Below are 54,394 nucleotides of genomic sequence, written 5' to 3'. Positions count from 1 at the left end.
TAACCACCGCCGGGGGTGTTGGGCACCATGAGGCGCAGGCCGGGGATCCGCGTTCCGCCCTCGGCGCCGCTGCCCGAGGTGAGCAGCGGCGGGACGAGGAGCACGAGCAGCACCGCCCCGAGGAGGGCGAAGGGTGTGCGTATACGCACGGGTGGCACCGCCTTGTCCGTTCGAGCTGTGAAGGATGGGAGTGAGGCGGAGCACATGTTGCCGCCGGGTTAACACGCTGTCTCGCTTCCGGTATTAAGGGACCTTGTGTTCGTTGTGGTCAGAGGGACGAGTCCGGTGAGGAGAACTGCGCGATGACCACGGTGCTGGTCGTCGACGACGACTTCATGGTCGCCAAGCTGCACAGCCGCTACGTGGCGGCGACCGAGGGGTTCGAGGTCGCCGGGGTCGCGCTGAGCGGCGGCGACGCGCTGCGGGCCGCCGAACGGCTGCGGCCGGATCTGGTGCTGCTGGACGTCTACCTGCCGGACATGGACGGCATCACCGTGCTGCGTGAACTGCGCGCCGCCTGCAAGGGCGACGGGCCCCCGGTCGATGCGCTGTTCGTGACGGCGGCCCGCGACGTGCACGTGATCCGGGCCGCGCAGCAGGCGGGGGCGCTGCACTATCTGCTGAAGCCCTTCCACCGCTCGGCGCTCCAGGAGCAGTTGCGGCATGTGGCGGCACTGCGCTCACGGTTGGAAGTTCTGGACGAGGCAAGTCAGGAGGACGTCGACCGCATCTTCGGAACGCGCCCGCCGGGCTCCCGGGAGCTGCCGAAGGGACTCGCCGGGTACACGGCCGACCTGGTCGAACGCACGCTGCGGCAGCACGGCGAGGGCCTGTCGGCCTCCGAGTGCGCCGAGGCGGGCGAGCTGTCCCGGGTGAGCGCCCGCCGCTATCTGGAGTTCTTCGCGCACACCGGGCGGGCGCGGGTGAGTCTGCGCTACGGAGGCACGGGCCGGCCGGAGCGCCGGTACCACTGGACCGGCTGACCGGCCGGCGCCGCGCCCGGGCGGCGGATCAGGGCCGGGGGCTCACGCGGTGGCCTCGGCCGAGGAACGTCCGGCCAGGCGGCCGGAGAACAGGCAGCCGCCGAGGAACGTCCCTTCCAGCGCACGGTATCCGTGCACCCCGCCACCGCCGAATCCGGACGCCTCGCCGGCGGCGAAGAGGCCTGGGACCGGCTCACCGTTGGCGTCCAGTACGCGCGCCGACAGATCGGTGTGCAGGCCGCCGAGGGATTTGCGGGTCAGGATGTTCAGCCGGACCGCGATCAGCGGGCCGGCTGCGGGGTCGAGGATCCGGTGCGGCGGCGCGGTACGGATGAGCTTGTCGCCGAGGTAGTTGCGGGCACCGCGCATCGCTGTGATCTGCAGGTCCTTGGTGTAGGGGTTGGCGATCTGCCGGTCCCGGGCGGTGATGACCCGGCTCAGCGCGTCCTCGTCGACGAGCGGCTCACCGGTGATCCGGTTCATGCCGCGCACCAGTGCTGCGAGGTCCTTCTCGACGACGAAGTCCGCGCCGTGGTCCATGAAGGCCTTGACCGGGCCGGGGATGTCGGCGCGGGCGCGGCCGATCACGTCCCGGATGCTCCTGCCGGTGAGGTCGGGGTTCTGCTCGGAGCCGGAGAGCGCGAACTCCTTGCCGATGATCTTCCGGTTGAGCACGAACCAGGTGTGGTCGTACCCCGTGCTCAGGATGTGCTCGAGGGTGCCCAGGGTGTCGAACCCCGGGAACAGCGGCACGGGCAGCCGCCGGCCCCGGGCGTCCAGCCACAGTGACGAGGGGCCGGGCAGGATGCGGATGCCGTGCCGGGCCCAGATCGGGTCCCAGTTCTCGATGCCCTCGGTGTAGTGCCACATCCGGTCCTCGTTGATGACGGCACCGCCGGCCTCGCGCGTGATGCCGATCATCCGGCCGTCCACGTGCGCGGGGACACCGCTGAGCATCCGGGCCGGCGGCTTCCCCAGCCGCTCCGGCCAGTTGGCACGGACGAGGTCGTGGTTGCCGCCGATGCCGCCTGAGGCGACCACGACAGCCTGGGCGTTCAGCTCGAACTCACCGGTGACGGTCCGGGAGCTGGCCTCACCGCGCTGCACGGTGCTCGGTTCGAGGACCGCGCCGCGCACTCCGTGCACCCGCCCGTCGGTGGTCAGCAGCTCGTCGACCCGGTGGCGGAAGCGCAGTTCGACCGTGCCGCGCCCGACGGCAGCACGCACCCGGCGCTCGAACGGCTCCACCAGCCCGGGCCCGGTCCCCCAGGTGAGGTGGAAGCGGGGCACGGAATTGCCGTGCCCGGTGGCGTCGTAGCCGCCGCGCTCGGCCCATCCGACGACCGGGAACAGTTTCACACCGAGCCCCCGCAACCAGGCCCGCTTCTCCCCCGCGGCCCAGTCCACGTACGCCTCGGCCCAGCGGCGCGGCCAGTGGTCCTCGGGGCGGTCGAAGCCGGCCGTGCCGAGCCAGTCCTGCCAGGCGAGTTCACGGCTGTCGCGGATGCGCATGCGCCGCTGTTCGGGCGAGTCGACGAGGAACAGTCCGCCGAACGACCAGTGCGCCTGGCCTCCGAGTGAGGCTTCCGGTTCCTGGTCGACGAGGACCACCTTCCGCCCGGCGTCGGCGAGTTCGGCCGTGGCCGCCAGCCCGGCCAGGCCGGCGCCCACCACGATCACGTCGGCGTCAAAGGTCATGTCCCCGGTCACCTTCCTGCGGCACTTGTTCGGCGGCGCCTCCCCTACCGGGCGGTCACCACCGTGTGGGGGTACACCGTCTCCGATCGTCCTCGCCCCGGGCAATGGCTGTGCGTGCCCGGTGCCGGTCATTCGGGCGCAGGGGCGGCAGGTCGGGGCGGTTCAACCCGTGCGATCCGGTACGCGCAGGGCGATCAGCGCGATGTCGTCCCGCCCGTCGGCTCCGGGCCGCCCGAGGAGCAGGTCGCAGAACGCGTCGAGGGGCTCGGCCGCGGCGCCCTCGGCCTGCAGGCGCAGACGTTCGAGACCCCGGCCGATCTCCTCACGGGGCTGCTCCACGAGACCGTCGGTGTAGAGCACCAGGGTGCTGCCGGGCGGCAGCGGCTCAGCGGCGCCGGAGCGCTCGGGCACGGGCACCGGCAGTCCGAGGAGGGGGCTCTGGGCCTCCGTCAGGAATCGTGCGCCGTTCCGCGGGGTGATCAGCAGCGGCGGCGGGTGTCCGGCAACGGAGTAGCGGAGGTGCCAGGAGCCCTCGCCGGCCCGCGCGGCACGGCAGTACACACAGGTGACGGTGGCACCGTCGGGGTCCAGCAGCTGCGCGGCCGTGTCGAGCCGGCGGATGACGGCGCCGGTGCCCTCCTGCCGGTCCACGGCGATGCCGCGGAGCATGTTGCGCATCCGGCTCATGGTGACGGCCGCGTCCAGGTCGTGTCCGGCGACGTCGCCGATGACGAGCGCCACCGACCCGTCGGCCAGGACGAAGGAGTCGTACCAGTCGCCGCCGACCTCGGCCGCCGTGCGGCTCGGGACGTAGCGGGCGGTCATCTCCAGGCCCGGGACCCGGGGCGGATCGCTGAGCAGGCTGTGCTGGAGGGCCAGAGCGACGCGCTGCGTCCGCTGGAACCGGAGGACGTTGCTGAGCGGGTCGTGGGCCTGCGTCAGGAGCTCACGCATCAGGTCCATGTCCTCGGGTCCGATCGCGTCGCGTTCGCCGCACACGAAGGCGCTCGCCACGGCGACGACGGCACCGTCGACGAGTACGGGCACGAGGACCATGCTGTGGGCGCCGGCGAGGGTGAGCCAGGGCAGGGTCCCGGGCGGCGCGACCGCGGCCGGGATGGCGCCCGGTGCGAACGTGGCGTGCACGGGGTGGCGCCCGCGCACCGCCCGGGCGATCGGGCTGGCGGGGGCGATGTACTCCTCGCCCAGGGGCGGGAGGTTCTGCGGCATGCCGTCGTCCGCCGTGGCGGCGATCCGTTCCGCGACGAACGATGCCCCCGCGTCGATGTCCTCCCCCGCCTCGCCGGGCACCAGGTAGATGCCGCAGGAGTCGGCCAGCGCGGGAACGATCATCCGGCTCAGGGTGGCGAGGGCGTCCCGGACGTTCTCCGCCTCGGCGACGGCGGCTGCGGCCCGGGCGAGGAACTCGTCGCGGCGGCTGCGCTGCCAGCTCTCCTCGACGTCGGTGGCGGCTCCCACCCACTCGACGACGGCGCCGTCCTCACGGATGGGCACCGCGCGGACGTCGTAGTGACGGTAGGTGCCGTCGGCGTGACGGAGCCGGTAGCCGCAGGTGAAAAGGTCCGGGGCCTCGTCGACGGCGCGCGACCAGGCCTCGGCGACGCGCTCGCGGTCGTCGGGGTGGAGACAGTTCAGCCATCCGTCGCCGCGGAGTTGCTCCCGTGCCTGGCCGGTCACCCGCATCCAGGCCCTGCCGCCCTCGAGGATCCGGCCGCGGTGGTCCGTCACCCAGACCATCCGGGCGCTCGTCGTGACGAGGCTGCGGTAGCGCTGCAGGGCGCGGCGGCGGGCGTCGGACAGGGCCCGGACCTGTTCGGCGGCGGCGACGTGCTCGGTCACCTCCATCACCACGACGAGGACGCCCCGGCCGCCGTCCTGCAGCGGGACGGACGAGAGACAGAGGTTGAAATACCGCTGCGTCCCGTCCCGGTGCGGACCGGCCGGCACCGGTGCCGCGACGGTGGTGGCCGGTTCGCCGGTGGCGCGGACCCGGTCGAACAGGTCGAGGTCCTCGGGCCGGAGGAAGCCGGAGAAGGCGGCTCTCGACGGCATGCCGAGCACGTTCCCCAAGGCCTCGCGGCAGGCCCGGTTCACGTACGTGAGCACGTGGTCCGGGCCCGCGGTCATGGCCATGGGGGTGGGCACCGGGTCGAGGACGTCCGGTGCCGTGGTCGGGGTGTGCGCGCGTATACCCTCCATCGCCGTTCCCGGGACGTGGACCGGCACCGTCCGGCACCGCTCACACTGTGGTTGTACCCAGTCGGCGCGTTCCGTCCCCGGGTCGGACCGGAGTCCTGTCCCGGAGCCGGGCGGCCGGCGAGCGGTACGACGGGCCGGCGCACGGCGACCCGATCCGGTGCGAGCAAACGGGAACGTTTCGCGTCCGGGCGGCCACCGGGGGTGACGGGGACTCGGTCACTCCTGGGTGAGCAGTCCGCTCCGGAGCCGGGTCAGGACGCGTGCCAGGAGACGTGAGACGTGCATCTGCGAGACCCCGAGCTCCGCGCCGATCTCGGCCTGCGTCATCTCGGCGCCGAACCGCATCTGGAGGATCCTGCGGTCGCGTTCGCCGAGCTCCGCCAGCAGCGGCTTGAGAGCCTCCAGGTTCTCCACGATCTCCATGGCGGGGTCGACCTCGCCGAGCCGGTCGGCCAGGCAGGTCCCGCCGCCTTCCGCGCCTTCCTCGGCGGGCACGTCGAGCGATCCGGCGGTGTAACCGTTGCCGGCGACGACGCCCTCGACGACCTCTTCCTCGCTGAGGTTCAGGTGCTCGGCGAGCTCGGACGTGGTGGGTGCGCGGTCCAGGCGCTGCGACAGCTCGTCGTTGGCCTTGGCCAGGTCGAGGCGCAGCTCCTGCAGGCGCCGGGGGACGTGGACCGACCAGCTGGTGTCACGGAAGAAGCGCTTGATCTCGCCGACGATGTAGGGCACGGCGAACGTGGCGAACTCGACCTCGCGCGAGAGGTCGAAGCGGTCGATGGCCTTGATCAGGCCGATCGTGCCGACCTGGACGATGTCCTCCATCTGGTCGGCCCGGTTGCGGAACCGCCCGGCGGCGAACTTGACCAGGGAGAGGTTGAGTTCGATGAGGGTGTTGCGCGCGTACTGGTACTCGTGCGTGCCCTCCTCGAGCTCGGCCAGCCGGTCGAAGAAGAGCTTCGACAGGGCGCGGGCATCCTTGGGGGCGATCTTGTCCGCCTCCTCGATCCACGGCAGAGCGGCGTCCTTCGTCTCGTCGACCTGAGCGGCTCCGCTCACCGTCGTGGCGGCGGATTCGGTGCCGGTCGTGGATCCCATGATGCTCACGTCGCCCTCCCATGTTTCGGTCGTTCGAGCCCCGCTTACCCCGTATTCCTTCCCGCACACCGATGGGTTCGCGCAACTTCACTTCTCCGGTGCGGCTGGGCTCCGGGTGGCCGGCGGGGCTCCGGTGTCACCGCGAGGGGAGCAGCCGGGCGGCCCTGACCACCGGCCGGGAGGTGGTGGCGCCCGCCGTCCGGCGCACGAGCGCGGCCTGACGTCCGACGTCGTGCGCCGCGTGCCGGACCCGCCAGTTCAGCGAGGGCCGGCCGGCGGTGTCCGCGGCCGCGAGGAGGAGGCCTCCGAGCATGGAGAGGTTCTTGAGGAAGTGCAGCTTCTGCGCCTGGCGCTCGTCTTCGTCCTTGGCACTCCAGAACGGGTGACCGGCCAGCGTGGTGGGGACCAGGGTCACAGCCAGCGCGACCGCACTGATCCGCGGCAGCACCCCCAGCCCGAGCATGCCGCCCGCGACCACGTGAACGGCCCCGTTGACCCGGACGGCCTGCTCGGGGTCGTCGGGCACGGCGGGCACCCGCTCCGCGAGGGGCGAGACGACCCGGGCGGCCCCGGGCGCGACCGCCGCCGCGTTCCGGTAGGTGGACCATCCGCTGTACACGAACACCGAGGCCATGAGCGGCCGCGCGATTCTCCTGAGAACGACCATGAAGGACGGTTGCCCTCTCCTGCCGCCCTCCTACCCCGCCGCCGCCCGGCATCGCCCGGGTGGGCGACACTCCGCGGCCCCAGCCGCTGCGGCCGGGGCCGGGGCCGACGTCCCTGCGACGGGCACCCGGCCCGCACCCGCCGGGCCCGGTGCCCGTGCTCGGCAAGTCTCGCCCGGATGCTTGCGGCGTCCGGTGCGGTACATCGCAGGAGGGGATGCCCCTCCGACCCGGGGGCCCTCCCCGAAGGATGGGGGAGTGCTCGGGTGAGGCGACGCAGCGAGGGCCGGACAGGGCGTCGCGAGCCGGTGGACCTTTCCGGCCACCGCACTAGGCTTCGGCGCCATGACCAACTTCATCGTCTCCGTCCCCGGCACCTTCAAGCAGGAACTCGGCGCCGAAGCGAGGGCCCGGCTGCTGACCGCACTCCAGGGCACCGACCCGGAGGAAGTCGGCGATGTTCCGCCCGACTTGGACGCGTTGAGCACCGATGACAGCGGGCCGACCTTCACGCTGCGTCTGGAGGTTGATGCCGAGGACAGCCGCTCCGCTCAGCAGGAGGCGCTGTCCATCGCCCGGAACGCCCTCGAACAGGCGGGCTTCGACGAGGAGTCCGCGCCTCTGGGACCGCCGGTGATGACGGCGATCGACGTCGAATGACCATGCCAAAAGGTCAAATGTCCCCATTCTGTAACGCGCGGTGATTCAGCGCGGCTCGTGCGGGACGTGCCGCGAATCTGGTCTCCCGGTCATTCACCGGGAATTAACCACCGGCACGGTGCATCCAGCCGTGCCTGCACGAGAAATGGGGTCACCATGTCCCTGAGCATCCGCAGTCTCGCCGCCACGGCCGTCGCCGCCGTCGCCCTCGTGGGCGCCGCAACCCTCCCCGCAACCGCGGACGGGAGTCACCGGCACGGCCACCACAACGGGCACCACGGCCACGGGCAGCGCGGAGGCGTCGAGATCTCCGAGGTGCAGTACAACAGCCGCGGCATCGACAGCCGTTTCAACCGCAGCCTCAACGGCGAGTGGTTCACGGTCCGGAACGATGGGCGCTTCCCCGTCCAGCTCCGCAACCACACCGTCCGGGACGGGCGGGGGCACACCTACCGGTTCGGCTGGCTGCGGCTGCGCGGAGGCCAGGAGGTGACCGTCCACACCGGCTACGGCCGCGACAGCGGGTCGCGCGTCTACCAGGACAGCCCGCGTCACCTGTACAGCAACGTCAGAGGCTCCCTCACCCTCCGCGACGACGAGGGCCGCAGGCTCGACCGGTGCGCGTGGAACCGCTGGGACGGTGGCCACAAGAGCTGCTGAACCGGGCCCGTTCGCGGGCTGATCGTCCGGCGGCGCCACTCCCGTCTCCTTTGCCCGGCGGGGGCGGCGCCGCCGCGTTGTGCGGCGGCCACAGCCTGCTGGGCCACCCGTCTCAGTGCCGGCCGGACCCGGACTCCGCCGCCCCGGCCGGCACCGTCTCCTGCGGCAGCGGCCGGACGACCAGTCGGAGCGCGCACAACAGGCACAGGGCAGCGACGAAACCGCTGAAGAGGAGCCCAGCCGAGCGCAGGCCCAGGGCCTGTTCCAGGACTCCGATCCCGATCACGGGCAGGGAGATGCCGACGTACAGGGCAAGGAACAGCGCCGAGTTGATTTCGGCGCGACGTTCCGGCGGACTCTGCGTACCGACCACGGCGAATCCGGCGCGGAAACTCATCCCCTGGCCGGTGCCGGCAACGGCTGCCCCCACCGCGAGCAGCCCGGCGGACTCGACCACGAGGCACGCCGCCACAGCCGTCACTCCGGTGAAGAGCACGACACACCCGACGGGCAGAACGGCTCGCGAGTCGAACGGCCGGGAGAGGACCTGTCCCGCCGTGGACCCCGCGAACACGGTGAAGACCAGGGCGCCGGAGACTGCCAGGTTGTGCAGTCCGAGGATCTGCGACGCCATGCTGGGCACGACGGAGGTGAACAGTCCCAGGGTGGCGAACCCGGCGAACCCGGCGACCGCGGCCGGGACGAAGACCGGGCGCGCCTGAGCGGGTACTTGCGGCATGCGTGGCCGCAGGGTCGCCCGCCGGCCGGTCCTCGGCACGGTCTCCGGGAGCAGCAGCACCCCGATCGTGGCCACCGTGATCAGGACGAGGTCGACGACGAAGACCGTGATCAGGGGTGACGGCGCGTACTGTGCCAGCACTCCGCTGAGGAGCGGACCGCACCCGAGGCCGAGCATGTTGGCCCCGGTCGCGATCAGGACTGCCCGGCCGCGGTGCTTCTCCGGAGCGAGTTCGACGATGGCGGCGGTGGCCGTACCGGTGAAGATTCCCGCCGAGAGGCCGGAGAGCAGCCGTCCGACGAACAGCAGCGGCAGCCCCTCCTCGGCGATGAACGCCACCGCGGACAGGGCTGAAAGGACGAGGCCGGGCAGCAGCAGGGTGCGGCGGCCGAACCGGTCGGAGAAGTCACCGAACAGCAGCAGGGCGATCATGACACCGAAGGCGTAGACGGCGAAGACGACCGTCGTCATCAGGGCGCCGAAGCCGATGGTGTGCTGGTAGATCCCGTAGAGGGGGGTGGGGAGCGTCGTCCCGATCATGGTGACGACGAAAGCGAAGGCCGCCGCGGCGACGGCCCGTGCTGGGTGGCGGGGAGGGGGGACCGCTCGGGCCCGGTCGGGACTCGTCATGGCGTCCTTGTACCCGCCGGGCGGGGAACCGAGCGGACGGAAATCAGGGGGCTCCCCCGAGCCGGTCCTCCTCGGAGACCACGTGCACGGCGGCCTCTTCGGCGGAGGCTGCCGCGCCGTCGATCCCGACGTCGCGCGCGACCATGTCCTTCTCCCGTGCGGAGTGCGCACCCTCGTCCGGTGCCACGAGCCGTCCCGAACGGGCCCCGCCGACCTCGTCGTCCCACAACTCCCCGTCGCTGTCGGGGGTGTCGCCCAGACCGTCCCCTTCGGGCACGGCGACCTCCGGAACCTCGTGGGACAGGCGCCGGTCGAGGCTCTCCCCCAAGTGCTGCTCCTGGGCGGTCGTGCCCGGGCTCTCGACGGCGAGGGGCCGCTCGGGGGGCGAGTACCCCTCGTCGAGCACCTCGTCGACTCCGCGCTGCTCGAGGGTGTCCTCGGGCTCCAGCGGTCCGATGTCGTCCTGCACCTCGGAGCGGTCCGGCTGGTAGACCTCGTCACCCATCATGCTCTCGCTCATGCGCCGTCCTCGCCAATCTCCGCGGGCGTCTCTCATTCTAGATCTGCGTCCCGGGCCTCGCAGAGACGGTGTCCGCGCTCCCGGGACGGGTCCGTCGGCGGGGCCCGGGCGCACCGGCACCGTGCGGCGGCGCCGTGTCCGCACCGGCCTCCGCCCGGGCCCCGCCGACGGGACACGGCGCAGGGCCGGCCGGCTCTCCCGGAAGCCTGGCCTCCGGCGCGGCCAACCCCGGTGCTGCGCACGGCGGTCCGCGTGTCCGGCAGCCGGGCACCCCGACCTGGCCGGATACCTGACGCAGCGTCGGGAACTGACCTAGCATGACGGACCGGCAACGGTACGAAACCGGCGAGGACTGCGAGGCAGGGATGAGCCAGGACCACGAGCCCGTGCTCAAGGGGATCGACGTCGACGTGCCCAGCGTGGCGCGGATGTACGACTACCTCCTGGGTGGCAAGGACAACTACGGGGTGGACCGCGCGGCCACGGAGGAACTGCTCAAGGCCGTGCCGAGCACCAAGGTCCTGGCCGTCAACAACCGTCGTTTCCTGCAGCGCGTCGTCCGCCGCCTGGCCGAGGACCACGGCATCCGGCAGTTCATCGACCACGGATCGGGGCTGCCCACCCAGGACAACGTGCATCAGGTCGCCCAGCGTGTCGACCCCGGGTCCCGTGTGGTCTACATCGACAACGACCCCATCGTTCTCGCTCACGGCCGTGCCCTGCTCGAGGAGAACGAGAACACCGCCGTGATCCAGGCGGACATGCGCGACACCGAGGGGATCCTCGGCCACCCGGAGGTCGTCCGCCTGATCGACTCGGACGAGCCCGTGGCCGCACTGTTCGTCTCGGTCCTGCACTGCATACCCGACTCGGACGACCCGGCGGGACTGATCAAGCGGGTCGTGGAGCGTCTGGCGCCCGGCAGTTGCCTGGTGGTGTGCCAGCTGGTCAGTGAGGACGCGGCCACCCGTGACTTCGTGACCGACTTCATGGACAAGAGCACCCACGGCAACTGGGGCCGGGTGCGGCAGGAGCACGAGGTGGCGGAGTACCTCGAGGGTCTGGAGATCCTCGAGCCGGGTCTGGTGGAGGTCTCGATGTGGCGTCCGGACTCCGAGATCGGGCCGAAGCAGCTCACCCAGGAGTGGATCGAGTTCGGCGGTGTCGCCCGCAAGCCCTGAGGCGTGAGACGACGAGCCCGGTCGGCGAGCGGTTACCGGCCGAGTTCGTCCGTGATTTTTTCGAGGAACGGGACGGTGGCCGACGGGGGCTCGGCCTCGGCACAGACTCTGTCCATCACCGAGAGGTAGTTGTCCACGTCGTCCCGCTTGTCGAGGTACAGGGCGCTCGTGAGCTGTTCCAGGTACACGATGTCGGGAAGGTCCGGTTCGAAGAAGCGCAGGATGGTGACCGGGCCGCCGGCCGCCGCCACACCGCCGATGCTGAAAGGCGCGATCTGCAGCGTGACGTTCGGGAGCCTGCCCACCTCCACGAGATGCTCGAGCTGAGCCCGCATCACGTCCGGTCCGCCCAGGGCACGGCGCAGCGAGGCCTCGTCGAGGACGGCCCACAGTTTCGGCGCGTCGGGACGGGTCAGCAGCCGCTGCCGGGCCATGCGCAGCCCGACCCGCCGCTCGATCTCCCCGCCGGGGGCCTGCGGGTGGCCGAGCCGGGTGACGGCGCGGGCGTACTCGGGGGTCTGGAGGAGTCCCGGCACGAACTGGTTCTCGTAGGTTCGGATGACCGATGCGGCCTCCTCGAGGCCCAGGTGGGTCTCGAACCACGTCGGGAGCACGTCACCGTACTGGTGCCACCACCCGGGGGCACTGGCCTGGCGGGCCAGCGCGAGAAAGTCCTCGCGGTCCGCCTGGTCGGTGACGTTGTAGAGGGTGAGAAGGTCGGCAACGTCGCGCTCCTTGTAACCCGTGCGCCCCAGTTCGAGCCGGCTGATCTTGGCGTGGGACCCGCGGATCGCCTCCCCCGCCGCCTCCCGGCTGATGCAGTTCGCTTCCCGGAGTCGTCGCAACTGGGAACCGAGCACGATGCGCAGCACCGTGGGGCCGCCTCGGGGGTGCTGGAGATAGCGCCGTATCGACCGTTCGCGACTCGACTGAGCGGCGGGCATGCTGGCTCCCCTGAGTGAATGCGTGAGCGCTCAGTGTTGCATTCCGGGCCCGGTTTCGTACAGCCGCGTGCGGAATGGGGGAGCCACGCGAGTGATCAGCAACCGCCCGCCATGCCGTCGAACTCCCCGTCCTTGGCACCGTCGATGAACGTCGCAATCTCGGCACGGGTGTAAATGAGTGCGGGTCCGTCGGGATAGCGGGAATTGCGGACCGCGATCTCGCCTCCGGGCAGCTCGGCGAGTTCGACGCAGTTGCCGCTCGGGTTGCTACGCCGGCTCTTGCGCCACACCGCACCCTCGATGCAGGACGCCTGGATGCCGTTGTCGATGTGTCCCACCTGAGATTCTCCCTCATGCAGCCAGGAACCGGCGGCCCTGTGGTCATCACTCGTCAGAGTGCTGTGCAAGCACGGCTGTTCTTACGAATGTACTTGCAGATGTACTTGCAGCGGCAGGCGGCGAACGAGGATAGTAGTGCGCGTGGACAGTCACCACGCTCCCCCGTCCGCGCTGTTATCGGAGACCGCCATGACAGGAGTTCCGGCACGTCCGGCAGGCACTGCGGGTCCTGGCGGCCCGCATGCGACAGCAGATCGCCCTCCGGCGACGGCTTGCGGGGGGCCGCGCGCATGAAGGACTGGGATACCGCCGGCCGTGAACGGAACGCGCACACTCCCGAGGTGGGTGTGCTGGCATGGGACTCACGGCGCCGGCTCGTGGGTGTTCTGATGGACGCGCAGTGCGGTCGCATGTACCTCCGTCCGCCGGAGGGCGGCCTGGAGTGGGAGGCGCTGCCCAGTGACGTCCAGGCAGTCGGCCAGGGTGAGGGCAGCCCGAGGAGCACGGCCGATCACATGACATCGCGCAAGGGGAGCATGTGAGTGCACACGATCATCCGGCACGCCGACTGGCTGATGAGCCCCGAGACGGCTCCCGAGGCTCCGGCCGTCATCTTCGAGATGCAGTGCACCACGTGCGGGGACGCCTCCCAGGCCGAGGAGGACTTCGAGGTGGCCCGTACCTGGGCGTTCACCCATGTCGGGCGGAACCCGTCGCACACCGGTTTCCGTGAGGTCGTCCACCGCTTCTGGCGGGCCACGCTCAAGAGCTGACGGCCGTGACGCGGCGGGGAGACGACCGGCTGACCGGGCCGGCTGCACCGCCCGGCCCCGGAACGCGCCGGCCACCGGCGGACGGTGAGACGCTCACCGAGGCGGTGAACGCGCTGCGCGGCGGGGACCGTTCCGTACCTGCCCACGCCGAGGCCGTGTGCAACCGCATCGACGAGGCGGACCGGACGCTTCGGGTCTTCGTCCCCGAGCCCGGCCGACGGGAGCGGATCCGTACCGCCGCGGAGCGGATCACCCGGACCTGGCCCGAACCCGCGGCGGGGCCGCCACTGTACGGCGTCGCCGTGGGAGTCAAGGACATCGTCCGGGTCGACGCGGCCACCCGCGCCGGATCACGGCTGCCGCCGGAACTCTTCGAAGGGCCCCAGGCCTCCGTGGTGGACCGTCTCGTCAAGGCCGGGGCGTTCCTGGCCGGCAAGACCGTCACGGCGGAGTTCGCCGGCCCCGCTCCCGGGCCGACCCGCAATCCGCACCGGCCACGGCACACGCCGGGCGGGTGGAGCAGCGGCTCGGCAGCCGCTGTCGCTGCCGGGGTGGAGCTGCTGGCGATCGGCACCCAGACCATCGGCTCGGTGATCCGGCCCGCAGCCTACTGCGGTGTGACCGGATTCCGGCCCACCCACGGGCGGATCCCGGTGGACGGCGTCGTCCCGAACGCCCCGACGTACGACACCGTCGGCCTGTTCACCCACGACGTCCGTGGCGCCGCTCTCGCGGCCGGCCAACTCTGCGACGACTGGAGCGCCGATCCGGGACCCGGAGGCCTCCCGGTGCTCGGCGTCCCGTGGAGCCACGCCGGGATGCCGGCGCTCGGTCTGCCGGTACGGCGGCCCGGCCGGGGGCTGCCGCTCGGGCTTCAGTGCGTCGCACGGCCGGGGGCAGACGAGCGACTGCTGTTGTGGGGTGCGGTGCTGGAGCGGGCGCTGGCCACGTTGCGCTGACCAGCGTCGCGTCGGGCATGCGCGCCCAGCGGACCCCGCCGCCGCGCCGACCGCGGCGTCCCCCGAGCGGTCCAACAGAGCGCGCGCCCCTCGCCCCCTCCTGCGCAGACTGGTTCGCATGACGGAGCAACGTGAGGGGCGCACGCGAACCGCTTCGAAAACGACGGCGTCGCGTCGCACCACGGCCCGGGGGCCACAGGAAGCCGCCCGCCGGGCCGGCGACAGTCTCACCGAGCTGATCGGCCATCCCCTGGAGGGCGTCTCGGCCGTATGCCGTACCGAGCAAGGCTGGCGTGTCCACGTGGATGTCATGGAAGTGCCCAGAATCCCGGACACCACGAGTCTGCTCGCCACCTACGAGGTGGAGATCGACCAGGACGGCGAGCTCATGCAGTACCGCAGAGTCCGCCGCTACCGGCGTGGCTGGGCCGACGACTGAGTTCGCGCATCCACGCCTACGAGAGGACGTCCTCCCATGACCACCACCACGACCACGTACACCGGCGAAGTCGCCTGCGTTCCGCGGGCCGGAACCCTCTATGACTGCCTCGAACTCATCCTCGACCGGGGCATGGTCATCGACGTCTTCATACGGGTCTCGCTCGTCGGCATCGAGATCCTGAAGATCGACATCCGCATCTGCGTCGCCAGTGTCGACACCTATCTGCGCTTCGCCGAGGCGTGCAACCGCCTGGACCTGGAGACCGACACCCGCAGCAAGACGGTCCCCGAGCTGTTCGGCGGCGGGGGCATGGCCACGGGCATCGGCAAGGCCGGGGCGAAGAAGGCTGCGCGCTCGGTGGGTGGCCGGGTGAAGGAGGCCATCGGCGCCGGCGGGGGCGACAGCGAGGAGGACCGGGACGAGGAGGAGGGACCGTCACGGACCACCACCCGCCGCCGCAGCGGAACACGCACGGCCGGCAGCCGCACCCGCACGTCGCGGCGTACGAGGGAGGACTGACCGATGGCCACGCAGTTGGGCGTGTACGTGTACGGCATCGTCCGCGCCGGGCATCGGCTGCCCTTCGGGCAGAACGGGGTGGGTCCGGGAACTCATCGGATCCGTGCCGTACCGGCGGGGTCTTTGAGCGCGGTCGTCAGCGACGCGCCCGAGAGTCTGCGGGCACGCCGACGCGACCTGATGGCCCACCAGGAAATGCTGCTGGCCCTGTCGTCCGGAGGCCCGGTGATTCCCATGCGGTTCGGGGTCGTCGCGCCGGACGAATCCCAACTGGTCGCCCAGGTGACGCGGGAGGAGTCCCGGCACACAGCGACACTGGAGCGCATCGGCGACCGCGTCGAGATGAACGTGAAGGCACTTCCCGCCGAAGACGCCTTGGAACCGCTCGTCCGGGAGGACCCGCAAGTACGCCGGCTGCGCGAGGAGGCCCGTCGCCGTCCCGGCTACGAGGCGAACCTCCGGCTGGGTGAGGCGGTGGCGGCCGCGCTGGGCCGGCGGGCCACGGCTGCCGCCGCCCGTGCCCTCGAGGAGTTCGGCCCCCTTGCGGACGAGGTGGCGCCGGGGCCGGAGGTGGAGGGGTGTGTCCGCAACGTCTCATTCCTCGTACCGCAGTCCCGGACCGCGCTCTTCCGCGACCGGGTGGAGGAATGTGCGGCCCGCAACCGGGACCGGGTGGAGCTGCGGCTGACGGGGCCTCTGCCCTGCTACAGCTTCGTCGCCCCGCTGACCGCGCCGGCAGGGGCCTGACATGGGGCTGTTCACCGAGGTGTTGCTGCTGCCGCTGGCCCCCGTGCGCAGTGTGATCTGGGTGACCGACCGGCTGCAGGAGGCCGCCGAGAACGAGCTTCGGGACCCTGCTGTGCTCCGGGCTCGCCTTGCCCTGCTCAACGAAGCCTACGAACAGGGGCAGATCGGGGAGGCCGAGTTCGAACGCGAGGAGGAGCGGGTGCTCGACCTGCTCGAGTCGAGACCCGCCCCGGCAAGAACCGACGTCCGACAACCCCCGGGAATGCGCTGATGAACGACACGACGAAGATGGCCATCGCCGCGGCGGTCGCCGGCGGCTACGTCCTCGGCAGAACGAAGAAGGCGAAGTTCGCCTTCGGGATGGCGACCTATCTGGTGGGGCGCCGCTTCGGCGTCAGTCCTCAGCAATTGCTCGCCGAGGGCCTGCACAAGCTCGCCGAATCTCCCCAGTTCTCCCAGTTGGGTGACCAGATCCGCGGCGAGCTGAGGGACGCGGGACGCGCCCGCCTCGACTCCTTCGCCGATGCTCTCCACGAGCGGACGCAACTGCTCGGCGTCGTGGAGCAGGAGCCCGCGGACGAGCACGACGAAGAAGAGGAGTTCGAGGACGAGGAGGACGAGGAGGCCGAGGAGGAACGCGAGCGGAGAAGGTCTTCCGGTCGCCGTGCACCCAGAGCGAGTTCGGCGAAGAGGCCGCCTGCGGCGAAGAAGGCGGCCCCGGCGAAGAAGACCGCCAGGAAGGCCGCGAAGAAGGGTGCTGCGGCCAAGAAGACGGCTGCGAAGAAGTCGGCGCCGGCGAAGAAGACCGCCGCCAAGAAGACGTCGGCCCGTCCCGGGCGCGGGAGGTAGGCGGTCATGGCGAAGCAGACGCGGGAAACCGATGACGGCTCGGGCTTCGACCGGCTGCGCGAGGAGCTCGTGGGCTACATGGGCGCACGGGCGCAGCGTTGGGCGGACGGAGCCGGGGACAAACTGACGGGGCTCACGGAGCGGCTCACGGAGGGCGGAGGCGGCGGGGGCGGTCTCCTCAAGGGCGCCGGCGCCCGGGTACTCAGCGGCGATTCGCCGGTCAAGGCTCTGATGGCAGAGAAGGCGAAGAGCGTGAAGGACAACGTGGTCGGCAAGATCAAGGACAAGTTCTCCGGATCCGGTGGCGGAAAGTCCGGCGACACGAAGGTCACCAACATCGTCGAAGTCCTCGATGTGGGGCTTCCGCTGCGCACGGTCTACGACCACTGGACGCAGTTCGAGGAGTTCAGTTCGTTCACCAAGGGTGTGCGCAGCGTGTCGGTCTCCGACGAGACGGCGTCCGACTGGAAGCTGAAGGTCGGTCCCTCGTCGCGGAGTTGGCACGCGACGATCGAGGAGCAGGTCCCGGACGAGCGCATCGTGTGGACCTCCGAGGGGGCCAAGGGAACGACACGGGGCTGCGTCAGTTTCCACGAGGTTTCACCGACGCTGACCCGCATCGTGGTGGTCGTCGAGTACTACCCCTCCGGCTTCTTCGAGAAGACCGGAAACCTGTGGCGCGCCCAGGGCCGCCGTCTGCGGCTGGATCTCAAGCACTTCCAGCGCTACGTCACGCTCGGCGCCGAGGAGGAGGTCGAGGGCTGGCGGGGCGAGATCCGGGACGGCGAGGTCGTCGTCACCCACGAGGATGCTCTCGAGGCCGAGGAAGAAGAGGGCGAGGAGGAAGAGGAGGAGCCGGAGGAGGAGTACGAGAACGAAGAGGAAGAGGAGGAGCCGGAGGAGGAAGGGGAGGAAGAGGAAGAGGAAGAGGAAGAGTACGACGAGGAAGACGAGGAGGAGTGACGCGTGAGCGTGCTGGAGCCGGAGAGCGGTACGGCGCTGACGCGGTCCGGGCCCACCGCGTCCAACCTCGCCGACATCCTCGAACGCGTCCTCGACAAGGGCATCGTGATCGCCGGTGACATCAAGATCGACCTGCTCGACATCGAGCTGCTGACGATTCGCCTGCGCTTGTTCGTCGCGTCGGTCGACACCGCGAAGAAGGCGGGCATCGACTGGTGGGAGACGGACCCCGCGCTGTCCTCGCGTGCCGCGCACGACGCACTGGCCCTGGAGAACGAGCGGCTGCGCGAACGGATCGAGGCGCTGGAGAGCGCCCCCGCCAGGCCGGAGGGGAACGGATCCGACGAGGTGCAACGCTCATGACGCCCCCCTCCCCCGGCTCCGGGGCGTCCACGGCCACCTACGTCTTCGCCGTCTGCCGCCGCTGCGACTCCGGTGTCCTCTCCGGCGTGACGGGCCACGCCCCGGCCGCACCGGTCCGCTCGCTGCGGGTCGGGGCGCTCGAGGCCGTCGTGCAGGACGTACCGGAAGCGGAGTTCTCCGAGGAGGCCCTGAGCGAACGGCTGGCGGACCCCGTTCAACTGGAGCGCTGTGTGCGGTCCCACCATGCGGTGGTCTCCGCGGTCGCCGAGCACACCGCGGTCGTACCGCTGCCGCTGGCCACGCTGTACCGGGGGGACGAACGGGCCCGGGCGGCGCTGGAGGAGAACGAACACCGCTTCATGACGGCTCTGGCCAGGATCTCCGGGCGGTCCGAGTGGGGCGTGAAGGTGTACGCCCGCCCCGGCGACCGGGCCGGTGCCCCGGCGCAGCCCGAGACGGCGCCCGTCTCCTCCTCCGGTGCGGGGCGCCCCGGCGCGGGCCGGGCCTATCTGGACCGGGTCCGCGGCCGGCAGCGGGCACGGGAGGACCGCGACCGGTCCGCGTTTCAGGCAGCCGAGCTGGTGGAGGCACGTCTGCGCGAGGTCGCGGTGGCCGCCCGCCGCCTGCGCCCGCACCACACGGAACGCACCGGCGACCGCGGGGTCCAGGTCCTGAACGCCACCTGCCTGGTTCCGGACTCGCGATGCCGCGAACTGGACCTCCTCGTCACGGAGTTGCGGGGTGATCCGGCGCTGCGGGGCGTGGAGATCGAGCTGTCCGGCCCCTGGGCGCCCTATTCGTTCGTGCAGGGAGGTGAGACGGATGCCGGGCCATGAGGTCGTGGCGTGGCAGGGCCCCGAGGCCGGTGCACCGATCGGGGTACCGCTGGTAGACCTGCTGGACCGGGTGCTGGCCACGGGTGTGGTCGTGAGCGGCGACATCGTGATCGCCATCGCGGAGGTGCCCCTGATCCGCCTGTCCCTGCACGCCCTGCTGGCCTCCGTCAGCGACCGCGTTCCGGCGCCCTGGGCCGACGGGGGGCCGCTGTGACGGAATCCCGGCTCGATCTGGACCCGGAGAAGGCCGGCCGGGATCTCGTCTCGCTCGTGCTCACCGTGGTCGAGCTGCTGCGGCAGTTGATGGAGCGTCAGGCAGTGCGCAGGTTCGACCAGGGCGACCTCACGGACGAGCAGGTGGAACGGATCGGCACCACGCTGATGCTGCTGGAGCAGCGGATGGACGAACTGTGCGACCAGCACGGGCTGCGGCGCCAGGACCTGAATCTCGATCTCGGACCGCTCGGGACCCTACTCGACCACGACTGATACGACATCGCTGCGCGGAGGGGCGGACTTCTCGTGCGGAACATGACGCAGGACGAGTGGCGTGCGTTTCTTCTCGCCGGGACGCGCACCGGCAAGGTGGCGGTCAACCGCAGGAACGGGCGGCCGCACGTCACCCCGGTGTGGTTCACGCTGGACGACGTTCCGGCGGGCGGCCGGCACGACCGTCTGCTGTTCACCACCTGGCACGGATCGGTCAAGGGCCGGGCTTTGATACGCAGCCCGTACTTCTCGCTCTGTGTCGACGACGAGACACCGCCGTTCAGCTTCGTGCTGCTGGAGTGCTCCGCCGAACTCGTCGATGATCCCGAGGAATTGCAAACCTGGGCTGTCCGAATCGGCAGCCGTTACATGGGGCCGGAGCAGGGCGAGTCGTACGGGCGGCGCAACGCGGTTCCGGGTGAGCTGCTGGTCCGGGCGGACATCGAGCGGGTCACGGCGGTTCAGGCGATCGCCGACTGGCCGGGCTGATGGGGTCCGGTTGTGCGGCGGGGGCGGGGGCTCCCTCGCCGACGGGCTGGGCTGCTCCCCTGCCTCGCAGCCGGTCCATCTCCCGCCACTCCCGGCGCAGTCCGGCCAGACCGGTGGTCAGGAAGTACATGGCTCCGCCCACGATGAGCACCGGCAGAAGACCCACGGACGTCACGGCCGCTCCGGCGATCAGGCCGCCCAGGGGGATGCCCGCCCAGGCCGTCGCGTCGCCCAGGGCGCCGACCCGGCCGAGCAGACGACGGGGAATGCGTTCGAAGAAGACCGCGCCGATGATGGGGTTGATGAATCCGGAGCCGAGCCCCGCGACGGCGAACACGGTTGCCACCGCCCACAGCGGGGCTCCGGAGGCGAGGACGAGGAACCGCGGGGCACCTGCCAGCAGGAATCCGGCGAAGAACACCGGCCGTCGCCGGAGCCGGTGCGCGACGGCCGCGGCGACCAGGCTCCCGGCCACCGATGCGACGCCCATGGCGCTCCCGGCGAGTCCGATCGCGGCGGGCCCCTGTCCGGACTCCTTGGCCCACACCGGCAGGAGCACCGACGTGAACGCCGCATCGAGCAGGTTGGTGATCGCGACCATGACGATGACGGTGAGCAGCAGCAGATCGCCGCGCAGGAAGGTGAACCCCTCACCGAGCCGTCGCCAGTAGCCGGGGCCGCACTCCCCGGCCGGGCCGGTGCCGGATGGCTCGGGGAGCCCGACGCCGCGAGGCAGTGTGAAAGCGATGATCAGCGAACCCAGCGCGAACGATGCCGCGTTGAGGGCCAGACCCGCGAGGGGGCCGACGAGTGCGATCAGGGCACCACCGCCGGCCGCACCTGCCGTCTGGGCCAGTCGCTCGATGACTCCGGAGACGCCGGTCGCCCGTTCCAGGGGGACATGAGCGCGCTCTGCCACCTCCGGGATCATGACCTCCTTGGCGAGGTCACCGGGCCCGCGAGCGGCCCCGACCACCGCGACGAGCACCAGGAGCACAGGGAAGGACAGCACGCCGGCCAGGTGGATCAACGGGACGAGGGCGGCGGCGACCGAACTGACGGCGTCGGCGGTCCAGGAGACGAGGCGCGGGCCGACCCGGTCGGTGAGCGGTCCGGTCAGCGCCTTGACGATCACGTACGGCGCCATCTCGCAGAAGGCCGCCAGTCCGGTCTGCGCGGCGCTGCCGGTGGTCACGAGGACGAACCAGGGCAGGGCGATGGCCGATATCCGGGTGCCGGACAGAGAGACCGCCATGGCAGTGAGGAGTCCGGCCAGGGGGCGTAAGTTCCCTGGGGTGAAAGGCTGTTCGGCGGCTCTCCGTGAACTCATCGGGATTCTCCCCCTCCCCCTGCCCGTTCCGCCGGCGCCGACGGGGCCCCGCCGGGAGCCGGGACGCCGGGTTCGGGGAGGAACTGCGCGATGAACGAGACCCGCTCGGCTCCGTCCGGGACATCGGCCCCTCCTGCCGCGGAGGCGGCGCGATGGCGTCCGACCACGTCCGCGATCTCCTGCCGGAGATTCTTCGCCTCCGCGGGGGTCAGCCACAGGGCCCAGTCGCTGAGATCGAAGGTGTCCCGCCAGGCACGGGGCATGGTCTGGAGTTCGTTCAGCCCCCGTTGGACGCGCAGGGCGTAGGTGGCGGCGATGGACTGCATGTAGGCCAGGGCGGCCTCGGGTTCCCGCTCGGCGAGCTCCGGATCGTCGAACCAGGTGGACTCGTGAACGGCACGCCACCAGCGCTCACGGGCGTTGCCCCGTTCGGCGTCCTCCTCGACGAATCCCGCTGCGCCGAGTTGCCGCAGGTGGTAGCTGGTTGCTCCGGAGGTCAGGCCGAGCCGTTCGGCGAGCCGGGTCGCGGTGGAGGAGCCGTGCATCCGCAGCAGCCCGACGAGCTGGACCCGTACCGGGTGGGCGAGGGCGCGCAGCCCCTTGGCGTCGAGAACGACGTGGGTGCGGGCAGCGTGCCCGGTTCCGCGTTCGTGAGTGTCCGTCATGACACGCAGCGTAGGACCGCAAAGAACTCTTCGCAAAGGTCTTTTGCAAAGATTCTTTGCGGTCGAGGGGGGGCTCCCTGCGCCCGTCAGTACTCCAGCTCGATGTAGTCCAGACCGGTCAACTCGACGGTGAGACCGGCCGCCCGGCGGCCGCTGTCCTTGAAGTACTTCTCCTGCAGCCCCTCCGCCACGATGGCCTCGAGCTGCCGCTCGGACCTGCCCTCGCGGTGCGCTTCGAACAGGCGCTCCGCGTAGGCAGGAGGCAGCAGTTCGGTGATCCGCCGCATCCGCGGGTCGTCGGTGGAGCCGGGAGCCGCGGTGAACCCGAACCGGGCCCGCGTCTCCACGGCGATGCCCGTGGTGGTCGCGGCCTGCCGCTGCGCCCGCGCCCGCACCCGAGGCTGCCACTCCTTGCGGACCTCCGCCTCCAGACGCCTGGCCACCGCGCGGGTGGGATGCTTGCGCTCCCCGGTCAGGTAGCGCTGCACCGTGCGCTGCGAGACGCCCAGCCGTGCGGCCACCGCTCGCGTCGAGCCGTTCTCGACCTTGACGAGGAAGCGCATCCGGGCCCCGGCGCTCTTCGGGATCGGGCGGGTGAGGGTGTTCTCCACCGCCCGGTCGAGGCCGTCGCTGATCTTTCCCATGGATCACTCGCCTTCGAGGGCAGCGTCGGAGCCCTTGATGTGCCGGGCCGGATTGTGCCCCTCGGCCAGCAGGCCGAGCGCCCAGCTCATCGGCTGGGTGCCCTCGTGCTTCACCATGCCGGGGCTGACGCCGAGCCGGAACGTACCCGGCAGTGGCTTTCCGTCGGCGCTGCGGGGCAGCACGTCGAGCGGCGACGGCCCGTCCGACGGATAGACCACGCAGTCGGAGAGCACCGCGACCGGGAACAGGCCGGCGGCAGCGGCCGTCCTGGCCATCTTCCGGTGCATGTTCACCCGGGCGGTGGAAATCACCGCCGCACGGATGTCCGGCCGCCAGGTGGGCCGTTCGAGCGCCGGCCACCGCTCCCCCGGCCGGTGGCGCAGGCCCTGGGGACGCTCGCGCAGTTTGCCGATGCCGCCCTTGACCGTGGCTTTGACCGCGGAGAGGACGGCCCGCTGATCCGGGTCGGCGGAGCACAGCCGGTCCATGGCCTCGAGAAAACCGGCCCCGTCGATGCCCGCGGGCACCCCGAGGTCCTCCATCGTCTCCAGGTACGCCTCGCGCAACCGGGCGTGCCAGGGATCGAGATAGGGACCGTTGTCGGGCCGCACCCACGCCTCCGACGGCTCGACCTCGGCGCCGAGTTCGACGGCATAGGCCACCGTGGGCGTGGCGTACCAGGCGGGACCCTCCGGTCGACCGCCGTGCGGAGTGAAGGGCGAGGGGAGACGAGGGTCGAGCTCGATCCCGGAGAGGTCGACCCGCCAGCAGCCGGGAAGTTTCCGGTCGAAGCGCGGCTCCCGGACGTGCACCGGAGCGCCCAGTCCGACGGTCAGCCGGGATGCGGCCGCGAGGAACGCGGTGTTGACGTCGATGCCGACCGCGTACGCGCTGTCCCGCTCGTCGTCATCCAGCAACTCCGCCGCCCGGTGCCACTCGTACGCCTCCTCGTCGAGGCACTCCCCCACCGCACGGCCCCGGGCGACGGGGTGCTCGTCCGGCGCCTCCGGGGGCGCCGGATCCACGGGAGCGGTGAGGGACCCGGGCACCGGACCCGAGGTCCAGCCCCCGTCGGTCTCGTCACGGACGGCACGGGTCGGCGGCCGCAGACTCGTCATCAGCTCCAGGCCGGTCACGGCCGTGGAGCCGCAGGGCGTGCGGACCCGGCGGGTGTAGTCGCCCAGAACGCGCGCGAGCCGTTGCGGTTCCATGCCCCCGGCTCCGCCCCAACTGCGGGCGTCCAGGGCGTCCCAGGGCAGCACGGCCAACTGGACGCAGCGGCGCCGGCCATCCGCGGCCGAACGGTAGATGCGCGCCCACGGACCGAACCCGCGCCGGGTCAGCCGCCAGTCGGTCCTGGCCAGTTGCCTGACGACGGGGTGGGTGTCGGGCAGGCGCAGCGACCGGCGGTCCTCCAGCTCAAGGGGCAGACCGAGCTCTCGGGCAGCGGCGGCGGTGAGCACGACCAAGGGGTCCGCGTCCCGGCCGGACCGGTGCAGACGCTCAGCGCCGAGACCGGCCTCGGCAGTGGCCCAGGCGGCGAGCGCCGGCAGGGTACGCGCCGGGCATTCGAGGACGCGTCCGTCCGGGAGGTGTGCCGTGCCGCGGGCCCCGAGGACGGCGACCGGTCCGTTGGGGAAGCGCGTGGAGGTCACCGCCTCCGCGGCGGCCCGCCGACCGCCAGGTGTGCGTCCGCTTCCGCCCGCGGGGCGTCGCCTGCCGGCGGGGGCAGCGGGCCGGATGGCCGGGGCAGCGGTCCTCGGCGTGGTCCGGTTTCCGGACGCCCCCTCAACCCGAGGGAGCGGGGCGGCTGTCGGCCGGGGCCCTTCTTCCGGTCCGGCCGCCTCCGGTCCGGGCGTGCCCGGCGCGGACGTCCCTGTTGCGGGCGTCTGCGATGCGGCCGCATCGCTTCGGCGGCAGAACCCGTCGAGATGCTGGGGGCGTCCGCCGCCGCGGAACGGAGTGGGCCGGCCGCACAGGACACAGGGCTCCGGTGACGCGGTCACCGGTTCGCCGCTCGGCGTCCGGTCCGCCGGAGCGGGCGGCACGGGCCCGGCCGGCGGCTGCGGCGCGGCGCTCGTCCCGTCCGCGGGGTAGCGGGCCGCCCATCCGGCCAGCAGCCGTACGTACGCCTCCCGCTTGGGCGGGCGAGGTTCGTTGCGTCCGGCCTCCCACGCCACGATCGTCTCGCGACGGACACCGAACACCCCGGCGAGGTCGGCCTGGGTGACCCGGGCGGCCTTGCGGAGCCGTTCGCGCTCCTCGGGCGGGGGTAGGTCGTCCGGGCGCGCCAGCAGGGCATCGACGGCCGCGAGAAGCTTGTCGGATTCGGGCACGTGCGCACACCTCCGAGCGCGATTCTAACTTTGCAGGCCACATCGTTGCGCACATCGTGAAGCACCCCGGAACTCACACCCCGCGGGAGGGAACCCTGTTGGGCGCGTACCGGAATCGCACAACGGACAAATGAGGTAAAAAGTTCACGGATGCCCCACATGGGCGTCTGGGGCAGCCTCGATCCCCGGGCTGTTCCTGGCGAAACCGAAGGATGCACGATCGTATGGCCAGTGGCACCGTGAAGTGGTTCAGCGCCGAGAAGGGCTACGGTTTCATCGCTCAGAGCGCGGGAGGTCCCGACCTCTTCGCCCATTACTCCAACATCCAGGGCGCAGGGTTCCGCGAACTGACCGAAGGAGAGAGCGTCGAATTCGAGGTCGGCCAGGGGCAGAAGGGCCCGCAGGCCGAGAACATCCGCCGCGTCTGACGCGACTTTCGGGCCGGGCTCACGCCGCTGGGCGGGGGCCCGGCCCCGCACGTGTCGCTGAGCGCAGGTTCAGTGCAGTCTTATGAACCCGTGAAGATCGGCCGCCCCCGGTGCGCGACAGCTGCGGTGCGCCTAGCGTGGGCACGTCCGCCGACCGCCGCTCCTCCCCCTTCGGGTGGCGGATCGCTTCCTCGGCTCCCCCATGGCCGAGGAAGCGGCACGCAATTCCGCGCGCCGGAGCTCTGCAATCGCGGCCCCCGGTGTCGCCGCGCGGCGCATCCGGTCTGACGGGCCATCGGGCATGCTGCGCAGGCGACCGGGCCGGCCCAGCAGTCACCGAACAGCCGGGGCACGCACGTTGTCGCCGCCTGTTCGCCTGCTTCGGACAACTGGCCCGGCGAGCCGAGGTACGGCCCGCCGGCCCGTCCCCGCCCCTCGGGACGGCAGGTGTCGCGCGCCGGTCGCGCGGATAGACATGAAATCCGTGCCTGCCGTATCGGAATCCGTGGTCGGCTTCGTCAGACGACACAACGAACCGGCTGTCGTACGGACGGTGCGCTCGACCGTCGGCGCGACCCTGGCGTTCGTGATCGGACTGTGGCTGACGGGCAGCCGGGCCCCGCTGCTGGCGCCTCTGACGGCGCTGCTGGTCATCCAGGTGAGCCTGTACGCCACCCTGACCTCCGGGCTGCGCCGGGTCGCCAGCGTCGTCGCAGGGGTGCTCATCGCCGCCGCGTTCAGTGCGCTCGTGGGGCTCAGCTGGTGGAGCCTGGGGCTGCTGATCCTCGCGTCCCTGGTCGTCGGGCAGACCATCCGGGTGAACGAGTTCGTCCCGGAGGTCGCGATCAGCGCCATGCTCGTGCTCGGCGTGAGCCATGTGGCCGTGGCGCAGACCGCTTGGGGGCGGGTCGCCGAGACGCTGATCGGCGCGATCACCGGCGTCCTGCTGAACCTGCTGCTCCCGCCCGTTCGCGTCCAGCCCGCGGGCGAGGCGATCCGCGAGCTCGCACGCCGCATGCGGGCACTGCTCGCACGCATGAGCCGGGAGCTCAGCGGCGGTGCCTCGATCGACCAGGCCACCTCCTGGTTGCAGGAGGCCCGCCGCCTGGACCAGGAGATCGTGCAGGTGGACTCGGCCCTCCGGGAGGCCGAGGAGAGCATGCGGCTCAATCCGCGCGTCCGGCAGGCGGCCCTCGCCCGGCTGGTGCTGCGCAGCGGCCTCGACACCCAGGAGATCTGCGCCGTCGTGCTGCGTACCCTGTGCCGGTCGCTGACCGACCTCTCGCAACGGCGTCACCGGGAACCGGTTTACGCGGGGCCGGTGGCCGAGGCCCTGCAGGAACTCCTGACGCACGTGGGAGCCGCGGTGGACAACTTCGGCCGTCTGATCACCGCGCAGGTGAGCCCGAACGCCGAGCGGGCCGAGTCGGAGCTGGCTCAGGCGCTGGACGAGGGCCGGTCGGACCGCGAGGAGATCGCGGCCCTGCTGCGGTCCGAGACGACGCGGGAGCCCGAGGCCTGGGAGCTGCACGGCGCGCTGCTCGCGAACGTGGACCGGTTGCTCAGCGAACTCGATGTCGAGCGGCGCTCCCAGTGGCTGGCCGAGGAGTTCGCGGAGCACGCGACGCGGCAGCCCCCGCGGCGTACGGCATCCGAAGGCCGCCGCCGCGCCCGTGCCGCGGCGGCGGCCCTGTGGCCGCGCCGCGGGCGGTGATCCCGTATGCCCTGGCCGGCGCGCTGCTCAGGGGCGGTCGTCGCGATGCCCGCACACCCAGGCCAGGGCCTCCTGGACGCCCTGGGTATAGGTCAGCGCCGCCGGGTCCCGGGTCAGGTCCTCAATCTGGACGAGAGCCGCGTCGACCTCGGCCGTCAGGGTTTCGAGCGGCGGTGTACCCCCACCCGGAGCGCCGGTGACGGGGGCCGAGACCGACCGGCCGAGCGCCCAGCGGTAGGCGGAGAGGGCGCCGGTGCGGTACGCGTCGGCGCCCAGCGGCGATGCCGCGTCCTCGAGAGCCGCGTGGGCGTTCTCGACATCGGTCCGGGACCGGGTGCCGATCGCCCCGCTGCCGGGCGCTGCTGAGCTGTGGGTAGCCATGGCGTTACGCCTATCCCTTCGGAGAGCCGTGATGCAACCACCGTGCCGACTTGTCCCGGCGACCGCACCTCCGGACCTTCCGTGTACCGGACGACTCCCTGGTCCCGGGGGCTGCCGAAGGGTCCGGTGCGGAGAGAGGATGGACGGGCCACAGTGGAGACGAGGCCGCCGGACCGGGACCGGACGGTTCCGGGCGAGCGGGCGGAGGGAACAGCAGGAATGAACTCCTCGGAGGCGTTCGGCGCCGGCCCCAGCCGGTCCGATCCCGCTGTCTCCCCGCCGGGGAGCCTGCTCGACGTCCTGAACATCGCGGCGGTGGTGCTGGACGCCCAGGGACACATCGTGTTCTGGAGCCCGCAGGCGGAGGAGCTGTTCGGCTACACCGCGCACGAGGCGCTGGGGCGCTTCGCCGGCCGGCTGCTGGTGCAGGAGCAGGACCTGGGCACCGTCATCGAGCTGTTCACCGAGGTCATGGAGGGCAGCGGGAGCTGGTCGGGCGTCTTTCCTGTGCGGCACAAGGACGGCACCACCCTGCTGGTGGAGTTCCGCAACATGCGTCTCACCGACCAGGCGGGGGCGGCATACGCGCTGGGGATCGCCTCCGACCGGAACGTCGTCCGCAGCGTCGAGCGGAATCTGGCGCTGTCCGCGCGGCTGGTGTCGCAGTCACCCATCGGGCACGCGGTGCTGGACACGGACCTGCGCTACGTCACCGTGAACCCTGCGCTGGAGCGGATCATCGGACTGCCGGCCGACAGGCACGCCGGGCGGCACATCCGCGAGACCGAGCCGTTCCGGGACATGGAGGCCGTCGAGTCCGCGATGCGCCGCGTGCTGGAGACGGGTAGCCCGCTGCTGGACCAGTTCGCCACCGGCCAGGACCCGGACGCCCCGGAACAGGAGCGGGCGTGGTCGGTCTCGTACTACCGCCTGGAGGACTCCGTCGGGAAGGTGCTGGGGGTGGTCACCTCGGTCGTCGACGTCACGGAGAGGCACCGCACAGCGACCGAGGCGGCCCGGGCACGGCACCGGCTGGCCCTGGTCGCGGACGCCTCGGTGCGGATCGGAACGACGCTCGATCTCGGCCAGACCGCCCGGGAACTCGCCGAGGTCTCGGTGCCCGAGCTGGCGGACGTGGCGGCGGTCGACGTCCTCGACTCCGTCCTGGACTCCCGGCGCACCCCGGTGGAGCAGCCGGGCGGCGGTGCGACGTTCCGGGCCCTCGCGGTCGCGGCCGGGCACCCCTCGGAGGCGGTGACGGCCGCCGACCCGCCGGGCGAGACGGCGAAGTACGAGCCGGACCGGCTGGTCACGCAGTGCGTGAGCTCCGGCCGTCCCGTCCTCGTCGCCCGCGTGACGGCGCAGGACCTGCCGCGGATCGCACGGGACGCCGCCGCGGCCGGGACCCTGGCCCGCGCCGGCGTGCACTCCTATCTGGCGGTGCCGCTCATCGCCCGGGGCGAGGTCCTCGGCGCCCTGGACCTCAAACGCGACCGGAACCCGCTGCCGTTCACCGAGGACGACGTACTCCTGGCGGGTGAACTCGCTGCACGGGCCGCCGTGTGCATCGACAACGCCCGGTGGTTCCAGCGCGAGCGGAACACGGCGCTCACCCTGCAACGGAGCCTGCTGCCCGCCCGCCCCCCGCAGCAGCGCTGGATGGAAGTGGCCTACCGCTACCAGCCGGCCCAGGCGGCAGGCGAGGTCGGGGGAGACTGGTTCGACGTCATCCCGCTGCCCGGCGACAAGACCGCCCTGGTCGTGGGCGATGTGATGGGCAGCGGCATCACCGCGGCGGCGGCGATGGGGCAGCTGCGGACCGCGACCCGGACGCTGGCGGCCCTGGAGCTCGACCCGGCGCAGCTCCTCGGACATCTCGACGCCATCGCATCGGAACTCGAGAGTTCCTTCGCCACCTGCGTCTACGCCGTTCACGACCCTCGTCGCGGCGAGTGCCTGGTGTCCACCGCCGGTCATCTTCCGCCGGTCCTGATCCGCGCCGGAGCCGCGCCCCGGCTCCTCGAACTGCCCACCGGCGCACCGTTGGGGGTTGGGGGCGTGCGGTTCGACACCACGCGCTTCCCGCTGGCCCCGGGCGACCGGCTCGTGCTGTACACCGACGGGTTGGTGGAGACCAGGGACGAACCGATCGACTCGCGGCTGGAGACCCTGCTGTCGCTGCTCGGCGACCAGGTCCGGCCGCTGGAGACCACCTGCGACGTGCTGCTCGGATCGCTGCGGGAACCCGGGGACCACGACGACGTCGCCCTGCTCATCGCCCGGATCCGCTCCGACGCCCTGCCCGGGGACCCGGCCGGGCACGCGGCGACGGCACCGGACTGACGGGCCGGACCCGTCGGCCCGGACGGGAACCGTTCGCGGAGCCCGATGTCAACTCGCCCACCATCGCGGCCAAGTGATCCGGGTTCACCCGACTGACGGACATCTGTACGACCGTCCGACCTCAAGGGCCTTTCACCCGGATGCCGCACAACGGCACCAAACCTTCATCGTTGGTGCGAATATGACAGCAGACGGCCTGCAGCGCTCACTCGCCGACCGGAACCGGACCGGCCCCCGTTTTCTCCCACAGCCCGCGGTTGCGGTCGTGGCCGGAGGCAACCCGCGTTCGGCGAGGCGGCCTGCGCATGCATGAGGCGAACGGTTTCCCCCGCCCCCAGGGCCGCCACGCAGCCGGGCCCCCCGTGGACGGTTACTGGCAGCCCTCGCCCGGTGATGGTTTCCCGGCGGCTGCGGAGTTCGAACGGGACGTCCAGGCATCCCAGGAGTTCGAGGACCTGACCCGGCAGTGGGAGTTCGAGAAGGACCTGGCCCAGCTCCTGCAGACGGTGGCCGAGGAACCCGTGTGGTCCGACGACGCCCGCGAACCGCCGGCGGCCCCCCGGCCTGCCGGGCCGCGGCGCCGGCACCGGCGCCGCATCTCGTGGCTGCGCAGGCCGGCGCCCGTGCCGTGGCTCCAGTTGCTCAGTCTGGTCATCGCGGCGCTGACCGCGATCATCGTCGCGATGCTGAGCGTGCTGGGCGGCACCATCGCCTACAACCCGCTGCGGCTGCTCGCCACCCCGGGAACGTCCCACGAACTGGCCGCCTGGTGGCCGCTGCTGGTCTACGGCCCCTGGCTGGTCGCCTCGCTCTCCATCATCCGGGCGGCGCTGCACCAGCGCCGCAGCGCGCACTCGTGGGCCGTCGTCGTGCTGTTCTCCGCGATCGCCGTCGTGCTCTGCATCGCCCATGCGCCCAAGACACTGCCCGGTATCACGGTGGCCGGGCTGCCTCCGATCACCGCTCTGGTGTCGTTCCATCAGCTCATCCGGCAGATCACGCTCACTTCTCCGCCGCGTCACGCGCTGCCGCGTCAGCGCGGCGCCGGGCCGCGCAGCTGAACGGGCCGGGCCGCATCGCCTCGGCCGGGGGACGGCGGACGCAAGCTCGGACCGGCCCTCCCGTGCTCGGCCAGCGGGCCGACGGTCAGTCCGGCGGCCCGGCAGGCGGCGACCAGATCCGGCAGCGCGCCGAGGGCGGCACGCCACGAGCCCTCGGCGGACATCCGGTCGGAGTCGTGGAGGAGAACCGTGCCCCCGCCGCGCAGGGACGCGCCCAGTTCCGCGAGAACCGTGTCGGGGCGCGCCCACGGTGTCCAGTCGCGGCCCCAGGCGGTCCACAGGACGGGCCGCAGTCCTGACCGGCGGGCCGCCTCCCAGCGGCCGCCGGTCAGGATGCCGTACGGGGGCCGGTACCAGAGCGGGCGCCGGCCCCCGACCCGGTGCACGGTTTCGACGGCGCGGGCGACGTCCCGGATGTCCCGGCGGAGGCGCGGGAGCCAGGGGCGCTCGTGTTCCCATCCGTGCACGGCGAGTTCGTGCCCGTGCTCCATGAGAGCTCTGCCGATCCCTGGGTGCCGGTGCAGACGGCTGCCGAGCAGGAAGAAGGTCGCGTGCACGTCGAGCCGTTCCAGCGTGCGGAGGAAGTCCCGGGCGCTGCGGGGATCGGGGCCGTCGTCGAAGGTCAGCGCCACATGGCGGGGGTCGCCGGCTCCCCCGAGGGCGGGCAGCGCGGCGCGGACTCCCGGCAGCCAGGTCGCCGCGGGCCCGATGTGCCAGGCGGCAAGGCCGGCGGTGAGGCACAGGGCGCCGCGCAGGGGCCGGCCGCTCACCACTGCTGCTCCGCGCGGGGACCCGCGACCAGCGGCGATCGGGCGACCCGGATACTGCCCATCACCAGCAGCAGAAGCGCTGCAGTTTCGGGCACGATGCGCCAGCCGAGTTCAATGGTCTCGTCGAACAGGACCGCACCGAGGACCATGCTGAGGAGTGCGTCACCAAGGGTCAGTGCCGGCTGGGAGGCGACCAGACTTCCGGCGCGCAGGGTCGCCTGGAGCATGAGGAAGCTGAACAAACCGACCGCCATCGCCGTGTAGAACTGCCAGGAGGTCAGCAGCACGGTCAGTCCCACGTCCGCTCGTCCGATCGCGTCCTTCAGCAGCGCCGCGGTGAACGAGAACCCGATCGCGGTGGCGCTGCCGAGAGCGGTGGCGCGGGGGGCGGAGGGCAGCCGGGGGGAGAGCGCGACGAGAGCTCCGATGACGACGACCGTGGGGCCGAGGAGGATCAGCCACCGGCCGCCGGGCACAACCGTGGTGCCCTTGGTCGGGTCGGCCAGTGCGAGGAAGGCGCCGAGCCCCACGGCCATCATCAGGAAGGCCCGCCAGGTGCGGGCGCCCGCCGGGCGGCGGAAGACCACGCTGCCCACGGCGAGGGTGAACAGGAGCTCGGTGGTCATCACGGGCTGGACAACGGAAAGCGGGCCCGCGGCCAGCGCCGCGACCTGGCTCACCGCGGACAGGACGAGTGCCGCCATCCCCCAGAGCCACACCGGGCGGCGGATCAGGCCGATGAGCCATCGGAGCCAGCCGAACCGCGCCGTCGAGGCGGGCGGCGCCTCGGTGGACGCCCCTCGCCGCTGCAGAACCGAGGCCACGGCGTTGCCGCAGGCCGACAGCAGCGCCAGCAGAACCGCGAGCCCGGTCATCGGCCTGCCTCCTCCCCTTGCCTCACCGTGCCCACCCGTCAGCCGAACCGGCCGGCCAGCTTGCGGAACACCCCGGGCGCGAGGCCTTGGAGGCGGGCCGGCAGGCCGAGCCAGGCCGGGACGAACACCTCGTCGCGCCCGCGGCGGACCGCCTCGTACACGGCGTCGGCCACCTGCTCCGAAGGGATCGGGCGCGGCCACGATCGGCGGTAGGGCACGCCCCGGCGGGCGAAGAAGGGGGTGCGGACCACGCCGGGGAGAACCATGGACACCCGGACGTCGGTGCCGGTGAGTTCGTAGCGCAGGCTCTCGGCGAAGGCCGCGAGTCCGCCTTTGGCGGCCGAGTAGACCGCCTCTTCCCGGACTCCCACCCGGCCCGCGATGGATCCGACGATCGCCAGGTGTCCGGAGCCCCGCAGGACCATGCCCGGCAGGATCGCCCGGACGAGGTGCACGACGGCGGCCAGGTCGACGGCGAGCACTTCCTCCAGTGCACCCACCGGCATCCGGGTGAACGGTCCGGACCAGCCCACTCCGGCCGCGGCGACCAGGAGATCGACCCGTCCGGTGCGGGCCAGCGCAGAGTCGGACAGCGTGTCGCAGCCCTCCCGGGACGCCAGGTCGCCCCGCAGGACCATGCCGGCGGTCTCGGCCGCGACCTTCGCGAGCCGCTGCTCGTCCCGGCCGCTGAGCAGGAGGTCCCAGCCGCCCGCGGCGGCGAGACGTGCGGCCACCGCGGCCCCGATCCCGGAGGACGCGCCGGTGACGAGGGCCACCTGCCGTCCCGTGCCGGTCTCCGGTGCGGATTTCTCGGACATGTTCCGTCCTCCGGGTCGTCCGGGGGCTCCTGACCCCGGTGGGGCCTGGCCGTGCAGGGACACCGGAATCCCGGGCTCTGCTTACCCGTTTTTGTCAGGTTCTTCACGATAAGTCACACTTCTACTGGGCGGGGATCCGGCGCCCGCACGGTCCGGGACGGTGGTCGGCGGGCCGACCGCGACGAGCGGGGAGTTTCATGGCCCAGACTTCACTGATCCTCAGCGCGAGCATGGGAGCGGGCCACGACGCGGTCGCCCGCGAACTCGCCCGGCGCCTGCGAGGACAGGGCCACGAGGCCACGGTCGTGGATCTGCTGACCCTGCTGCCCGCCGGGGCGGGCGAGGCGCTGCGCGAGGGCTATCGCTTCGCTGTCCGCCGCCTGCCCTGGATCTACGCCGCGGTCTACCGGACGTTCTTCGGCTCGGGCAGCCGACTGCGGGGAGACGCCACGCCGCTGGCCCGGGCCGCCGAACGGCAACTCCTCGCGGTGGTGTCGGAGGTGCGCCCGGATGTGGTGGTCTCCACGTTCCACATCGCGGCCCAGGTGACCGGCGGGCTCAGGGCGCGCGGGGCACTGCGGCCGCCGAGCGTGGTGGCGGTGACCGACTTCGCCGTCCACCGACAGTGGCTGCACCCCGGCAACGACCTCCACCTGTGCCTCACTCCCGCCGCCGCCGACCGGGCCCGGGCGGGCACCGGGCGGCCGGCCCGGGTGACGGGGCCCGTGGTGCCGCCGCACTTCCGCCGGGCCGCTGCGGCCCCGGCGTCACGCTGGCAGCGGACCCTAACGGATCTTGCCCGCGGCCGGCCGCCGGTCCTGCTGTCCGCCGGGGCGTGGGGCGCAGGGTCGGCGTTCCCGGAGACCGCTGCGCTGCTCGCGCGTTCAGGTTTCCTGCCGGTGGTGCTGTGCGGGAACGATGACCGTCTGGCCCGCCGCCTGTCGAGGCAGCCCGGTTGCCTGGCGCTGGGCTGGGTGGACGATCTGGCGGAGCTGATGACCGCGGGCCGGGCCCTCGTCGACAATGCGGCCGGCCAGACGGCCGCTCAGGCTCTGGCCGCCGGGCTGCCCGTCGTCGGGTACCGGGCGGTTCCGGGTCACGGGGCGGAGGGCGTACGGGAGATGTCCGCCGCCGGACTGTCGGAGTTCGCGGCCGGCCCTGCGGAACTGCTGCACGTCGTCCGACGGCTGACCGACCCCGGCCCGTTCCGGGAGCAGCGGATTGCGGCCGGACGGGCCGCCTTCACCGCCGACTCCGCACGGGTCATCGCCCGGACGGCGTCCACGCACGGGGTTCCGCATCCGCTCTGACCGGATCCGCACCGGCCGACCCGGGCCGGCCCCGACTCCCGCTGCCCGCTGCGCGTCCGTCAGTCCTGCAGCCGGCGGAGTCGTTCCGCGTCGCAGGTGCGAGGACAGGTGATGCACGTTTCCTCGGACCGGATCTTGTAGTGCAGGCAGCAGCCGAGCCGGGTGCGGGTGGGCTGCCGTTCGCCGCCGGCAGTCGTCAGGTCGCGGAAGGCAGCCCCACCGGGAAAGGGTGCAACGGCGGTGGGGAGCAGCGCGGAGGCCGCGGCGACTCCGCTCTGCTCGTCGCCGAGGAGGACTCCGAGGTGCCAGATCCCGGAGACGAGATCGTCGGCGACCATGCCCCAGAGGGCTCGGGGGCCGCGGCGGAGCCGGCTTCCCAGGGCGGCCAGCAGCGGGCGCGCGTAGTCGGCGACGGCCGCGCGCAGTTCGGCGCGCAGGGCCTCGTCGTCCACGACGACGCGAGTGCCCGTCAGGTGAGCCGCGGGGTCACCGGCGAGGCAGCTGAAGCTGCCCGGGACGACGGCCGTTTCACCGGTCGTCGGGTCGAGGCGGACGTCCCGCGGCCGAATTCGGGCGACCCTGCGCTCGAGGTACCAGGGTCCGCTCATCAACAGGCAGACGGTCCACAGGTGCTGATGCAGCCACCGGGTCGCGGCGACGTCGCGGCGGGCCTCGTGGCCGTAGAGGTCCGTGACCCGGGCCGCCTCGGCGGCGATGAAGACGTCGGCCCATGCGGGTTCGGCGGCCAGCCGTTCGCCGTCGGTCCATGGGCTGCCCGGGCGCCCCGCGGCCTCCCCGGCGGGCACGACCCGGACCCGCAGCGCCCCGCACATGCCGGTGAGGCGGCGGTAGGTCGCGGTGAGGATCTCCGGGCAGCTCTCGGCGCGCTGCGGCGTGCAGGTCTGCGGCGCCGTGGTCATCGGCTCTTCCCAACATCGAATGCGTGCAAGGCAAGGCTTACCTTAACGCTATGATCAGCCGGAGTGCGATCGCCCCGCATTCACGGGCCTCCGAAGCCCGGTTGACAAAGTTAGGCATGCCTAACCTAGTCTTACCGATCGTGACGACGCATGAAACGGCCGCCTCCCCGAGCTCGGCCACCCCGGCCTGGAAGCGACTCCCGCTCTTCCTCGCCGGAGGTATCGCGCTGGCGCTGTGCGCCGCCTTCAGCCTGGCGCTGGGGACACGGCAGGTCCCGCTGGCCACGGTTGTCGAAGCCCTCGCGGACGGCGGGACGGGGCGCGACGCCATCGTGGTGACCGGCCTGCGCCTGCCGCGCACCCTCGTCGGCCTGGCGGTCGGCGCCGCACTCGGCGTGGCAGGCGCCGTGGCCCAGGGCATCACCCGCAATCCCCTTGCCTCGCCGACCACTTTGGGCATCAACGCCGGAGCCGGCTTCGCAGTGGTGACCGCGATTTACGCGCTCCACGTGACAAAGCCGGCCGACTACCTCTGGTTCGCCTTCGCAGGCGCCGCCGGCGCGGCGTTGTTCGCCCAGAGCATCGCCCGGCGCGCCGGTCACCTGGATCCGGTCCGGCTCGCCCTGGGCGGGACCGTTCTCACCGCGGTGCTGGCGTCCTGGACATCGGCGGTCATGCTGGCCAGCAAACGCACCCTGGACGAGGCGCGCTTCTGGCTGGCCGGTTCACTCAGCGGGCGGACCCTGGACGTGCTGTACCCGGTGCTGCCGACCCTGCTCGTCGGGCTCGCCCTCGCCCTGGCCATCACCCCGGCACTCAACGCGCTGTCGCTGGGCGACGATTCGGCGCAGGCCCTCGGAGTACCCGTCTCCCGCATCCGGATCGCCGGCGGCCTGGCGGTGGTGCTCCTCGCCGGGTCCGCCGTCGCCGTGGCGGGGCCCGTGGCCTTCGTCGGACTCGCCGCCCCCCACCTGGTCCGGCTCGCAGTCGGATCCGACCACCGTCTGCTCGTCCCCGGCTGCTTCATCGCGGGACCGCTGCTGCTGCTCGCGGCGGACGTGCTCGGCCGGCTGGTCGCCCGCCCCTCGGAACTCGAAGTCGGCATCGTCACGGCCTTCCTCGGCGCCCCGCTGCTGGCCGTGCTCGCCCGGAAGGCCGCCCGATGACCGACACCACGACGACGCGGCGCGTCCGCATGCCCCGCACCGGTGCGTCGCCCGCCCCGGACCACCGTCGGCACCGTCTGCTGCTCCTGGGCACCGGTGTCCTCGCGGCGCTGTTCACGCTGGTGACCGTCTCGGTGACCAGCGGTCAGGTTCCCATGGCCGCCTCGGTGGCCCTGCGCGCCCTGGTCGGCCTGGGCGATCCCGGCGACGTGCTGGTCGTCCAGGAGTTCCGGGCACCCCGTATGGTTGCGGCCCTGATCGCCGGTGCGGGCCTGGCCACGGCGGGATCCGTCCTGCAGCGTCTGTTCCGCAACCCGCTCGCCTCCCCGGACGTGATGGGCGTGACCGGCGGCGCATCCTTCGGCGCGGTGATCCTGCTCGCGGCGGGCGCCTCGCAGAGCCTCATCCCGGCGGCCGCCCTGGGGGGCGGGCTGCTGGCCGCTGCGCTGCTCGGGGTGTTCGCATGGAACTCGGGCCTCGCCGTGATCCGGCTGGTCCTCGTGGGCCTCGCCGTCCAGGCCGGGCTGGCCGCCGCGGTGAACCTCATGGTCGTACGCTTCCCCGCCGAGCTCGCCACCTCCGCCATGCAGTGGACGACCGGGTCGCTGTACGGACGGACCTGGCCCGAGGTCTGGTCGGCAGGCGGGGCCGTGGTGCTGGCGACGGCCTGCGCGTTCGTCCTGCACCGGCGGCTCGCAGTACTCGACCTCGGTGACGACTCGGCCGGCACACTGGGACTCAACCCCTCACGCGCCCGCCTCCAGTTGCTGATGACCGCGGTCGCGCTCGCCTCCCTGGCCGCCGCGCTGACCGGACCCGTCGCCTTCGTGGCGCTCGCGGTGCCGCACGTGGTGCGCTTCGCTGCCGGCCCGCCGACCCCCGCCACCCTCGGCCTGACCGCGGCGACCGGAGCCATGCTGCTGCTCGGCTCCGACCTGGTGGTGCAGCATCTGCTGCCGGTCAACGGACTGCCCGTCGGAGTGATCACCGCCACCGTCGGCGCACCCTGGCTACTTGTCCTGATGCTCCGTCAGAACAGCCCCGTCAACAGGAGTAACGGATGACCACCTCGCAGCCGAACGAGCTGTCCGCCCACCGGCTCGACCTGCGCTACGGCGACAGGCTCGTCGTCGGCGGACTGGACCTGGTGCTGCCCGGCGGTGCGGTCACCGCGATCGTCGGACCGAACGCCTGCGGCAAGTCCACGCTGCTGCGCGGGCTCACCCGGCTTCTGACCCCGGCCGGCGGCACGGTCACCCTGGACGGGGCCGACATCCACCGGATGCCCGCCCGGGACCTCGCCCGCCGGATGGGCCTGCTCCCCCAGCAGCCGGTCACGCCCGAGGCCATCACCGTCGAAGCACTTGTACGCCTCGGCCGTTACCCGCACCAGCGGTTGCTGAGCGCCTGGTCGGCCGCAGACCAGGCCGCCGTGGAGTCGGCGCTGCACCGCACCGGCACCACTGCGCTGCGCAACCAGCCGGTCGACCGGCTCTCCGGCGGTCAGCGGCAGCGCGCCTGGATCGCCCTGACGCTCGCTCAGGACACCGACCTGCTCCTGCTCGACGAGCCCACGACGTTCCTCGACCTCCGGCACCAGCTCGACGTACTCGACCTGGTCGCCGAACTGCACGCCGAGGCCGGCCGCACCGTCGTCATGGTGCTGCACGACCTCGGACAGGCAGCCCGCTACGCGGACCACCTCGTCGTCCTCAAGGAAGGCAAGCTGGCCGCGGCCGGCGCCCCCGCCGAGATTCTCGACGCCGGACTGATCAAGTCCGTGTTCGACGTGGACTGCCGGGTGATACCCGACCCCGAGACCGGCACCCCCCTGGTCGTGCCCCTGGACACCACGGCCCGCAGGCGCACCGTGTCCGCCTGACCGGCCACCTCCGTCCGTTTGCCCTTCCCCAACCGCACCGAAGGATTCGCCATGTCCACCAGAACAGCCCTGCACGGAACACGCCGGCTCGCCGCGGCCCTGCTCACAGCCGTCCTCGCCGGCGGCGCGCTGACCGCCTGCGGCGGCTCCGGCAAGTCCGGCGACGACACCAAGGCACAGGCCGGCGCGGGCTTCCCGCGCACCATCGAGCACACGATGGGCAGCACGAAGATCCCGTCGAAGCCGAAGCGGGTCGTCGTACTCGACACCGGTGAACTCGACGACGTCACCATGCTCGGAATCAAGCCGGTCGGTGCGGTCTCACCGCACATGAAGGTCGACGGTGGCTTCCCGGCCTACCTGAAGAACAAGGTCGGCGGTGTGCAGGACGTCGGCCCCATGCAGGAGCCGAACCTCGAGCGGATCGCCTCGCTGAAGCCCGACCTGATCCTGTCCTCCAAGGTCCGGCACGAGAAGGTCTACGACAAGCTCAGCGCCATCGCCCCGACCGTCTTCACGGAGACCACCGGCTACCCGTGGAAGGCCAACCTCGAGGTGCACGCGAAGGCCCTGGGTCTGGAGAAGCAGGCCGCGAGGGCGATGAAGGACTACGAGAGCCGCGCCCACGCCCTCGGCGAGGCGATCAGCAAGAAGTACGACGGCAAGATGCCCAGCGTCTCGGTCGTGCGGTTCGTCGCCGGACCCACCCGCCTGTACCAGAAGGCCTCCTTCAGCGGCGTGGTCCTGAACGACATCGGCTTCGAGCGCCCCAAGTCCCAGTCCTCCGAGGACCCGGACGTGAACATGCTGGACGTCGGCCCGGAGGAGATCGACAAGGCCGAGGCCGACCTCGTCTTCGTCACGGCGGCCGACTCCCCGGAGAAGACCGAGGAGAAGGACGTGACGTCCAACCCGGTCTGGAAGGACCTCGAGGCCGTCAAGAACGACAAGGTCTACACCGTTCCGGACGAGACCTGGATGTCCGGCATCGGTGTCCAGGCCGCCGGGAAGATGCTCGCGGACGTCGCAAGGGCGACCGGCGTGACCCTGCCCGCGAAGTAGCCGGCCACGGGGGCGGGCGGCCCACGGACTGCCCGCCCCCGGCCTGCTGCACCCGCCTCCCCCGCCTCCCCCGACCCGGAACGGGATCCGCCCATGCGGCTGTACCTGCTCGCGTTGAACCCCACCGACTCGGTCACCGAAGGCTTCCTGCCGGCGGCGAAACGGCTCGGCGCCGACGTCACCCTGCTCACCGACCGGCCCGGCGCGCACCGGGCCCGCTACCCCGAGCACGAGATCCTGGAGTGCGACGTGCGGGACTTCCGCGCCGTCATCACCCGGATCTCCGCCCACGACCCGGCCGACGCGGTGTTCACCAACAGCGACCATCTGCAGACCCAGGCCGCCCTGGCCGCCGAGTACTTCGGACTTCCGGGCAAGAGCTGGCAGGCCACACTGCGGACCAAGGACAAGGCGGAGCTGCGCCGGCACCTGGCGGTGAGCGGCACGGGCGCCGTGCGATCCGCCGAGCTCCTGCCCGGCCAGGACCCCGCGGAGCTGGCCGGCCTGCCGCTGCCCTACCCGTGCGTCGTGAAACCGCGGGAAGGCGTGGCCAGTGAGGACGTCGTCCTCGCCTCCGACGCCGGCGAACTCGTGCAGCTCTGCAAGGAGATCCAGGTCAGGCGCCCCGGCACGGCCCTCGTCGTCGAGGAGTACCTGCTCGGCGAGCTGTACACGCTCGAGACGCTCGGGGACGGGCGGATCCGCCACGTCCTCGGCGGCTTCCACACCCGGGTGTCCCCGCCGCCGTACTTCATCGAGGAGCGCCTGACGTTCGTGCCCGAGCATCCCGGGGCCGTCGTCGCGCAGGTCCTGGACCAGCTCGACGCGCTCGGGGTCGGCTTCGGCGCGTGCCACACCGAGTTCGTGGTGCACGAGGGCCGGGCCCGCATCATCGAGGTCAACTACCGCGCCATCGGCGACCAGTGCGACCTCCTGCTCGCGGAACTGCTCGGTATCCCGCTCTTCGAGCACATCCTGCGCACGCACCTCGGCGAGCCGCTGCCCGCGGATCCGGGTGTGCGCACCGGCGGGCGGGCGCGTCTCGACTACCCGTGCGCCACCCGGGCCGGGCAGCTCGTGTCGGCGCCCGGCGCCGCGGACCTCGAGGTGGACGGGGTACGGCTGACGTACCGTCCGCTGCGGGAGACCGGTGAACGGCACGACCTTTACCGCACCAACCGTGACTATCTCGGCGTGCTGCGGGCGACCGGTACGGACCAGTCGGCGGTCGACCGGGTCGCGGAGGCACACCTCGCCGCCCAGCGCTGGGAGATCGTCCCGTGAGCGCCGTGACCGACACCACCGCCACCGCCTTCGCAGGGGCAGTCCCCGCGCCCGATCACCATGCCGAGGCCGAACTCGCTCTGCGGGTCCTCGACGCCCTGCTCCGCGAGGACGTCGTCGGCCTGCGCACCCGGGCCCGGCCCGCCGAACGACCCGACGGCACCTGGCTGCGTCTGCCGGCCGGCGGCGACGCCGCTCTGCTGGTCCCGGTCGAGCCGGACGGCTTCCAGTGCGCATGGCGCGCCCGGCTGCCACTGCTCCGGTGGGAGCCCGGCGGAGAGGAACTACGCGCCCCCGACCGCATCGTCGCCGAACTGGCGCCGCTCGCCGACCCGGTGGACCGCAGCGGTTTCGACGCCTTCGCGGACGAGTGCCGTCAGACCCTGGCGACCATGCGCCTGCACGCGCGGACCGGCAGCGAGGTCACCGGCCGGCTGGCCGGCCAATACGGCGCCGACCCCGCGTACTGGAGCGGCTGGGCCAGGTCGACGGCTCACGACGCCCTGGCAGCCCGCCTCGACCACCCCGTCTACCCGACGGCGCGCGGCCGGTCCGGGCTGGACGAGGGCCAACTGCGTTCCTATGCACCGGAGTTCCATCCCGTTCTCCCGCTGCGCTGGCTGGTGCTGCCGGCCGACGCGCTCACCGTCGGCGGCCCGCCCGCACCGCTCACCGCGGGCGTCCGCAGGCCGCTGCACCCTTCGTGGCCCACTCCGGGAACCGTCGGGCTGCCGGAACTCGATGCGAGCCATCTGGCGCTCCCGGTGCACCCGCTCTCGGCCGGGGCGCCCCTGAGCGCCGCCCTGCGCGACACGGGCCTCGCCGGGCGCGCGGTCCTCGCGGAGCAGCCGTACGGGACGGCCGTGCCGACCCTGTCCATGCGGACCGTGGCGATGTCCGGCGACCCGTCGGTGCACCTCAAACTGCCCCTGGACACGGCGACCCTGGGCCTGCGCAACCGTCGCACCATCAAGCCCGGCACGCTGGTGGACGGCGCGGCCGGCCAGCGGCTGCTCGAAGCGGTGCTCGCGCGTGAGCCCCGGTTCCGCGACCGTGTGCTGCTCGCCGACGAGACCCGCTACGCCCACGCGGGCCACGAGATGCTCGCCGTTCTGGTGCGCGGCTTCCCGCCGGGGCTCGACGACAGCGTCGTCCTCCCCATGGCCGCGCTGCTGGGCACCGCGCCGGACGGCCGGCCACTCATCGACCCCCTCGCCGACCGGTTCTTCGACGGAGACCCGACGGCCCTCCTCGACGCCTGCCTCACCCTGCTGTTCGACTGGCAGACCACGCTCTTCGGTTACGGGATCGCGCTGGAGTCCCATCAGCAGAACGTCTCGCTGGTGCTGGACCGGGAGACCGGCGCGACCCGGCTTCGGCTGCTGTTCAAGGACAACGACGGCCCCCGCCTGAACCGACGCCGGCTGCGCACGCGCCTGGGAGCGGACGCGCCCGGACCGGAGGACTTCGACGATCCCCGGATCTTCACGGACGACGACCGCCCGCTGACCGACCTGTTCACCACCATCACCGTTCATCTGTGCGCCGGGGCCTATGCGTTCGGGCTGGCCCGGCACGGGAACACACCGCCGGACCGGCTGCTGTCCCTGGTGCGCGACCGGCTCGCAGAAGCCGCGGAACGGCTCGGCACCGGGCCGGGCGAGCCGGGGGCCGTCCTGCGCGATCACGTCCTGGACGCCGACCGGCTGCCGGTGAAGGCCATGGTCACCGCCGGAACCCTGCTCAGCAAGGAGCGTTCCGGTGCCCGGGACATCAACAAGCACTACACGAGCGGCCCCAACTACCTGCTGCGGGAGCACGATCGGCGATGACCACAGCGCTTCCCGAACTCAGTCCTTCCCGGTCGCGCCGCGGCCTGCCGCGGCGCGCCCCCCGCACCCCGCAGTCCGCGGAGTTCGGCCGTCGCCAGGTCAACGCCGTGGCCGCGTGCTACTTCGTCGCCTCGTTCGCCGCACTCGGCCTGCCTCCCTACCTCACCGAGATCCTCCCGGGACTGGGCGACCCGGCGGCCGACTGGGCGGGCGTGCTGTACGTCGTACCGACGGTCTTCGGCGCGCTCGGCGCCCCCCTGTGGGGCCGTCTGGCTGACCGGTTCGGCCGCAAGCGGCTGCTGCTGCGGGCCCAACTCGGCCTCGCCGTCTCGTTCCTGCTCGCCGGAGCGGCCGACTCGCTGACCCTGTTCACCATCGCGCTGGTGCTCCAGGGCGTGCTGGGCGGAACGTTCTCGGCCTCCAACGGCTACCTCGCCGCGGCCCTGGACGGCCCGCGGCTGTCCAAGGCGCTCACCCTCATGCAGGGCAGTGCCCGGGCGGCCCTGGTCTTCGCTCCGATCGTGGTCGGCTCACTGTCGTCATGGCTTTCGCCGCACCGGCAGTACGCGCTGCTGGCCGTGCTCCCACTGGCGGCCGCGGTGATGCTGGCGCTGCTGCCGGAACCGCGACGGAACGAGGCGCCCGTCGTGGAGCCCTGCGTGCCGGCGCAGGCACCGCAGCCCGCGCCGGAGGCGGAGCCCGCCTCCCGTCTGCGGCTTCTGTACGGGCTGGAGTTCGCCTTCGTCTTCTCCACCGTCATCTCCTTCCCGTACCTCATCTCCCTGGTGAACGAGCGGATCCCGGGAACACCACCGACCGTGTCCGGAATCCTGTTCGCCCTCCCCCATGTCTGCTACCTGGTGTTCGCCCTGGCCGTGCACAAGGCCGTGCACCTGCACCCGCGCTCCGGTGTGCTGCTCGGCTTCGGCCTCATAGCCGTGGGCCTGGCCGGGCACGGTGCCGCGCACTCGCTGACCGCGTTCGTCGCCGTCCGGCTGGTCCTCGGTGCCGGGCTCACCCTGGGTCTGGTCTGCCTGTCCGTCCTCGCGGCCGAGTGCGCGCGGGGGCGTGCGCCGGGCGGCATGTTCGGCGCACTGGAGCTGGTCTCCAAGGGCGGAGCAGTCGCCGCCGGTGCGGTCGCGGCCGCGGGCAACGGCCTGTTCGGGCCGTCGGCCCCGGTTCTGGCCGGTACCGCCGTCGCCGCGCTGACCCTGCTCGTCGCCGGGCTGCCCGCAGTCTTCCGTCGTCTCACGGGCCGTGCGCCCAGAATCCGCTGGAGCCGTTGATGTCGCCGATGCCCTCCCTCGACACCGTCCCCGACCGGTCCGTGCCACCCCCCGGACTGCCCACGGCAGACGAGGCCGTGACCCACACCCTTCTCAACTGCCTGCTGCGCGAGGTGTCCGGCCCCGAGCACCAGACGGCCGTCGTCGACGGCTTCCTGCTGCTGCGCCTGCCCCGGTGCAGTGCCCTGCTGCGGATCGCGCTGCGCCGTACGTCCCTCACCGGCGCGCACCGTTTCTCCGGCCCGGTCACCGAGCAGGCGGGGGACGGTTGGTCCCCGGTCGGCTGGCTGCGGCTCGCCGAGTACGTGCAGGCGGAACTGACCCTGCGCACCGGTGTCGCCAACGACGAGTTCCTGCGGCAGGTCGCCTCCAGCCATCACGGCATGTCGGCCGCCCTGGGCGCGCGCACCCGGGCGCCGGAGGCCGACGGCCCGTTCGGGACGTATCTCGAGTCGGAGCAGTCGCTGCTGCTCGGCCACCGCTTCCATCCCACCCCTAAGGCGCGCGGCGGCGATCCGACGGCCTGGGCCACCTACGCCCCGGAGGCCGGCGTCTCGTTTCCCGTGCGCGCGCTCGCCGTACGGGAACACCTGATCGCCGAGGAGACGGCGGCCCCGGATGCCGCCGCTGCACTGGACCGCCTGTTCGACGTACCCGAGGGTTACCGTCAACTGCCCGTCCATCCCTGGCAGTTCGACCTTCTCCGGGACACCCCGGCACTGGCCTCGGCGCTGGAGCGCGGCGACGTGCTCGATCTCGGCGCCGGCACGAAGCCGTTCGCCCCCACCGCGTCGGTACGCACGCTCTACGACGGCGGCACCTTCCTGAAGTTCAGCCTCAACGTGCGCATCACCAACTGCGTGCGGAAGAACGCAGAGTACGAGCTGTCCGGCGCGGTCGCCCTCACCCGGCTGCTGGCTCCGGTGCTCGAAGACCTCGCATCCCGGTTCCCGGGCAGCGCGGTGCTCCGCGAGCCCGCCTACCGCTCCGCCCGGCTCCCCGGCGCCGGTGGCGGCACCGACCGCGACCTGTTCGAGGGGCTGGGCGTCATCGTCCGTGAGGGCCTCTCCGGTGCCGTGCCGCCCGGGGCGACGCCACTGCTCGCCGGTGCCGTCGCCGACGAGTACCCGACTTCCTCCGGGCACATCTCCCGGCTTCTCGCGGACGGCGGGCGGCAGCGCGCACTGGACTGGTGGGAGTCGTACCTGCGGCTGCTGGTGCCGCCGGTGCTCGCCGCCTACTTCGACCACGGGGTGGTGCTCGAACCCCATCTGCAGAACGTGCTGGTCTGTGTCGACGACGACGGCATGCCGGTCCGGGTGCTGTTCCGCGACCTGGAGGGCACCAAGCTCGTCCCCGAGCAGAACCGGGACCGGCTGGCGCGGCTGCCCGAGGACATCGCGGCACCCATGACCTACGACGCGCAGCGCGGCTGGGACCGGGTCGTCTACTGCCTCCTCGTCAACCATGTGGCCGAACTCCTCGCCGCGCTCGCGGATCTGTACCCGCACACCGAGTGCGCGCTGTGGTCCCGGGTCCGCGCCGCGCTCCGGGAGTACGCCGACGCCCACGGCTGCCCGCCCCGGCTCAGCGCCCTGCTGGCCGGTGTCCCGCTGCCCGCCAAGGCCAATCTGCTCACCCGCTGGGAGCGCAAGGCCGACCGGGAGGCCGGATACGTACGCCTTCCCTCACCGATCGCCGAGGACGTCCTGTCGGACGCGGTCCGCGGCGACGACCCCTGGAGCACCCGTTGACCGACCTGACCCCCCGGGTGCACGAGCACGCGTCCGCGCTGCCCTCCGCCGGACTGCCCGCCTATCTCTACGACCTGACGTCCCTCGGGGAACATGCCGCGGCCGTGCGCGACGCCCTGCCCCGGCGGGTCGAGATGTACTACGCGGCCAAGGCGAACCCGGAGCCGGAGATCCTCGCCGCCCTCGCGCCGCACCTGGACGGCTACGAGGTCTCGTCCGGCGGCGAACTCGCCCACGTCCGCAAGACGGTGCCCGGATCCCCCCTGGCCTTCGGCGGGCCCGGCAAGACGCCGGACGAGATCGCGCAGGCGCTGGAACTCGGTGTCGAGCGCTTTCACGTCGAGAGCGAGTACGAGCTGCACGTGCTCGCCCGCCTCAGTGAACGGTCACCGTCCGGCAGAAAACCGGCCGTGCTGCTGCGGTTCAACCTCCAGGTGTCCGGCGGTGCACTGGACGCGAGTTCGCTGGCCATGGGTGGCCGGCCCACACCGTTCGGCCTGGATCCGTCCCTGGCCGACCGGGTGGTGCGCCGGCTGACGGACGGCACGTATCCGGGGCTGGAGCTCCGCGGTGTCCACGCTCATCTGGCGAGCGGCCTGGACGCCCCCGCCCAGCTGGCGGTGGCCGAGGAGACCGTGGCGTTCGCGGAGGCTCTCGGCGAACGCCACGGCATCCGGCTCGCCGAGATCAACGTCGGCGGCGGCATGGCGGTCGACTACGGGGCCCCCGGCGCCAGGTTCGACTGGGCCGGTTACGGCGCCGGGCTGGAGCAGCTGCTGGCGGACCGTCCGGATCTCGTCCTGCGCATCGAGCCGGGCCGGGCCCTGACCGCCTACTCCGGCTGGTACGCGACCGAGGTGCTGGACGTCAAGCACAGTCACGGCGAGGAGTTCGCCGTCGTCCGGGGCGGCACCCACCATCTGCGGACGCCTGCGACCAAGCAGCACGACCAGCCCTGCACGGTGCTGGCCGTCGAGGAATGGCCTTACCCGTGGCCGCGGCCGGCGGCCGAGGGGAAACGGGTCACGGTCACCGGGCAGTTGTGCACGCCCAAGGACGTCCTGGCCCGCGGGGTTCCGGCACCCGGCGTCCGGGCGGGGGACCGTGTGCTGTTCTCCCTGGCCGGCGCGTATGCCTGGAACATCTCGCACCACGACTTCCTGATGCACCCGCGGCCGGGATTCCACTTCCTGGCCGGCTGAGGCGCACGCCCCCGGGAGGGGCCTCTCCCGGTTCCGGACGCACGAGAGCCGCTTCCGCCCGTGCGGTGGAAGCGGCTCGTGAGGTTTCGTGCACCCCCGGGGCTCAGTCGATGCCGCGCAGAATGTGCGGTTCGATCAGATCATCCTCGTAACCGGCCAGCCGGATGGGAGCCGACCTGGACCAGACGTCCAGGCTGCGGACCTCTCCCGATGTGCCGGGGAGGTCCGGGTGTTCTGGCGGATCGTCACTGCGCTCGGTCTTCTCGAGAATCACCGCGCACTCCTTTGCGTCAGGTGAACCGGACGCGCCAACGCTCGGACCGGGCGCCGCACGCTGCCCGGTAGGGCTCTGGGAAAGGGCTATCGGACGCGGTGGCGCCGGATGTCGGTCCGGGAGGTCCGCCGTGATGCCGGCGATTTCCCGGGACGGGCCGAGGATGTCGGTGCCGCCGGGTGGCGAACTGTCCGTCACAGGACACCCTAGTCAATCGGCGGATCACGCGCACGGCGGATTCCGGCCCCGTCGGGTGAACGTGCGCCCGCCCGGAGCGGCGAAAGCCCCGGTCAGCGGACGTCGAACGGAGGGACTGCGGCACGGCTCCGGCCGGATGGCATGCATCCATCCGGGTGACGACGGCGAGGGCGCGGCGCCCCGGACCCGGGAGCGGCTGCGGCCGGGTGGGGCGAGCGTTGCGCGGCGCCGGGTCATCTGCCCTCCACCCGCTTCCCGGACGGGGTGACCGCGAACCACCGGGCGCCGAACTCGGGATTCCTGCAGGGCCGCCGCTCCGGCGGACCTCCCTCCACAGATGCCGGGGGGCGGCCGTGACGGCAACCGGGGGCGGTCCGACCGGTGCACGGCGCACCCGAGGGGCCGAACTCCGTTCCGGGAAACGGCCCGAGGCGCGTTCACCGGCCGCTTCCGAAGCGGCCGGGGCGCCGCCCCCGGCAGTTCCCGCCGGGTTCAGTTCCCGCCGGGCGCCAGCACCTCGGCGAGGTCGTAGCGGACGGGTTCCTCGAGCTGCGCGTACGTGCATCCGGCCGGCTCCCGGTCGGGCCGCCACCGGCGGAACCGGGCGGTGTGCCGGAAGCGGCCGGCCTGCATGTGGTCGTAGGCCACCTCGCACACCCGCTCAGGTCGCAACGGGATCCAGGAGAGGTCCTTGCCACCCGTCCACCGGCTCGGGGCACCCGGCATTCTGCTGGTCGCCTGTGCCGCCTCGTCGGCCCACCCGGCCCATGGGTGGCCGTCCGCCGACGGCATGCGCAGGGGTTCGAGCTCCGTCATCAGCTCCTCCCGCCGCTTCATGGAGAACGCGGCGCACACCCCGACGTGCTGCAGCCGCCCGGTGTCGTCGTACAGCCCGAGCAGCAGGGAACCGACGACCGGGCCGCTCTTGTGCAGCCGCAGGCCCGCCAGCACGCAGTCGGCGGAGCGCTCGTGCTTGATCTTCACCATCCGGCGCTCGTCAGGACGGTACGGGTCGTCCAGGGGTTTGGCGACGACCCCGTCCAGACCCGCCCCCTCGTACTGGCGGAACCACTGCTCGGCAAGCTCGCGGTCCTCGGTGGCGGGCGCGAGGAAGACCGGGTCCGCCGCGGAGCTCAGGGCGGAGACGAGCCGCGCGCGGCGGCTGCGCAGTGGCGTGTCGAGAAGCGCCTGGTTGTCCAGGGCCAGCAGATCGAAGGCGATGAACGAGGCCGGTGTCTCCCGCGCGAGCAGCCGTACCCGCGAGTCGGCGGGGTGGATGCGTTCCAGGAGCGCGTCGAAGTCCAGCCGTCCCTCGCGCACGACGACGATCTCGCCGTCCACCACGCAGCGCCGCGGCAGACGGGCGCGCAGCGCGTCCACCAGTTCGGGGAAGTAGCGGGTGAGGGACTTGCCGGTCCGGCTGCCGAGCTCCACCTCGTCGTCGTCGCGGAAGACGATGGCCCGGAAGCCGTCCCACTTGGCCTCGTACTGCATGCCGCCCGGGATGCGCGTCGCGGTCCGGGCGAGCATCGGCTTGAGCGGCGGCATCACCGGCAGGTCCATGAGCCCGATTGTGCAGCGCGGCCGGAGGGTCCGCCCGCCGGCCACCACCCCCGGCGGACCCGCTCGGCGAGCGTCCGGCCGGTGCCGGGCCTAGCGTGGCGGGCATGGCAGAGGCCCTTGAGCTCGACGTCGGCGGACGCACTGTGCGGTTGTCCAACCCGGGCAAGGTGTACTTCCCGGCCCGCGGGTTCACCAAGCTGGACGTCGCCCGCTACTACATGGCAGTGGGGGACGGGATCCTGCGCGCCCTGCGGGACCGGCCGACGACCATGGAGCGGTACCCGGACGGCGTGGAGGGAGAGTCGTTCTTCCAGAAGCGTGCCCCGAAGAACCACCCGGAGTGGATCCCCACCGGGCGGATCTCGTTCCCCAGCGGCCGCCACGCCGACGAGATGTGCCCCACCGAGACGGCCGCGGTGATCTGGGCGGCGAATCTCGGTTGCCTGACCTTCCACCCGTGGCCCGTGCGGCGGGCCGACACCGAGCATCCCGACGAACTTCGCATCGATCTCGACCCGCAGCCCGGCACGGGCTACGAGGACGTGCTGCCGGTTGCCGGGGAACTCCGGGCCGTCCTGGACGAGCTCGGCCTGCGCGGCTGGCCCAAGACCTCCGGCGGACGCGGGCTGCACGTCTTCGTGCCCATCGAGCCGGAGTGGACGTTCGCCCAGGTCCGGCGGGCCGCGATCGCCATCGCGCGGGAGCTGGAGCGGCGCGATCCCGAGCACGTCACCACCTCGTGGTGGAAGGAGGAGCGCGGGGCGAAGATCTTCGTCGACTACAACCAGACCGCGCGGGACCGGACCATCGCCAGCGCGTACTCCGTACGGCCCTTCGCCCATGCCCCGGTCTCTGCGCCGCTGCGCTGGGAGGAGCTTCCCGACGCCAGGCCCGACGACTTCGATCTGGCGACCATGCCGGCCCGGTACGCAGAGACCGGGGACGTGCACGCCGGCATGGACGATCACGCGTACGGGCTCGAGGCGGTGCTCGAACTCGCCGCCCGCGACGAACGCGACCACGGACTGGGCGATCTGCCGTACCCGCCGGACCACCCCAAAGCGCCCGGGGAGCCCAAGCGGGTGCAGCCCAGCCGGGCCAAGCACTGACGCGCGGGGCGCTGCCGCGTGCGCGTCACCGGGCGCGGGGTTCAGCGGGCCGACTCCCCCGCCGCGGCGGCGCAGTCCCGAGCGCACGGGGCGGACGTTCGGCGAAACGGCTCCGGACGGCGCGGCCCGGAACACCTGGAAGGAACCACCGGCCCGGCCGGATCGCTTGCCGCCGCGGCCGGCCCCGTAGGCCGCCGGCGCTCAGGCCCCGACGCGCCGCGGTTCCTCGTCGCGGTCCCGCGGCAGCCCGTCCTCGTGTGCCGCCCTGACCCCGGCACCCAGGGAACGAACGGCCAGAACGAGCACACCGATGTCGTCCAGCAGAACAGGATCGGGGAGCAGATCCACCGGGCAGACGAGATAGGCCACGGCCAGCCAGAAGGCGAGGCGGCCGCTCCGGGGCGCGCCGACGGCGCGGAGCTGCCCCCGCAGCCGGGTCATCCTCACCAGCAGCCGCACCGCGATCACCACGGTGACCACGACGATCACGGCCAGGAGGCCCACGAGTACCCACAACTCGGTTGTCATGCGGACCGCTTACCCCGGCGGGGGCAATCCGTGCGGATCGTTCATCCGCCGGACCGGTGAAATCGGTGTCAGCGGGCAGACGTGCGGTGTAAGAGAGCAAGGAGGTACGGCGCGATGGTCCTGATGGAGTCGTCCCACGGATCCACGGCCGAGGCCCGGCGCGCGACGGCGGACTTCCTGTCCGTGGTGGGCGGGTGGGTGGACGTGGACGCGGTGGTGCTGGTCGTCTCGGAACTGGTCACGAACGCAGCGCGGCACACCGCCGGCTGGTGGCGGCTACGGGTGCGGGTATCCCGGGACCATCTGGTCGTGGATGTCGAGGACGCGAGCCCGGTGAAGCCGCAGACCCGTCGCGGCGATCTTCGCGGCGGCGGAGGGCTGGGCCTGCCGATGGTCCAGCGGCTGGCCGGATCGTTCGAGGTGGTTCAGCGTTCGGGTGGCAAGACGGTACGGGCGCGGTGGGCTCTGTCGCCTGCGATGGCGTAGTTCCGGACCGTGCCGGGGGCGATGGCGTGCCGGCATGGCGTCCACCCCGGTGAGACGGCGGGGCGCGGACGGAATCGTCCGCCGCACAAAGACGGGGCCCCGGTGCCTTACAGGACCGGGACCCGGAGGTTCAACACCATCTTCCGGCTACTCGGAGTCGGTTTTTGATATCCGCAGTGCTCGCCTCAGGCGGAGGGGCTGCGGGGGGCTGAAAACCCTTGACCGTGGACCACCTTCCATTCCGGAGCTGCGAATGCCCGCCGGTTGTTCTCACTCCGGACGGGCAACCTTGATGGCGCCTTCTCCCTTCGTTTCCCTCGAATTCCGTTACAGGCGCGGCATGCCCGTAACACCGAAAACCCTAACGCCGCAACTCGAGGATGTCCACAGTCGGAACCGTCAATTCAGCCTCCGCGGGAAGGCCTTGCACAGGCATCCGGACCGTGCGTCACCGGCGCTTTCGGGACGCGTCCGATCCGCGGATCCCCGCTCCCGCGCGACGGGACCGTGCTCCGGGGTTTCGCCGGCCGGGTGGCGGGAACCTGTTCGCCCGGCGCCACGACCGCGTCCGTCCCGCCGGCATCCGGCAGGACGGACAGAACAGGAGCTGCTCGCCATGACGACGCCCGAGCCGGATCCCGTGCCACCGGCCCCCACACCGCCCCCCATGCCCGAGCCGGGCCCCGCCCCCGGTCCGGTACCGCCCGGCCCGACCCCTCCCGGCCCCACACCACCGGCGCCCACGCCGCCCGGCCCTCCGGAGCCGGGTCCGGAACCCGAGCCGGCTCCGCAGCCCTGGACCTGACCCGGCCACCACAGGCAGGTGCACCCCCGCCGCACAGAAAGGCGGCAGACCATGAAACTGCTCGACGCCTTCGACACCGCGATGGCCGAATTCGACCGCCGCGTTCACCGTGTACGGCAGGACCAGTGGTCGGGGCCGACTCCGTGCACCGACTGGTCGGTGCGGGACCTGGTCAACCACCTCACCGGTGAACATCTCTGGGCACCCTGGCTGCTCCGTGGCTCCACAGTCGCGGAAGTCGGAACCCGGTTCGACGGAGATGTTCTCGGTGACGATCCGGTAGCGGCATGGGAACGCGCAGCCGGGGATTCACGAGCGGCATTCCACGCGGAAAGCGAGTTCGACGCCCAGGTGGACACCAGCGGCGGCCCCATTCCCGCTGCCGAGTACGAATGGCAGATGACCAGCGATCTGACCGTGCACGCGTGGGATCTCGCCCGGGCCATCGGCGACGACGACACGCTGGACCACGATCTCGCTGTGGCGGTGCACGACCACATCGAGCCGCAGATCGGCAACTGGCAGGGGCTCGGCCTGTTCGAGCCGCCGATCTCGGTGCCGAGATCGGCCCGCCCGCAGGACAAACTGGTGGCGCTGCTGGGCCGCCAGCCGTGACATCGCCGGTCAGCGGCGGCTCGTCTCGAGCCAGGCGACGACCGCGCCCACGGTGGCGGAGTCGAGGCCCGCGATCTGCCGTACGGCCCAGGCGTCCCCGGGCATCGGAGGGACTCCCGCGGCGATGAGAGCCGCGTGCAGATCGATGCGGTGGACGTCGGTGGCGGGGAGCGTGTGCTCCGGCTGCCTCGTCGGTTGCGGCGGGGCGAGCACATTCCCCGCGGAGGGGTGCACCTGCTGCGGGTCGGCGGAAACGTTCATGGACGGCCTCCTCGAAGCGCGGGAACTCTGGCTGCCCCGAGAGATCCCGCCAACTGCCCCCGCGGTTGCGTTTCCGGTCGGTTTCACCCGTTGAGCCCAATCATCCGGATTCCGGCCGACTGCCGCCGGGGCCGCGGCGAACCGGATCAGGCGGGGTCGCCGCGGTTTCCGGAGAGCGCCGCCGCCGCGGCGGACGCCAGGGAGTCCAGCCACCCGTCCGGCAGGTCCGCGCGGGCCACGGCGAGGCGCCAGTAGAGCGGTCCCACGATCATGTCGAGCGCGAGTTCCACGTCCACGCCGGGCGGCGCCTCGCCGCGCGCCACCGCACGCCCGATGACGACCTCACCCATGTCCCGGCGCGCTGCCCGGAGCGTGACCTCGAGGGTGCGGGCGATCTCCGGATTCCGGGCGGCCTCCGCGAGCAGGTCGGGAATGATCTGGGCGGCCAGCGGATGCCGCAGTGCCTGGGCGAGCATCCCGAGCAGCGCGCGGACGTCGCCGCGCAGCGAGCCCGTGTCCGGCGGCCGCAGACCGTGCACCGCCGCCTGCGACACCACGGCCACCGTCATCTCGAGCTTGGATTTCCAGCGCCGGTACACGGCTGTCTTCCCGACACCGGCACGGCGGGCGACGGCCTCGATGGACATACGGCCGTACCCCACGGCCGCGAGCTCCTCGAGTACGGCCGCGTGGATCGCGACGGTGACGTCCTCCTGCAGCACCGCGGCACCTGCGGGCGCGCGCCGGCGGGGATCATTGGGTGACTGCGGCATGAACAGCAGTCTACGTGACGACGATACGGTTGCGTCTCTTCCTCTCGGTGTTCTACCTTCGGCACGACGAAACGGTTGCGTTCTGCCGTGATCGCACTGCGGCGCACGAGCAGCGCCTTTCCCGTGTCCTCCGATTGCCGAAGGCCGATACGTGAGCGAAGTGACAGTACGGAGCGGGCGACCGAGCGTCCCGCCCGCACCTGACGACGGTCCGCCGGCGGCCGAGCTGGCCGCGCGGCACGGATTGTCGGTGAGCGGTGCTCGGCCCGGTCTGGCGGAGTACGTGCGGCAGCTGTGGAGCCGGCGGCACTTCATCCTGGCGTTCTCGCGGGCGAAGCTGCAGGCGCAGTACAGCCAGGCCAAGCTGGGCCAGCTGTGGCAGGTTGCGACGCCACTGCTCAACGCGCTGGTGTACTTCCTCATCTTCGGCATGCTGTTGGGAGGCCGCGGCGGCATGCCCGACGACGTCTACATCCCGTTCCTGGTCACCGGCGTGTTCGTGTTCACGTTCACCCAGAGCTCGGTGATGACAGGAGTGCGCTCCATCGCCGGTCATCAGGGCCTGGTGCGCGCCCTGCACTTCCCGCGAGCGGCGCTTCCGGTGTCGTTCTCGCTGCAGCAGCTCCAGCAGTTGCTGTACTCCATGATCGTGCTGCTCGTGGTGCTGGTCGGTTTCGGACACTTCCCGCGGTGGTCGTGGCTGCTGGTGGTGCCGGTGCTGGTGCTCCAGTTCGTGTTCAACACCGGCCTGGCGCTGATCCTGGCGCGGATGGGGGCCAAGACCCCCGACCTCGCCCAGCTGATGCCGTTCGTGATGCGCACCTGGATGTACGCCTCGGGCGTGATGTTCCCGCTGCACCACATGCTGGAGAACCGGGCACACGCACCGGGGTGGCTGGCGGAGGTCCTGCTGGCGAACCCGGCAGCCGTCCACATGGACCTGATGCGCTAC

Annotated in this window: 59 protein-coding genes (1 of these 59 cut by a window edge); 36 read left to right on the top strand and 23 right to left on the bottom strand. The window is 72.1% G+C overall.

The genetic code is table 11. The features are described 5' to 3' along the window. Window positions 1-149, bottom strand: partial view of a Bug family tripartite tricarboxylate transporter substrate binding protein gene (locus M1E25_RS22005; protein WP_251418428.1) — the 5' portion only. It extends 835 nt beyond the left edge of the window; only the first 149 of its 984 coding nucleotides appear in the window; the start codon lies at window positions 147-149; its stop codon lies off the left edge, out of view. A 153-nt stretch (window positions 150-302) separates the two neighbouring features. Between M1E25_RS22005 and M1E25_RS22000 the strand changes: the two genes are divergently transcribed. Continuing rightward, entirely contained in the window at window positions 303-983 is a 681-nt protein-coding gene (locus M1E25_RS22000) for a response regulator (protein ID WP_251418427.1), read from the top strand. 42 nt (window positions 984-1,025) lie between these two features. On the opposite strand, the gene M1E25_RS21995 is transcribed toward M1E25_RS22000, so the two are convergent. The 4 genes from M1E25_RS21995 to M1E25_RS21980 all read right to left on the bottom strand — a co-directional run bounded on the left by M1E25_RS21995 (window position 1,026) and on the right by M1E25_RS21980 (window position 6,666). Further along, window positions 1,026-2,681 carry an FAD-binding dehydrogenase gene (locus M1E25_RS21995; RefSeq protein ID WP_251418426.1) on the bottom strand — a complete coding sequence of 552 codons (1,656 nt, stop codon included), beginning with the start codon at window positions 2,679-2,681 and terminating at the stop codon, window positions 1,026-1,028. A 162-nt stretch (window positions 2,682-2,843) separates the two neighbouring features. Next, window positions 2,844-4,901 carry a SpoIIE family protein phosphatase gene (locus M1E25_RS21990; RefSeq protein ID WP_251418425.1) on the bottom strand — a complete coding sequence of 686 codons (2,058 nt, stop codon included), beginning with the start codon at window positions 4,899-4,901 and terminating at the stop codon, window positions 2,844-2,846. A gap of 216 nt (window positions 4,902-5,117) precedes the next feature. Continuing rightward, window positions 5,118-5,999: an RNA polymerase sigma factor SigF gene (locus M1E25_RS21985; RefSeq protein WP_251418504.1), complete on the bottom strand. Its 882-nt coding sequence runs from the start codon at window positions 5,997-5,999 to the stop codon at window positions 5,118-5,120. Between the two features lie 136 nt (window positions 6,000-6,135). Continuing rightward, window positions 6,136-6,666 carry a DoxX family protein gene (locus M1E25_RS21980; RefSeq protein WP_251418424.1) on the bottom strand — a complete coding sequence of 177 codons (531 nt, stop codon included), beginning with the start codon at window positions 6,664-6,666 and terminating at the stop codon, window positions 6,136-6,138. Between the two features lie 343 nt (window positions 6,667-7,009). On the opposite strand from M1E25_RS21980, the gene M1E25_RS21975 reads away from it, so the two are divergent. After that, window positions 7,010-7,324, top strand: coding sequence for a hypothetical protein (locus M1E25_RS21975; RefSeq protein WP_251418422.1), 315 nt, complete (start codon window positions 7,010-7,012; stop codon window positions 7,322-7,324). A gap of 156 nt (window positions 7,325-7,480) precedes the next feature. Next, the gene (locus M1E25_RS21970; RefSeq protein WP_251418420.1) at window positions 7,481-7,984 is read left to right on the top strand and encodes a lamin tail domain-containing protein; all 504 of its coding nucleotides are present in this window, start codon (window positions 7,481-7,483) and stop codon (window positions 7,982-7,984) included. A 112-nt stretch (window positions 7,985-8,096) separates the two neighbouring features. Here the strand turns inward: M1E25_RS21970 and M1E25_RS21965 are convergent, their stop codons facing one another. Together M1E25_RS21965 and M1E25_RS21960 are read right to left on the bottom strand one after the other, a co-directional pair. Beyond that, a complete protein-coding gene (locus tag M1E25_RS21965) occupies window positions 8,097-9,353 on the bottom strand; it encodes an MFS transporter (RefSeq protein ID WP_251418418.1) in 1,257 nt (418 codons plus the stop codon). A 43-nt stretch (window positions 9,354-9,396) separates the two neighbouring features. After that, window positions 9,397-9,873 carry a DUF5709 domain-containing protein gene (locus tag M1E25_RS21960; protein ID WP_251418416.1) on the bottom strand — a complete coding sequence of 159 codons (477 nt, stop codon included), beginning with the start codon at window positions 9,871-9,873 and terminating at the stop codon, window positions 9,397-9,399. Between the two features lie 365 nt (window positions 9,874-10,238). On the opposite strand from M1E25_RS21960, the gene M1E25_RS21955 reads away from it, so the two are divergent. Further along, on the top strand, window positions 10,239-11,054 hold the full coding sequence (locus M1E25_RS21955; protein WP_251418503.1) for an SAM-dependent methyltransferase: 816 nt from the start codon (window positions 10,239-10,241) through the stop codon (window positions 11,052-11,054). A gap of 32 nt (window positions 11,055-11,086) precedes the next feature. Here M1E25_RS21955 and M1E25_RS21950 read toward each other — a convergent pair whose 3' ends face one another. Next, on the bottom strand, window positions 11,087-11,998 hold the full coding sequence (locus M1E25_RS21950; protein ID WP_251418414.1) for a Sco1979 family transcriptional regulator: 912 nt from the start codon (window positions 11,996-11,998) through the stop codon (window positions 11,087-11,089). Window positions 11,999-12,093: 95 nt separating this feature from the next. Further along, complete coding sequence (locus M1E25_RS21945; protein WP_251418413.1) at window positions 12,094-12,336, bottom strand: DUF397 domain-containing protein; 243 nt, start codon at window positions 12,334-12,336, stop codon at window positions 12,094-12,096. Between the two features lie 291 nt (window positions 12,337-12,627). Here M1E25_RS21945 and M1E25_RS21940 point away from each other — a divergent pair, with 291 nt between their 5' ends. From M1E25_RS21940 to M1E25_RS21875, 14 genes are all read left to right on the top strand, one after another. Further along, on the top strand, window positions 12,628-12,879 hold the full coding sequence (locus tag M1E25_RS21940) for a hypothetical protein (RefSeq protein WP_251418412.1): 252 nt from the start codon (window positions 12,628-12,630) through the stop codon (window positions 12,877-12,879). Then, window positions 12,880-13,110 (top strand): DUF7848 domain-containing protein, encoded by a 231-nt coding sequence (locus M1E25_RS21935; protein WP_251418411.1) that lies wholly within the window; start codon window positions 12,880-12,882, stop codon window positions 13,108-13,110. Between the two features lie 5 nt (window positions 13,111-13,115). Beyond that, complete coding sequence (locus M1E25_RS21930) at window positions 13,116-14,069, top strand: amidase family protein (protein ID WP_251418410.1); 954 nt, start codon at window positions 13,116-13,118, stop codon at window positions 14,067-14,069. Window positions 14,070-14,187: 118 nt separating this feature from the next. Then, complete coding sequence (locus M1E25_RS21925; RefSeq protein ID WP_251418409.1) at window positions 14,188-14,508, top strand: gas vesicle protein GvpO; 321 nt, start codon at window positions 14,188-14,190, stop codon at window positions 14,506-14,508. Window positions 14,509-14,544: 36 nt separating this feature from the next. Further along, window positions 14,545-15,030 (top strand): gas vesicle protein GvpJ, encoded by a 486-nt coding sequence (gene gvpJ, locus M1E25_RS21920; protein ID WP_251418408.1) that lies wholly within the window; start codon window positions 14,545-14,547, stop codon window positions 15,028-15,030. Window positions 15,031-15,033: 3 nt separating this feature from the next. Continuing rightward, a complete protein-coding gene (locus M1E25_RS21915; RefSeq protein ID WP_251418407.1) occupies window positions 15,034-15,777 on the top strand; it encodes a GvpL/GvpF family gas vesicle protein in 744 nt (247 codons plus the stop codon). A gap of 1 nt (window position 15,778) precedes the next feature. Beyond that, the gene (locus tag M1E25_RS21910; protein ID WP_251418406.1) at window positions 15,779-16,048 is read left to right on the top strand and encodes a gas vesicle protein GvpG; all 270 of its coding nucleotides are present in this window, start codon (window positions 15,779-15,781) and stop codon (window positions 16,046-16,048) included. Then, entirely contained in the window at window positions 16,048-16,626 is a 579-nt protein-coding gene (locus tag M1E25_RS21905) for a hypothetical protein (RefSeq protein ID WP_251418404.1), read from the top strand. Before M1E25_RS21910 ends, M1E25_RS21905 begins: the two co-directional genes overlap by 1 nt. Before the next feature lie 6 nt (window positions 16,627-16,632). Next, complete coding sequence (locus M1E25_RS21900; RefSeq protein WP_251418403.1) at window positions 16,633-17,589, top strand: SRPBCC family protein; 957 nt, start codon at window positions 16,633-16,635, stop codon at window positions 17,587-17,589. Window positions 17,590-17,592: 3 nt separating this feature from the next. Then, window positions 17,593-17,952: a gas vesicle protein gene (locus M1E25_RS21895; RefSeq protein WP_251418401.1), complete on the top strand. Its 360-nt coding sequence runs from the start codon at window positions 17,593-17,595 to the stop codon at window positions 17,950-17,952. Further along, complete coding sequence (locus tag M1E25_RS21890) at window positions 17,949-18,788, top strand: GvpL/GvpF family gas vesicle protein (RefSeq protein ID WP_251418399.1); 840 nt, start codon at window positions 17,949-17,951, stop codon at window positions 18,786-18,788. Before M1E25_RS21895 ends, M1E25_RS21890 begins: the two co-directional genes overlap by 4 nt. Further along, a complete protein-coding gene (locus tag M1E25_RS21885) occupies window positions 18,775-19,002 on the top strand; it encodes a gas vesicle protein (protein ID WP_251418397.1) in 228 nt (75 codons plus the stop codon). The genes M1E25_RS21890 and M1E25_RS21885 overlap by 14 nt, the downstream gene beginning before the upstream one ends. Beyond that, complete coding sequence (locus M1E25_RS21880; RefSeq protein WP_251418395.1) at window positions 18,999-19,277, top strand: gas vesicle protein K; 279 nt, start codon at window positions 18,999-19,001, stop codon at window positions 19,275-19,277. Before M1E25_RS21885 ends, M1E25_RS21880 begins: the two co-directional genes overlap by 4 nt. A gap of 42 nt (window positions 19,278-19,319) precedes the next feature. After that, entirely contained in the window at window positions 19,320-19,766 is a 447-nt protein-coding gene (locus M1E25_RS21875; protein WP_251418394.1) for a PPOX class F420-dependent oxidoreductase, read from the top strand. On the opposite strand, the gene M1E25_RS21870 is transcribed toward M1E25_RS21875, so the two are convergent. The 4 genes from M1E25_RS21870 to tap all read right to left on the bottom strand — a co-directional run bounded on the left by M1E25_RS21870 (window position 19,729) and on the right by tap (window position 24,742). Continuing rightward, window positions 19,729-21,021: an MFS transporter gene (locus M1E25_RS21870; RefSeq protein ID WP_251418392.1), complete on the bottom strand. Its 1,293-nt coding sequence runs from the start codon at window positions 21,019-21,021 to the stop codon at window positions 19,729-19,731. The two genes, M1E25_RS21875 and M1E25_RS21870, sit on opposite strands and share 38 nt — an antisense overlap. Before the next feature lie 71 nt (window positions 21,022-21,092). Continuing rightward, window positions 21,093-21,761, bottom strand: a complete 669-nt coding sequence (locus M1E25_RS21865; RefSeq protein ID WP_251418390.1) for an ArsR/SmtB family transcription factor — start codon at window positions 21,759-21,761, stop codon at window positions 21,093-21,095. Window positions 21,762-21,847: 86 nt separating this feature from the next. Beyond that, window positions 21,848-22,405, bottom strand: a complete 558-nt coding sequence (gene tpg / locus M1E25_RS21860; protein ID WP_251418388.1) for a telomere-protecting terminal protein Tpg — start codon at window positions 22,403-22,405, stop codon at window positions 21,848-21,850. 3 nt (window positions 22,406-22,408) lie between these two features. Further along, window positions 22,409-24,742 carry a telomere-associated protein Tap gene (gene tap, locus M1E25_RS21855; RefSeq protein ID WP_251418387.1) on the bottom strand — a complete coding sequence of 778 codons (2,334 nt, stop codon included), beginning with the start codon at window positions 24,740-24,742 and terminating at the stop codon, window positions 22,409-22,411. A gap of 224 nt (window positions 24,743-24,966) precedes the next feature. On the opposite strand from tap, the gene M1E25_RS21850 reads away from it, so the two are divergent. Next, window positions 24,967-25,170 carry a cold-shock protein gene (locus M1E25_RS21850; protein WP_251418386.1) on the top strand — a complete coding sequence of 68 codons (204 nt, stop codon included), beginning with the start codon at window positions 24,967-24,969 and terminating at the stop codon, window positions 25,168-25,170. A gap of 475 nt (window positions 25,171-25,645) precedes the next feature. Beyond that, complete coding sequence (locus tag M1E25_RS21845) at window positions 25,646-26,884, top strand: FUSC family protein (RefSeq protein WP_285831068.1); 1,239 nt, start codon at window positions 25,646-25,648, stop codon at window positions 26,882-26,884. Window positions 26,885-26,911: 27 nt separating this feature from the next. Here M1E25_RS21845 and M1E25_RS21840 read toward each other — a convergent pair whose 3' ends face one another. After that, a complete protein-coding gene (locus M1E25_RS21840) occupies window positions 26,912-27,265 on the bottom strand; it encodes a hypothetical protein (protein WP_251418384.1) in 354 nt (117 codons plus the stop codon). Between the two features lie 219 nt (window positions 27,266-27,484). Here M1E25_RS21840 and M1E25_RS21835 point away from each other — a divergent pair, with 219 nt between their 5' ends. Both M1E25_RS21835 and M1E25_RS21830 read left to right on the top strand, forming a co-directional pair. Continuing rightward, entirely contained in the window at window positions 27,485-29,608 is a 2,124-nt protein-coding gene (locus M1E25_RS21835; RefSeq protein WP_251418383.1) for a SpoIIE family protein phosphatase, read from the top strand. Window positions 29,609-29,913: 305 nt separating this feature from the next. Continuing rightward, on the top strand, window positions 29,914-30,669 hold the full coding sequence (locus M1E25_RS21830) for a DUF2637 domain-containing protein (protein WP_251418382.1): 756 nt from the start codon (window positions 29,914-29,916) through the stop codon (window positions 30,667-30,669). Here the strand turns inward: M1E25_RS21830 and M1E25_RS21825 are convergent. From M1E25_RS21825 to M1E25_RS21815, 3 genes are read right to left on the bottom strand one after another with little or no spacing between them, the layout of a single operon-like run. Continuing rightward, window positions 30,642-31,442, bottom strand: a complete 801-nt coding sequence (locus tag M1E25_RS21825) for a polysaccharide deacetylase family protein (protein WP_372501272.1) — start codon at window positions 31,440-31,442, stop codon at window positions 30,642-30,644. The genes M1E25_RS21830 and M1E25_RS21825 overlap by 28 nt on opposite strands. Then, complete coding sequence (locus tag M1E25_RS21820) at window positions 31,436-32,314, bottom strand: DMT family transporter (protein WP_251418379.1); 879 nt, start codon at window positions 32,312-32,314, stop codon at window positions 31,436-31,438. Before M1E25_RS21820 ends, M1E25_RS21825 begins: the two co-directional genes overlap by 7 nt. Window positions 32,315-32,352: 38 nt before the next feature. Continuing rightward, window positions 32,353-33,132, bottom strand: coding sequence for an SDR family NAD(P)-dependent oxidoreductase (locus M1E25_RS21815; protein WP_251418377.1), 780 nt, complete (start codon window positions 33,130-33,132; stop codon window positions 32,353-32,355). 197 nt (window positions 33,133-33,329) lie between these two features. Here M1E25_RS21815 and M1E25_RS21810 point away from each other — a divergent pair, with 197 nt between their 5' ends. Further along, window positions 33,330-34,442, top strand: coding sequence for an MGDG synthase family glycosyltransferase (locus M1E25_RS21810; RefSeq protein WP_251418376.1), 1,113 nt, complete (start codon window positions 33,330-33,332; stop codon window positions 34,440-34,442). Window positions 34,443-34,501: 59 nt separating this feature from the next. On the opposite strand, the gene M1E25_RS21805 is transcribed toward M1E25_RS21810, so the two are convergent. Continuing rightward, window positions 34,502-35,362, bottom strand: coding sequence for a (2Fe-2S)-binding protein (locus M1E25_RS21805; protein ID WP_251418375.1), 861 nt, complete (start codon window positions 35,360-35,362; stop codon window positions 34,502-34,504). Window positions 35,363-35,502: 140 nt separating this feature from the next. Here M1E25_RS21805 and M1E25_RS21800 point away from each other — a divergent pair, with 140 nt between their 5' ends. The 9 genes from M1E25_RS21800 (at window position 35,503) to M1E25_RS21760 (ending at window position 46,830) form a co-directional block, all read left to right on the top strand. Then, window positions 35,503-36,528 (top strand): FecCD family ABC transporter permease, encoded by a 1,026-nt coding sequence (locus M1E25_RS21800; RefSeq protein WP_251418374.1) that lies wholly within the window; start codon window positions 35,503-35,505, stop codon window positions 36,526-36,528. After that, the gene (locus M1E25_RS21795; protein WP_251418373.1) at window positions 36,525-37,592 is read left to right on the top strand and encodes a FecCD family ABC transporter permease; all 1,068 of its coding nucleotides are present in this window, start codon (window positions 36,525-36,527) and stop codon (window positions 37,590-37,592) included. The genes M1E25_RS21800 and M1E25_RS21795 overlap by 4 nt, the downstream gene beginning before the upstream one ends. Beyond that, a complete protein-coding gene (locus M1E25_RS21790; RefSeq protein WP_251418372.1) occupies window positions 37,589-38,410 on the top strand; it encodes an ABC transporter ATP-binding protein in 822 nt (273 codons plus the stop codon). Before M1E25_RS21795 ends, M1E25_RS21790 begins: the two co-directional genes overlap by 4 nt. 51 nt (window positions 38,411-38,461) lie before the next feature. Next, window positions 38,462-39,472 (top strand): ABC transporter substrate-binding protein, encoded by a 1,011-nt coding sequence (locus tag M1E25_RS21785; RefSeq protein ID WP_251418371.1) that lies wholly within the window; start codon window positions 38,462-38,464, stop codon window positions 39,470-39,472. Window positions 39,473-39,565: 93 nt separating this feature from the next. Beyond that, window positions 39,566-40,756, top strand: a complete 1,191-nt coding sequence (locus M1E25_RS21780; protein ID WP_251418370.1) for an ATP-grasp domain-containing protein — start codon at window positions 39,566-39,568, stop codon at window positions 40,754-40,756. A 5-nt stretch (window positions 40,757-40,761) separates the two neighbouring features. Continuing rightward, entirely contained in the window at window positions 40,762-42,588 is a 1,827-nt protein-coding gene (locus M1E25_RS21775) for an IucA/IucC family protein (protein ID WP_251418502.1), read from the top strand. After that, entirely contained in the window at window positions 42,585-43,874 is a 1,290-nt protein-coding gene (locus M1E25_RS21770) for an MFS transporter (protein WP_251418368.1), read from the top strand. Before M1E25_RS21775 ends, M1E25_RS21770 begins: the two co-directional genes overlap by 4 nt. Before the next feature lie 8 nt (window positions 43,875-43,882). Next, complete coding sequence (locus M1E25_RS21765; protein ID WP_251418501.1) at window positions 43,883-45,628, top strand: IucA/IucC family protein; 1,746 nt, start codon at window positions 43,883-43,885, stop codon at window positions 45,626-45,628. After that, the gene (locus tag M1E25_RS21760; protein WP_251418366.1) at window positions 45,625-46,830 is read left to right on the top strand and encodes a type III PLP-dependent enzyme; all 1,206 of its coding nucleotides are present in this window, start codon (window positions 45,625-45,627) and stop codon (window positions 46,828-46,830) included. Before M1E25_RS21765 ends, M1E25_RS21760 begins: the two co-directional genes overlap by 4 nt. Before the next feature lie 103 nt (window positions 46,831-46,933). Here the strand turns inward: M1E25_RS21760 and M1E25_RS21755 are convergent, their stop codons facing one another. Beyond that, the gene (locus tag M1E25_RS21755) at window positions 46,934-47,104 is read right to left on the bottom strand and encodes a hypothetical protein (RefSeq protein WP_251418364.1); all 171 of its coding nucleotides are present in this window, start codon (window positions 47,102-47,104) and stop codon (window positions 46,934-46,936) included. Window positions 47,105-47,794: 690 nt separating this feature from the next. Then, a complete protein-coding gene (locus M1E25_RS21750; RefSeq protein ID WP_251418362.1) occupies window positions 47,795-48,865 on the bottom strand; it encodes an ATP-dependent DNA ligase in 1,071 nt (356 codons plus the stop codon). A gap of 104 nt (window positions 48,866-48,969) precedes the next feature. On the opposite strand from M1E25_RS21750, the gene ligD reads away from it, so the two are divergent. Next, complete coding sequence (gene ligD, locus M1E25_RS21745) at window positions 48,970-49,974, top strand: non-homologous end-joining DNA ligase (RefSeq protein WP_251418360.1); 1,005 nt, start codon at window positions 48,970-48,972, stop codon at window positions 49,972-49,974. A 201-nt stretch (window positions 49,975-50,175) separates the two neighbouring features. Here the strand turns inward: ligD and M1E25_RS21740 are convergent, their stop codons facing one another. Next, the gene (locus M1E25_RS21740) at window positions 50,176-50,502 is read right to left on the bottom strand and encodes a YkvA family protein (RefSeq protein ID WP_251418359.1); all 327 of its coding nucleotides are present in this window, start codon (window positions 50,500-50,502) and stop codon (window positions 50,176-50,178) included. A gap of 114 nt (window positions 50,503-50,616) precedes the next feature. Here M1E25_RS21740 and M1E25_RS21735 point away from each other — a divergent pair, with 114 nt between their 5' ends. Then, window positions 50,617-50,988: an ATP-binding protein gene (locus M1E25_RS21735; RefSeq protein ID WP_251418357.1), complete on the top strand. Its 372-nt coding sequence runs from the start codon at window positions 50,617-50,619 to the stop codon at window positions 50,986-50,988. Window positions 50,989-51,844: 856 nt separating this feature from the next. Further along, the gene (locus M1E25_RS21730) at window positions 51,845-52,408 is read left to right on the top strand and encodes a TIGR03086 family metal-binding protein (protein WP_251418355.1); all 564 of its coding nucleotides are present in this window, start codon (window positions 51,845-51,847) and stop codon (window positions 52,406-52,408) included. A gap of 9 nt (window positions 52,409-52,417) precedes the next feature. Here the strand turns inward: M1E25_RS21730 and M1E25_RS21725 are convergent, their stop codons facing one another. Continuing rightward, entirely contained in the window at window positions 52,418-52,669 is a 252-nt protein-coding gene (locus M1E25_RS21725; protein WP_251418353.1) for a hypothetical protein, read from the bottom strand. Between the two features lie 146 nt (window positions 52,670-52,815). After that, window positions 52,816-53,442 carry a TetR/AcrR family transcriptional regulator gene (locus M1E25_RS21720; RefSeq protein ID WP_251418351.1) on the bottom strand — a complete coding sequence of 209 codons (627 nt, stop codon included), beginning with the start codon at window positions 53,440-53,442 and terminating at the stop codon, window positions 52,816-52,818. Between the two features lie 151 nt (window positions 53,443-53,593). Between M1E25_RS21720 and M1E25_RS21715 the strand changes: the two genes are divergently transcribed. Beyond that, on the top strand, window positions 53,594-54,394 hold an 801-nt coding region (locus M1E25_RS21715; protein ID WP_251418349.1), incomplete at its 3' end, for an ABC transporter permease.

Origin of the sequence: Streptomyces meridianus, assembly GCF_023703325.1 — a bacterium.
Classification (GTDB): Bacteria; Actinomycetota; Actinomycetes; order Streptomycetales; family Streptomycetaceae; genus Streptomyces; species Streptomyces meridianus.
The sequence above is the reverse complement of the archived record's forward strand: the minus strand, read 5'-3'. Positions and strand labels throughout refer to the sequence as shown.

What these genes read in the sequence shown, in the direction of transcription:
- M1E25_RS21925 (WP_251418409.1), top strand. Translation starts at nt 14,188, where the DNA reads ATGACGGAGCAACGTGAGGGGCGCACGCGAACCGCTTCGAAAACGACG.
- M1E25_RS21980 (WP_251418424.1), bottom strand. Translation starts at nt 6,666, where the DNA reads ATGGTCGTTCTCAGGAGAATCGCGCGGCCGCTCATGGCCTCGGTGTTC.
- M1E25_RS21725 (WP_251418353.1), bottom strand. Translation starts at nt 52,669, where the DNA reads ATGAACGTTTCCGCCGACCCGCAGCAGGTGCACCCCTCCGCGGGGAAT.
- M1E25_RS21740 (WP_251418359.1), bottom strand. Translation starts at nt 50,502, where the DNA reads ATGACAACCGAGTTGTGGGTACTCGTGGGCCTCCTGGCCGTGATCGTC.
- M1E25_RS21795 (WP_251418373.1), top strand. Translation starts at nt 36,525, where the DNA reads ATGACCGACACCACGACGACGCGGCGCGTCCGCATGCCCCGCACCGGT.
- M1E25_RS21890 (WP_251418399.1), top strand. Translation starts at nt 17,949, where the DNA reads ATGACGCCCCCCTCCCCCGGCTCCGGGGCGTCCACGGCCACCTACGTC.
- M1E25_RS21830 (WP_251418382.1), top strand. Translation starts at nt 29,914, where the DNA reads ATGCATGAGGCGAACGGTTTCCCCCGCCCCCAGGGCCGCCACGCAGCC.
- M1E25_RS21785 (WP_251418371.1), top strand. Translation starts at nt 38,462, where the DNA reads ATGTCCACCAGAACAGCCCTGCACGGAACACGCCGGCTCGCCGCGGCC.
- M1E25_RS21720 (WP_251418351.1), bottom strand. Translation starts at nt 53,442, where the DNA reads ATGCCGCAGTCACCCAATGATCCCCGCCGGCGCGCGCCCGCAGGTGCC.
- M1E25_RS21885 (WP_251418397.1), top strand. Translation starts at nt 18,775, where the DNA reads ATGCCGGGCCATGAGGTCGTGGCGTGGCAGGGCCCCGAGGCCGGTGCA.
- M1E25_RS21900 (WP_251418403.1), top strand. Translation starts at nt 16,633, where the DNA reads ATGGCGAAGCAGACGCGGGAAACCGATGACGGCTCGGGCTTCGACCGG.
- M1E25_RS21850 (WP_251418386.1), top strand. Translation starts at nt 24,967, where the DNA reads ATGGCCAGTGGCACCGTGAAGTGGTTCAGCGCCGAGAAGGGCTACGGT.
- M1E25_RS21975 (WP_251418422.1), top strand. Translation starts at nt 7,010, where the DNA reads ATGACCAACTTCATCGTCTCCGTCCCCGGCACCTTCAAGCAGGAACTC.
- M1E25_RS21815 (WP_251418377.1), bottom strand. Translation starts at nt 33,132, where the DNA reads ATGTCCGAGAAATCCGCACCGGAGACCGGCACGGGACGGCAGGTGGCC.
- M1E25_RS21940 (WP_251418412.1), top strand. Translation starts at nt 12,628, where the DNA reads ATGAAGGACTGGGATACCGCCGGCCGTGAACGGAACGCGCACACTCCC.
- M1E25_RS21955 (WP_251418503.1), top strand. Translation starts at nt 10,239, where the DNA reads ATGAGCCAGGACCACGAGCCCGTGCTCAAGGGGATCGACGTCGACGTG.
- M1E25_RS21845 (WP_285831068.1), top strand. Translation starts at nt 25,646, where the DNA reads ATGAAATCCGTGCCTGCCGTATCGGAATCCGTGGTCGGCTTCGTCAGA.
- M1E25_RS21865 (WP_251418390.1), bottom strand. Translation starts at nt 21,761, where the DNA reads ATGACGGACACTCACGAACGCGGAACCGGGCACGCTGCCCGCACCCAC.
- M1E25_RS21730 (WP_251418355.1), top strand. Translation starts at nt 51,845, where the DNA reads ATGAAACTGCTCGACGCCTTCGACACCGCGATGGCCGAATTCGACCGC.
- M1E25_RS21780 (WP_251418370.1), top strand. Translation starts at nt 39,566, where the DNA reads ATGCGGCTGTACCTGCTCGCGTTGAACCCCACCGACTCGGTCACCGAA.
- M1E25_RS21915 (WP_251418407.1), top strand. Translation starts at nt 15,034, where the DNA reads ATGGCCACGCAGTTGGGCGTGTACGTGTACGGCATCGTCCGCGCCGGG.
- M1E25_RS21765 (WP_251418501.1), top strand. Translation starts at nt 43,883, where the DNA reads ATGCCCTCCCTCGACACCGTCCCCGACCGGTCCGTGCCACCCCCCGGA.
- M1E25_RS21970 (WP_251418420.1), top strand. Translation starts at nt 7,481, where the DNA reads ATGTCCCTGAGCATCCGCAGTCTCGCCGCCACGGCCGTCGCCGCCGTC.
- M1E25_RS22000 (WP_251418427.1), top strand. Translation starts at nt 303, where the DNA reads ATGACCACGGTGCTGGTCGTCGACGACGACTTCATGGTCGCCAAGCTG.
- M1E25_RS21905 (WP_251418404.1), top strand. Translation starts at nt 16,048, where the DNA reads ATGAACGACACGACGAAGATGGCCATCGCCGCGGCGGTCGCCGGCGGC.
- ligD (WP_251418360.1), top strand. Translation starts at nt 48,970, where the DNA reads ATGGCAGAGGCCCTTGAGCTCGACGTCGGCGGACGCACTGTGCGGTTG.
- M1E25_RS21835 (WP_251418383.1), top strand. Translation starts at nt 27,485, where the DNA reads ATGAACTCCTCGGAGGCGTTCGGCGCCGGCCCCAGCCGGTCCGATCCC.
- M1E25_RS21950 (WP_251418414.1), bottom strand. Translation starts at nt 11,998, where the DNA reads ATGCCCGCCGCTCAGTCGAGTCGCGAACGGTCGATACGGCGCTATCTC.
- M1E25_RS21790 (WP_251418372.1), top strand. Translation starts at nt 37,589, where the DNA reads ATGACCACCTCGCAGCCGAACGAGCTGTCCGCCCACCGGCTCGACCTG.
- M1E25_RS21875 (WP_251418394.1), top strand. Translation starts at nt 19,320, where the DNA reads ATGACGCAGGACGAGTGGCGTGCGTTTCTTCTCGCCGGGACGCGCACC.
- gvpJ (WP_251418408.1), top strand. Translation starts at nt 14,545, where the DNA reads ATGACCACCACCACGACCACGTACACCGGCGAAGTCGCCTGCGTTCCG.
- M1E25_RS21770 (WP_251418368.1), top strand. Translation starts at nt 42,585, where the DNA reads ATGACCACAGCGCTTCCCGAACTCAGTCCTTCCCGGTCGCGCCGCGGC.
- M1E25_RS21995 (WP_251418426.1), bottom strand. Translation starts at nt 2,681, where the DNA reads ATGACCTTTGACGCCGACGTGATCGTGGTGGGCGCCGGCCTGGCCGGG.
- M1E25_RS21840 (WP_251418384.1), bottom strand. Translation starts at nt 27,265, where the DNA reads ATGGCTACCCACAGCTCAGCAGCGCCCGGCAGCGGGGCGATCGGCACC.
- M1E25_RS21870 (WP_251418392.1), bottom strand. Translation starts at nt 21,021, where the DNA reads ATGGCGGTCTCTCTGTCCGGCACCCGGATATCGGCCATCGCCCTGCCC.
- M1E25_RS21990 (WP_251418425.1), bottom strand. Translation starts at nt 4,901, where the DNA reads ATGGAGGGTATACGCGCGCACACCCCGACCACGGCACCGGACGTCCTC.
- M1E25_RS21735 (WP_251418357.1), top strand. Translation starts at nt 50,617, where the DNA reads ATGGTCCTGATGGAGTCGTCCCACGGATCCACGGCCGAGGCCCGGCGC.
- M1E25_RS21820 (WP_251418379.1), bottom strand. Translation starts at nt 32,314, where the DNA reads ATGACCGGGCTCGCGGTTCTGCTGGCGCTGCTGTCGGCCTGCGGCAAC.
- M1E25_RS21910 (WP_251418406.1), top strand. Translation starts at nt 15,779, where the DNA reads ATGGGGCTGTTCACCGAGGTGTTGCTGCTGCCGCTGGCCCCCGTGCGC.
- M1E25_RS21965 (WP_251418418.1), bottom strand. Translation starts at nt 9,353, where the DNA reads ATGACGAGTCCCGACCGGGCCCGAGCGGTCCCCCCTCCCCGCCACCCA.
- M1E25_RS21985 (WP_251418504.1), bottom strand. Translation starts at nt 5,999, where the DNA reads ATGGGATCCACGACCGGCACCGAATCCGCCGCCACGACGGTGAGCGGA.
- M1E25_RS21810 (WP_251418376.1), top strand. Translation starts at nt 33,330, where the DNA reads ATGGCCCAGACTTCACTGATCCTCAGCGCGAGCATGGGAGCGGGCCAC.
- M1E25_RS21960 (WP_251418416.1), bottom strand. Translation starts at nt 9,873, where the DNA reads ATGAGCGAGAGCATGATGGGTGACGAGGTCTACCAGCCGGACCGCTCC.
- M1E25_RS21805 (WP_251418375.1), bottom strand. Translation starts at nt 35,362, where the DNA reads ATGACCACGGCGCCGCAGACCTGCACGCCGCAGCGCGCCGAGAGCTGC.
- tpg (WP_251418388.1), bottom strand. Translation starts at nt 22,405, where the DNA reads ATGGGAAAGATCAGCGACGGCCTCGACCGGGCGGTGGAGAACACCCTC.
- M1E25_RS21750 (WP_251418362.1), bottom strand. Translation starts at nt 48,865, where the DNA reads ATGGACCTGCCGGTGATGCCGCCGCTCAAGCCGATGCTCGCCCGGACC.